Genomic DNA, 57,087 nt, shown 5'->3' on the forward strand with positions numbered 1-57,087 from the left:
GCCCACCGATGCTCGATACGCAGTTCACCCGAGTCATCATCAAATGGATGTCGAAGACGAACGTGATCGCGTACCGGGCCACCGGTGGGCGCGTCGGCGGTAAGTGGCGGGTCGGCAGCGCCGCGAAGAGCGGCCTGCCGATCTGCCTGCTCACCACCACCGGCCGCAAGAGCGGCGAGCCCCGGGTGAGCCCGCTTCTGTTCCTCGAGGACGGCGACCGGGTCGTGCTCGTCGCCTCGCAGGGCGGCCAGCCCAAGAACCCGCTGTGGTACCTGAACCTGAAGGCCGATCCCAACGTGAAGGTCCAGATCCGTTCCGACGTGCGCCATCTGGTCGCGAAGGTCGCGGACGATGCCGAGCACGCGGAGCTGTGGCCCAAGCTGGTGGCGATGTACCCCGAGTTCGACGATTACCAGTCCTGGGTCGAACGCAAGATCCCGGTCATCGTCTGTTCGTAGCAATTGCGGGCCCGTTGACAGACAATCTGGGGGAGCCCGCAGGATTGCCCATCCGGCAGGTGCGTGCTCCGCGCTGTTGCACCTCAACGGATAGGGAGATTTCGTCATGACGGCTGGCCCCCAAGATCAGATCCTGGACCGACGCGAACTCGCTTCGGCGCTCCTGCGGGCGCTCGAAATGCGGCACGAGGTCCTCGATGCCATCGTCGACAGTGACGACCACGCCGCCGCCGTACGCAGTGTGAGCGCGCTCCTCGAGACGACCGAGGACAACGCGAATGCGGTGCTGGGCCTGCAGCTCGGGCGCCTGACCCGGCTCGAGCGCGACCACCTCCGCGACGAGGTGACCAACCTGGACGCGACGCTGAAGTGGCTGCCGGAACAGCGCCCCTTCAGCACCGGCACGAACGTGCGGCTGCGCCCGTTCACCTACAACGACGAGGACGCGGAGCTCTACCGACGGCGCTCGGCCGAGCAGCTCGATGCCGACGGAACGCCGTGGCCTGCGGATCGCATCGAGGAGGAGCGCCGGGCAGGCCTGAACCGCGTCGACGAGGAGACCGCGGCATGGTTCGTCGCTGAGAACACGAGCGGCGACCGGCCGGAATGCGTCGGGCTCGTGTTCGGCGAACTACACGAAGGCGAGGTGGACCTCGCGGTGTGGGTGGCGCCCGAGGCGCGCAAGCAGGGCTACGGCACTGCCGTGATCAAGCTGTCGCGGCCAGAGCTCGCCGCCTACTTCCCCGGCACGACGGTCATCGTCCGCTCCCCCGTCTAGGCGCTTCGCGCCTGTGCGCGGTTGACGAGTCCACACACTCGTCAACCGCGCACGGGCAGCGGAGCTGCCTTACGCCCCGTAGACCGGGGTGGGGGTCTCCGCCTTCTCGAGCAGATCCGCCACGACGGGGCCGATCTCCTTCGGGTCCCAACGATCACCCTTGTCCTGCACGGGGCCGTGCCGCCAGCCCTCGGCGACGGTGATCTTGCCGCCCTCGACCTCGAACACCCGGCCGCTGACGTCCTTCGACTCGGCGCTGCCCAGCCAGACCACCAGCGGGGAGATGTTCTCCGGAGCCATCGCGTCGAAGCCCTCCTCGGGAGCGGCCATCGCCTCGGCCATCGCGCCGCCCGCGCCCACCGTCATCCGGGTGCGCGCCGCTGGCGCGATCGCGTTGACGGAGACGCCGTAGTTCTTCAGCTCGGCGGCGGCCTGGATGGTCATCTCCGCGATGCCGGCCTTGGCGGCCGCGTAGTTGCCCTGGCCGATGCTGCCCTGCAGGCCGGCACCCGAGCTGGTGTTGATGATCCGCGCGTCCACAGGACGTCCGGCCTTGGACTCGGCACGCCAGTACGCGGCCGCGTGCCGCAGCGGGGCGAAGTGGCCCTTGAGGTGCACCCGGATGACCGAGTCCCACTCCTGCTCGCTCATGCCGACCAGCATCCGGTCGCGGAGGAAGCCCGCGTTGTTGACCAGCACGTCGAGGCCACCGAAGTTGTCGATGGCGGTCTTGATCAGGTTCTGCGCGCCGTCCCAGTCCGCGACGTCGTCGCCGTTCACCACGGCCTGTCCGCCCGCGGCGATGATCTCCGCGACAACCTGCTCGCCGGGGCTCTCACCGGTCGCGGTGCCGTCGCCGCCGACGCCGATGTCGTTCACGACGACCTTCGCGCCCTCGGCCGCGAACGCCAGCGCGTGCGCCCGTCCGATACCGCGGCCAGCGCCCGTCACGATGACGACGCGACCCTCTACCAATCCACTCACTTCTGCTCCTCCATCACTGGCTTGTTGGATGTCTCTGCGTCCGACGCCGCCAGGAACGCGGGGCGCTCGCCGCCGCCGTGCACCGTCAGTGTCGAACCGCTGACGTAGGACGCCAGCGGCGATGCCAGGAAGGTCGCACAGTTCCCGATGTCCTCGGGCCGCGCCATCCGACCCAGCGGGACGGTCTTGCTCACCGCGGCGAGGCCGTCGGCCCCGCCGTAGTGCAGGTGGCTCTGCTCGGTCTCGACCAGGCCGACCACGATCGAGTTCACCCGGACCTTCGGCGCCCACTCCACCGCGAGGCTGGTCGCCAGGCTGTCGATGCCTGCCTTGGCGGCGCCGTAGGCGGCGGTCCCGGGCGACGGGCGGCTGCCGCTGACGCTGCTGATCATCACGATCGAGCCGCCGGTGTCCTGCTTCTGCATGACGGCGTTCGCGATCTGCGAGATCAGGAGCGGGGCGAGCAGGTTGAGCTCGACGATCTTCGAGTGGAAGCGGGGGCTCGCGTCCGCGGCCAGTGCGTACGGCGCCCCACCCGCGTTGTTGACGACGGCGTCGAGGCGGCCGTGGGTGGCGACGATCGAGTCGATCATCGACTGCACCTGCTCGGCGTCGCGCAGGTCGCAGGAGATGAACTCCACGCCGCGGCCGTCCACCTCGATCGGCTCGTCGGCCGGCCGTCGCGCGCAGGTCACCACCGTGGCGCCCGCGCGCAGAAACGCGCGGCTGATACCCGCACCAACGCCGCGCACTCCGCCGGTGACCAGCACCACGCTGCCGTCAAGACCTAGATCCACCAGTACCTCCACTGTCAGGGATTCTCTGCGGGTCGGGGGTCATCCGCCGAAAAGCAAACTCCAGCCCGACCCGCAGGTGTGCTAACTTACCAAGCAATCGCTTGGTTTGGCGACCTACCTAAGGAATCACGATGGGAATCACTTCCAAATCCGATGGGGCCGGCATCACCACGGTCACCGTCGACTACCCGCCGGTGAACGCCATCCCGTCTAAGGGATGGTTCGAACTGGCCGACGCCGTCCTCGCGGCGGGCAAGGATCCGAGCACCCACGTGGTGATCCTGCGAGCCGAGGGTCGCGGCTTCAATGCCGGCGTCGACATCAAGGAGATGCAGGCCACCGAGGGTCACGGCGCCCTGATCGACGCCAACCGCGGCTGCGCGGCGGCGTTCTCCGCGGTCTACGACTGCGAGGTTCCCGTCGTGGTCGCCGTCAACGGCTTCTGCGTCGGCGGCGGCGTCGGCCTGGTCGGCAACGCCGACGTCATCGTCGCGTCCGACGACGCCATCTTCGGCCTCCCCGAGGTCGACCGCGGCGCACTCGGCGCGGCCACGCACCTGGCCCGCCTGGTCCCCCAGCACATGATGCGCACGCTGTACTACACGGCCAAGAACGTCGACGCCCAGACGCTCAAGCACTTCGGCTCCGTCTACGACGTCGTCCCGCGCGCCGAGCTCGACGCGTGTGCACTCAAGATCGCAGGCGAGATCGCCGCCAAGGACACCCGGGTCATCCGGCGCGCCAAGGAAGCGATCAACCGCATCGACGTGATGGACGTGCACACCAGCTACCGGATCGAGCAGGGTTTCACGTTCGAGCTGAACCTCGCCGGCGTCGCCGACGAGCACCGCGACGAGTTCGTCGCCACCGGCAAGCCGCGCGCGAACAAGTAGGGAGTTGAAAGACAATGCGTGACAAGAGGATGTCGCTCGACGAGGTCGTCGGCGAACTGCGCAGTGGCATGACGATCGGCCTCGGCGGCTGGGGCTCGCGCCGCAAGCCGATGGCGTTCGTACGCGCGATTCTGCGCTCGGACATCAAGGACCTGACCGTCGTCACCTACGGCGGACCGGACCTGGGCCTGCTGTGCTCGGCGGGCAAGGTCAAGAAGGCCTACTACGGCTTCGTGTCCCTGGACTCCGCGCCGTTCTACGACCCCTGGTTCGCCAAGGCCCGCACCACCGGCGCCATCGAGGTCCGCGAGATGGACGAGGGCATGGTCAAGTGTGGCCTCGAGGCCGCCGCGGCCCGCCTGCCGTTCCTGCCGATCCGGGCAGGCCTCGGCTCGGACGTCACGAACTTCTGGGGCGACGAGCTCAAGACCGTCACCTCGCCGTACGCCGACGAATCCGGCAAGGCCGAGACGCTCATCGCGATGCCCGCGCTGAACCTGGACGCGTCGTTCGTGCACCTGAACCTGGGCGACAAGCACGGCAACGCCGCCTACAACGGCGTCGACCCGTACTTCGACGACCTGTACTGCATGGCCGCCGAGAAGCGCTACGTCTCCGTCGAGCGCATCGTCGAGACCGAGGAGCTGGTGAAGGCCGTTCCGCTGCAGCAGCTGATCCTCAACCGCATGATGGTCGACGGCGTCGTGGAGGCCCCGAACGGCGCCCACTTCACCCTCGCAGGCGAGAGCTACGGCCGCGACGAGAAGTTCCAGCGTCACTACGCCGAGGCCGCCAAGACCCCCGAGTCGTGGCAGGTCTTCGTCGACACCTACCTGTCCGGCAGCGAGGACGACTACCAGGCCGCCGTCAAGAAGTTCGCAGAGGAGCAGGCATGACCTCCACCGAGACCATCACCCGCGCGGAGTACTGCGCGATCGCATGCGCCGAGATCTTCTCGGGCGCAGGCGAGATCATGGCCAGCCCGATGTCGACGCTGGCGACCATCGGCGCGCGGCTGGCGCGGCTCACCACCGAGCCCGACCTGCTCATCACCGACGGTGAGGCGCTGATCTTCGCCGACACCCCCGCGGTCGGCGCCAAGGCCCCGATCGAGGGCTGGATGCCGTTCCGCAAGGTGTTCGACGTCGTCGCCTCCGGCCGCCGCCACGTGGTCATGGGCGCCAACCAGATCGACCGGTACGGCAACCAGAACCTGTCCGCGTTCGGTCCGCTGCAGCAGCCGACCCGGCAGATGTTCGGCGTCCGCGGCGCCCCCGGCAACACCATCAACCACGCCACCAGCTACTTCGTCCCCAAGCACTCCTCGCGGGTGTTCGTGGACAAGGTGGACGTGGTCTCGGGCGTCGGCTACGACAAGGTCGATCCCGCGAACCCGGCGTTCAAGTACCTGCACCTGCACCGCGTGGTGAGCAACCTGGGCGTCTTCGACTTCGGCGGGCCGGACCACACCCTGCGCGCGCTCAGCCTGCACCCGGGCGTCACCGCGGCCGAGGTCGCCGAGAACACCTCCTTCGAGGTCGCCGGGCTGGCCGAGGCGGGCGTCACCCGCGAGCCCACCGCCGAGGAGCTGCGCCTGATCCGCGAGGTCATCGACCCGCGCGGCCTGCGTGAGCGCGAGGTCCAGGCATGACCGCCGTCCTGCGCACGCCGCTGACCGAACTGGTCGGCATCGAGCACCCGATCGTGCAGACCGGCATGGGCTGGGTCTCCGGCCCGCGCCTGACCGCGGGCACGTCCAATGCGGGTGGCCTGGGCATCCTCGCCTCGGCGACGATGACCTACGACGAGCTCGAGGCAGCGGTCCTGCGGACCAAGGAGCTCACCGACAAGCCGTTCGGCGTCAACATCCGCGCCGACGCGACGGACGCGCAGGAGCGCATCGACCTGCTCATCCGCGAGAAGGTCAAGGTCGCCTCGTTCGCGCTGGCGCCCAAGAAGGACCTGATCAGCAAGCTCAAGGACAACGGCGTCGTCGTGGTCCCGTCCATCGGCGCCGCCAAGCACGCCGTCAAGGTCGCCTCCTGGGGCGCCGACGCGGTGATCGTGCAGGGCGGCGAGGGCGGCGGCCACACCGGCCCCGTCGCGACCACGCTGCTGCTGCCGTCGGTGCTCGACGCAGTCGACATCCCGGTGATCGCGGCCGGCGGCTTCTTCGATGGCCGCGGCCTGGCCGCTGCGCTGTCCTACGGCGCCGCGGGCGTCGCGATGGGCACCCGCTTCCTGCTCACCAGCGATTCGGCGGTGCCGGACTCGGTCAAGCAGGAGTACCTCAAGCGCGGCCTGCAGGACACCACCGTGTCCGTGAAGGTCGACGGCATGCCGCACCGGGTGCTCAACACCGACCTGGTCAACAGCCTCGAGAAGTCCAGCTACGCACGGGGACTCGTCGCCGCGGCCAGGAACGCCCCCAAGGTCAGGGCGATGACCGGCATGAAGTGGTCGACCCTGATCAAAGAGGGCCTTGCGATGCGTAAGACCACCGACAAGACCTGGCTGCAGATCATCATGTACGCCAACACCCCGATGCTGCTCAAGGCCGGCCTGGTCGACGGCAACACCGAGGCGGGCGTGCTCGCGTCCGGTCAGGTGGTCGGCATGGTCGACGACCTGCCGAGCTGCCAGGAACTGATCGACCGGATCATGGCCGACGCCGTGAAGCGGATCGACGCGCTGGGCGCGCTGCGCGCCTGACCGGCACCGCCGGTGCGCGCCTGAGCGCATGAGCGTGGGAGCGCACTCCCCACACTGAAGGGCACCATCGGCCGGTTCATCCGGCCGGCGGTGCCCTTCAGTCGTTCGCGGCGACCGCGGCCATCCGGGCGCGGACCTCGGGCCTGCGCAGCGGCGGCACCGTGGCCGGTGGCTGCTTGCGGGCGGGCAGCACCCCGAGCAGCCGCATCGTGGTCGCCGTGACCTCGGCGACCGCCTGCTCGAAGGGCTCCCGGGTGGCGTCGGACAGCTTCTGCACGCCACTCACCTTCCGCACGTACTGACGGGCGGCCGCCTCGATCTCCTCCGCGGTGGCGGCCGGCTCGAGGCCGCGGAGCTCGGTGATGTTTCGGCACATATCCCGACGATAACCCCGAGCCACCTCCCGCGCGCGATGAGTTCCGTGTCACCCCGTAACTATTTTGACTCCGGGGGCAATACGCTCCGGTATTGTCCGGCGATGTGAATGGATCCGGAGACCACCCAGTCGAAGCAGCCGGCCCAGGCCGGCCCCGAGATCCCCAGGTCGACCGGTCGGTCCTCGATGCGACCATCGCGCTGCTCGTCGAGTCGGGCTACCAGAAGACCACCATCCAGGCCATCGCCCGACGAGCCAAGGTCAGCGCGCCCGCGATCTACCGCCGCTGGGCCACCCGCGAGATGATCATCGAGGACGCGATCTTCGGCCTCGAGTCCATGGGCGACGTGCCGCTCCCCCGATCACCGACGACCTCCACGCCGACCTGCTGGCCTGGACGCGCAGTTTTCTCGAGCGCGCCGCGCACCCGGCCGCCCGCTCCGCGATACCCGGGCTGATGTCCACCTGGAATCACAACGAAGGCGTCTACGAGCGGCTCGTCCAGCGGGCCGAGGTGCCCGCCCGCAAGGCGCTGCTCGACCGGATCCTGCTGGCCGAGCCGGACGCGGAGCCTGCCACCGCCGTGTCCACCGCGGACACCGTCTTCGACCTGCTGGTGTCGGCCACCATGCTCCGCGGCGTCTCGCGCGGGTTCGAGGACTCGGACGCGTGGTGCGAGCGGATCGCCGGCGCGCTGTTCGCACTGATCGGCACCATCGACTGACGGACACCGTCCGCCCGGTCCACCGACGACGAGTTCGGCCCCGTACCCCTCCGGCCGGAGGGGTACGGGGCCGAATCTGCTTGCGCGAAAGGGTTTCTAGCCCAGGCGCTCGATGATCGTCACGTTCGCGGTGCCGCCACCCTCACAGATGGTCTGCAGGCCGTAGCGCCCACCGGTGCGCTCAAGCTCGTTGAGCATGGTCGCGAACAGCTTGGTGCCGGTCGCGCCGAGCGGGTGCCCGTTCGCGATCGCGCCGCCGTTGGCGTTGACCTTCGCCGGGTCCGCGCCGATCTCCTTGATCCAGGACAGCACGACGGGGGCGAACGCCTCGTTGATCTCGATGACGTCGATGTCGTCGATGGTCAGGCCGGTCTTCTCCAGCGCGTACTTGGTCGCGGGGATCGGCGCGCTGAGCATGAAGATCGGCGAGGCGCCGCGGGCGCTGATGTGGTGGATCCGGGCGCGGGGCTTGAGACCGTGCGCCTTCACCGCAGCCTCGGAGGCGAGCAGCGTCGCGCTTGCGCCGTCGGAGATCTGGCTCGCCAGGGCCGCGGTCAGGCGTCCACCGTCGGTCAGTGTCTTGAGCCCGGCCATCTTCTCCAGGCTGGTCTCGCGCGGGCCCTCGTCGATGCTGAACTCACCGACCGGCACGATCTCGTTGTCGAAGCGGCCCTCGGCGATCGCCTTGCGCGCACGCTCGTGGCTCTGCAGCGCCCAGCGCTCCATCTCCTCGCGGCTGATGTCCCACTTCTCGGCGATCAGCTCGGCGCCGTGGAACTGCGAGACCTCTTCGTCGCCGTAGCGGTGCTCCCAGCCCTTCGAACCCTTGAACGGGGTCTCGAAACCGAACTGCTCGCCGACGACCATCGCGGAGGCGATCGGGATCATGCTCATGTTCTGAACGCCGCCGGCCACCATCAGGTCCGCGGTTCCGCTCATGATCGCCTGCGCCGCAAAGTGAACGGCCTGCTGGCTGGATCCGCACTGACGGTCGACGGTGACGCCGGGGACATCCTCCGGGTAGCCGGCGGCCAGCCAGGCGGTGCGCGCGATGTTGCCGGCCTGCGGGCCGATCGCGTCGACACAGCCGAACACGACGTCGTCGATCTCGCTGGGGTCGACCTGGTTGCGCTCGAGGAGCTGCTTGATCACCCCGGCGCCGAGGTCCGCGGGGTGCACCGCGGAGAGGGCACCGCCCTTCTTGCCGACCGCGGTGCGGATGGCGTCAACAATGTATGCCTCAGGCATGGAAACTCCCTACGAATCGGACCGTGACTGTGGGCTGGAGAGCCCGTCGAGCACAATGGCGAGATACTGCTTGGCGACCGTTTCCGCGGTCATCGGGCCTCCCGGCCGGTACCAGCGCACCGGAACCCAGACGGTGTCGCGCATGAAGCGGTACACCAGCTCCACGTCGATGTCGGGACGGAAGCTGCCGTCGGCGATGCCTGCCTCGAGGACCGACACCCACAGGCCGCGGAACTCCTTGTTGCGTTCGGTGATGTACTCGAAGCGCTCGTTGCCGACCAGGTGCTTGGCCTCGTCCTGATAGATCGCGACCGCGGCGTGCGAACCGTCGATCGCCTCGAAGGACGCGATCACCATCGCCTCGAGGGTGGCGCGCGATCCGAGACCGGCCGCGACGATGTCGCGGTAGCGGCCGAACAGCTCGTCCAGGAAGCCCTTGAGGATCTCGTCGACCATCGACTCCTTGGAGTCGAAGTGGTGGTAGAGACTGCCGGACAGGATCCCGGCCGAGTCGGCGATGTCGCGCACGGTGGTGGCGCGCAGACCGCGCTCGGCGAACAGGGCGGCGGCCAGCGCGAGGAGTTCGGCGCGGCGGCCGGACTTGCTGGCAGACTCTTCGGCAGCTCTCGGCGGAGGGGTCACACCCGACAGAGTATCAACCAAGCGCTTGTTAGGGTATCGGGGTGCAGCAAAACACTTGCGCCGTGATCACCGGCGGATCTGGCGGCATCGGGATCGAGATCACCCGGCGGCTCGCCGCCCAGGGGCTCCCTGTCGCGTTCACCTACCGTTCCGGCGCCGACCGCGCCGCCGCCCTGGTCGAGGAGATCACCGCGGCGGGCGGGCGGGCCCGTGCCGATGCCGTCGACCTGACCGACCGCGACCGGGTCGCACGGTGGGCGGAGGAGATCACCGCCGAGCTCGGCGATCCGTCGGTGCTGGTGCACGCGGCGGGCCCGCACATCCCGATGGTCCACCTGTCCAAGGTCTCCCCCGACACCTTCTCCGAGCATCTCGGCGCCGAGGCCACCGCGTTCTTCGCGCTCGTGCACGCCCTGCTGCCCGGGCTCCGCGCGGCGCGCGGCTCGGTCGTCGCGGTGACGACGGCAGCCACCGACCGCTTCCCCGTCCGGGACGGCCTCTCGTCCGGGACCAAGGGCGCCGTCGAGGCGCTGGTCCGGGCGTTCGCCGCCGAGGAGGGCCGCTACGGCGTCCGCTTCAACTCCGTTGGCCCCGGCATGCTCACCGACGGCATGGCCGAACGCCTGATGGGCAACGCCGACCTCGACGAGCGCGCACAGGCCGTCGCGATGAGCCGAATCCCCCTGCAGCGCTTCGGCTCCGCGGTCGACATCGCCGAGGCCGTCTGCTTCCTCGCGAGCGACAAAGCCGGCTTCATCACCGGCCAGAAGCTGAACGTCGACGGCGGCTACACCGTCTAGGCGGCTCCGCCGCCCGTGCGCGGTTGACGAGTCTCAGGACTCGCTAACCGCGCACAGGCGGGACACGGGTTTTCGTCCCGCCTGACCCAGCCTTCGCGGCGCAGTACCTGCTCGACCTCCCCGGCTACCAGGCACGGCGTCCCGACTACCTCCTCGTACCCGAACACCAGCCGTGGCCGATCTGCGAGTTCGGCGGCGTTGTCGCGGCGACGGTCCCGGAACGCGACCTCGCGCGCCGAGTGCGACCGGCGTCCGTCGAGGCGCACGATCAGCGGGACACCGTGTTCGGTGTAGTCGCAGTCCTCCCAGAGCGTCCGACCGTCGACCACCACCGGCTCCTGCCTGCGTGCCGTGGGAAGTCCGTGGGCCTGTTCGACATCGACCGCGAAGCGGTACTCGAGCATCGACTGGACGCCCTCGGCCAGCAGCCGGACGGCCGCCTCGAGCGCCTTCCGGTAGCGGCGTGGGGTCCGCTCGTTCATCCGGCGCCGGATGTCGTCCAACCGGACGCGAGCGTTGGTGACGGCGCCGATCAGGCTGACGTATGCCTCGTGCGCCGACGGCTGCGCGATGGCGAGGTCGAGCGCGGTGTCCGCGCGGGTCGTCCGCGGCGGCAGGAGGTCTGCAGCGCCGATGTGCCGTTGCGCACGCGACCGGTGCACCGCCACCCCGGGGTGCAGGACGCTCCCCCGCGCGGGCACCACACGGTCACCGAACGCCGCGTGTCCGATCGCGGTCGCGGGTTGACCGATCGCGGAGACACCATAGGGGACCGTGACGTGGACGGGACCGGCCTCGTCCACCGGGACCATCCCCCACAGCTCCGCGGCCGTCCGGTGACTGAGCAGCGCCGTCGTCCCGCCGTAGAGCAGGGCGGCCTCGAGGATCGCGTCCCGGGTGAGCAGGCCCGAGGTGATCGCGTACACCCCGCGCAGCACCCGCTGCCAGCGCCCGGCCTCGAGACGCTGCCGCGTTCGCGACGGCGGGAATCCGATGGCGTGCAGTTGCGCAGCGGTGACCAATCCGTACTGGCGGTCGACGAGGGCCTGGAGCGCTGCGGGCGAGAACGTTGCTGGCATGCCGACGACACTGGCGTCGGGCACCGACCGGATCGACGGGATCGGGCCGGGTTATCCACAGGCGCTACGCGCCTGTGCGTGGTTGACGAGTCCTGACACTCGTCAACCACGCACAGGCGGCGGAGCCGCCTAGGCGCGCTGGCTGGAGATGGAGACGATCTCGCCGGTGAGGTAGGTCGTGTAGTCGCTGGCGAGCATCGCGATGGTCGCGGCGATTTCCCACACCTCGGCGGCGCGACCGAAGGCCTCACCCTCGGCCAGCTTGTCGAGCAGTTCCTCGCTGGTCACCTTCGCCAGGAACGCGTGGCGGGCGATGGACGGCGCGACGGCGTTGATGCGGACGCCGTACTCGGCGGCCTCGATCGCGCTGCAGCGGGTCAGCGCCATGACGCCGGCCTTGGCCGCGGCGTAGTGCGCCTGCGAGTGCTGCGCGCGCCAGCCGAGCACAGAAGCGTTGTTGACCAGGACGCCGTTGTGCTCGACGGACTTGAAGTAGCGCAGCGCAGCACGGGTGGCGCGGAAGGTGCTCGTCAACGTGATGTCGAGGACGCGGTCCCACTGCTCGTCGGTCATGTCCACGACCGGGGTCTCGCCGCCGAGGCCCGCGTTGTTGACCAGGACGTCGATGCGGCCGAGCTTCTCGGCGGAGCCTGCGATCAGCGCGTCGACCTGCTCGGTGCTCGAGACGTCGCAGACGAACGACTCGACCTGCTGGCCACCGAACTCGGCCGACAGCTTCTCCACGGTCTCGCCGAGGCGACGCTCGTGGAAGTCGGAGACCAGCACGTCGGCGCCCTCGAGCAGCGCCCGGCGCGCGGTGGCGAAACCGATACCGGTGCCCGCGGCCGCGGTCACGACGACCTTCTTGCCCTTGAGCAGGTTGTGGCCCTCGATCTCGGCGGGGGCGACTGCCAGGGGGACTTGAGGGAAGTGGTCACGGTCGAGCCTCTCGGGAAGTCCGAGCACCCGCTCGGCGATGATGTTTCGTTGGATTTCGTTCGAGCCGCCGTAGATGGTGTCGGCCCGGCTGAACAGGAACAGCCGCTGCTGGTCGCTCAGGTCGGCGTCGGCGCCGAACGGTCCGTTGCCCGCCAGCAGCGAGTCCGCACCGGCGACCTCCATCGCGAGCTCACCGAGACCGCGGTGCCAGTTGGCCCACAGCAGCTTGGCCACCGAGGCCTCGCCGCCCTGGGCGCTGGCGTCGACCGCGGACAGGGTGCGCATGGCGTGCGCGCGCATCACCTGCAGGCCCATCCATGCGCGGGTGAGCTTGTCCTTGATGACGGGGTCGGAAGCCGCGCCGTTGCGCTCGGCCAGCTCGACGATCTCCGACAGTTCCTTGGCGAAGCCGACCTGCTGGCCGAGCGTCGAGATGCCGCGCTCAAAGGTGAGGGTGCCCATCGCGACCGACCAGCCCTGGCCGACCTCGCCGACCACCAGGTCGGCATCGGTGCGGGCGTCGTCGAAGAACACCTCGTTGAACTCGGAGGTGCCGGTGAGCTGCAGGATCGGCCGCACCTCGATGCCAGGCTGGTCCATCGGGACCAGCAGGTAGGACAGGCCCTTGTGGCGCTGCGAGCCGGGCTCGGTCCGCGCGACCACGAAGCACCACTGCGCGACGTGCGCGAGCGAGGTCCACACCTTCTGCCCGTTGATCCGCCACTGGTCGCCGTCGAGGCGCGCCGAGGTGGAGACCGCCGCGAGGTCGGAGCCCGCGCCCGGCTCGGAGTACCCCTGGCACCACAGTTCGGAGACCGTGTTGATGCCGGGCAGGAAGCGCCGCTTCTGCTCCTCGGTGCCGAACGCGATCAGCGTCGGCCCGAGCAGCTCCTCACCGAGGTGGCTCACCCGAGCGGGTGCGCCCGAGCGGGCGTACTCCTCATGGAAGATCACCTGCTGGCTCAGCGTCGCACCCTTGCCGCCGTACTCGGTCGGCCAGCCCAGGCAGGTCCACCCGGCGGCCGCCAGATGGCGGTCCCACGCGAGCCGCTCCTCGAAGGCCTCGTGCTCACGTCCGGGTCCACCGAGCCCACGCAGACCGGCGAACTCGCCGGTGAGATTGTCGGCCAACCACTCACGGACGGTCGCGGCGAACTGCTCGTCGTCTTTGGCTGTCCCCAGCCCCTGGCTTACATCCACCCCGGTAGGATAACCTACCAAGCACTTGCTTTGTAGAGGAGTCCAGTGACCAGTGATGTGAATACCACCCCGCGGCCCTCGCGAGGGCGGCTCGCGAGTTCGGTGACGCCGAGGCCATCGCCGACGGCGAAACCCATCTCAGCTACTCCGACCTCCTCGACCGCGTGCGCACGGTGGCACGGGCGCTGATCGCGCGCGGGATCGAGCCCGGCGACCGCGTCGCGCTCTGGGCCCCGAACACCTATCACTGGGTCATCGCCGCCCTTGCCACGCACTACGCCGGCGCCGTGCTGGTCCCGATCAACACCCGTTACACCGGCACCGAGGCGCTGGACCTGGTGATCCGGACGAAGGCGAGGGCCCTGTTCGTCGTCGGTCCGTTCCTCAAGACCGACCGCTGGGCCGACCTGTCCCGTGCGGCCGCGCCGGGCGACCTCGACATCCTGGGCACCGTCATCCGGATCCCCTTCGACGAGGCGGCCCCGACCGAGGGCGTCATCGAGTGGCAGCAGCTGGACGACCTCGCCGCGCCGGTGCCCACCGAGCAGGCGGATGCCCGCGCCGAGGCCGTCGATCCAGACGACATCGCCGACATCCTGTTCACCTCCGGCACCACCGGCAAGAGCAAGGGCGTGCTGAGCGCACACCGGCAGACGGTCGGCATCGCGGACGCGTGGGCGACCTGCGCCGAGGTCACCAGCGCCGACGCCGAGCTGCTCATCAACCCCTTCTTCCACACCTTCGGCTACAAGGCCGGGATCATGGTGTGTGTCCTGCGCGGCGCCACGATCGTCCCGATGGCGCTGTTCGACGTACCCAAGGTCGCCGCGAAGATCGCCGAGACCCGGGTCAGCGTCCTGCCGGGCGCCCCGACCATCCACCAGTCGATCCTCGACCTGCCCACCCGCGACGAGTACGACCTGTCGAGCCTGCGGATCGCCATCACCGGTGCCGCCGCCGTCCCGGTGCGACTGGTCGAACGGATGCAGTCGGAGCTGGGCTTCGACGCCGTGCTCACCGCGTACGGGCAGACCGAGGCCGTCGTGGTGACCATGTGCCGCACCGACGACGACCCGGTCACCGTCTCGACCACCTCCGGACGCGCCATCCCCGGCATGGAGGTCCGGATCGGGGACAACGGCGAGATCCTGGTCCGCGGCGAGAACGTCATGCTCGGCTACCTCGACGACCCGGAGGCCACCGCGGCGACCATCGACAAGGACGGCTGGCTGCACACCGGCGACGTCGGCGTCATGGACGAGCGCGGGTACATCGACATCACCGACCGACTCAAGGACATGTACATCTCGGGCGGCTTCAACGTCTATCCCGCCGAGATCGAGAACGCCCTCGCCCGGATCGACGCGGTCGCCGAGTCGGCCGTCATCGGGGTGCCCGACGAGCGGATGGGCGAGGTCGGCCGCGCCTATGTCGTCGCGAAGCCCGGTCGCACGATCACGGCCGAGGAGGTCCTCGCGTACTGCAAGGAGCACCTGGCCAACTTCAAGATCCCGCGCTCGGTCGTCGTCGTCGGGTCGCTGCCGCGCAACCCGTCCGGCAAGGTCCTCAAGAACGATCTCCGGGAGGGCAAGTCGTGAGCGTTCCCGACGAGGGCGAGGTCGTCACCTACGAGGTCCGCGGCAAGGTCGCTGTCGTCACGATGAACCGGCCGAAGTTCCGCAACGCGCAGAACTCCGTGATGACCTACGCCCTGGACGCCGCCTTCCAGCGCGCCGTCGAGGACCCCGAGGTGAGCGCGATCGTGTTGGCCGGCAACGGCGACCACTTCAGCGCCGGGCACGACATCGGGACCGTCGGCCGCGACCACCACGTGTCCTACGACAACAAGGCCGTCATGTGGTGGGACCACGTCGACCGCGAGGGCGGCGACCAGCGGTTCGCCCGCGAGATGGAGGTCTACCTCGGCATGTGCCGGCGGTGGCGCGAGCTGCCGAAGCCGACCATCGCCATGGTGCACGGCGCCTGCATCGCCGGCGGCCTGATGCTGTCCTGGGTGTGCGACCTCATCGTCGCCTCCGACGACGCCTTCTTCGCGGACCCTGTTGTCCGGATGGGCATTCCGGGCGTCGAGTACTTCGCGCACCCGTGGGTGCTCGGGGTGCGCGGGGCCAAGGAGATCCTGTTCACCGGCGACCGCTTCACCGCGCAGCGCGCCTACGAGTGGGGCATGGTCAGCCGGGTGGTTCCGCGTGAGGACCTCGAGGCCACCGCGATGGACCTGGCCGACCGGATCGCGACCATGCCGCAGTTCGGACTCGCGCTGACCAAGAAGGCCGTCAACCAGTGCGAGGACCTGATGGGCGTGCGGGCCGGCATGGACTCGGTCTTCGGTCTGCACCACTTCGCGCACGCACACAACGCCGAAATCGGCAAGGGGCCTCTGGGCGGCATGGACGCCACAGCAATGAAGCGCGGCGCAGCCGCGGCGATGAAGAAGGCTGGAGAAGAATAGTGGATCTCGAATTCGACGACGCCACAGTCGCATTCCGCGACGAAGTGCGCGCGTTCCTCAAGGCGAACGTCCCCGCCGAGCCGCTGCCGCACATGGACACGGCGGAGGGCTTCGAGGCGCACCGGCAGTGGGAGCGCACCCTCGCGGACGCGCGACTGTCGGTGGTGTCCTGGCCCGCCGAGTACGGCGGCCGCGACGCGACCCTCGAGCAGTGGGTCATCTTCGAGGAGGAGTACTACCGCTCGGGCGCACCCGGTCGGGTCAGCCAGAACGGCATCTTCCTGCTGGCACCCACGCTCTTCGAGCATGCCAAGCCCGAGCAGCTCGCGCGGATCATGCCGCGCATGGCACGCGCCGACGACATCTGGGCCCAGGCCTGGTCCGAGCCCGAGTCCGGCTCCGACCTGGCCAGCCTGCGCGCCACCGCCACCAAGGTCGACGGCGGCTGGCTGCTCAACGGTCAGAAGACCTGGAGCTCCCGCGCCGCGTTCGCGGACTGGGGATTCGGTCTGTTCCGCTCCGACCCGGAGGCCCAGCGCCACAAGGGCATCACGTACTACATGTTCGACCTGCGGTCGAAGGGCGTCACCGTGCGTCCGATCGACCAGCTCGACGGTCTGCCCGGCTTCGCCGAGGTGTTCCTCGAGGACGTCTTCGTGCCCGACGACCCGGCGAACCCCGCGGAGTCCGGCGTGATCGGCGCCGTCAACGAGGGCTGGCGGGTCGCGATGAGCACCGCGAGCAACGAGCGTGGCCTGTCGCTGCGCTCCCCCGGCCGCTTCCTCGCGGCCACCGACCGGCTCGTGAAGCTGTGGAAGGCGAACGGCGACGAGTCGGACACCGCGCTGCGCGACCGGGTCGTCGACGCGTGGATCGGGTCGCGCGCCTACGAGCTGAGCACGTGGGGCACCGTCACCCGGCTCGCCGGCGGCGGCCAGCTCGGCGCCGAGTCCTCCATCAACAAGGTGTTCTGGTCCGAGTGGGACGTGGCCACCCACGAGACCGCGCTCGACCTGCTCGGCCCCGAGTCCGAGCTCGCCGACACCGCGTGGATGGACGGCTACCTGTTCTCCCTCTCCGGTCCGATCTACGCCGGCACCAACGAGATCCAGAAGAATGTCATCGCCGAGCGGCTGCTCGGCCTACCTAAGGCGGACCGATGAGATTCGCACTCGACTCCTCGCACACCGACTTCGCGGACAGCATCGACTCGCTGCTCGCCAAGTCCGACATGCCCGCCGTGATCCGGTCCTGGAATGCGGGTGACACCGCGCCCGGCCTCAAGGTGTGGCAGCGCCTGGCGGAGACCGGCGTCAACGGCCTGATCATCGACGAGGCACACGACGGCCTCGGTGCCGACGCCATCGACCTGGTCGTCGCGGTCGAGCAGCTGGGCAGGCACGCGGTGCCGGGTCCGGTCGCCGAGACCATCGCCGTCGCACCGGTTCTGCTCGCAGGCGCGGCGCCGGACCGGCTGTCCGCGCTGGCCGAGGGCGCGCTGGCCACCGTCGCGGCCCCGCCGCGGGTGCCGTTCGCCGTCGACGCGAACGCCGTCGAGCTGGCCTTGCTCGTGGACGGCGACTCGGTGTCCACCGCCACCGTCGGCGACGAGCACGGCTCCGTGGACCAGGCGAGGAAGCTGTTCTCCGTCACCGCCGCCGAGACGCTCGGCGACGCGGACACCGAGCGTGCTTTCGACATGGGCGCGCTCGCCACCGCAGCCCAGCTGCTCGGCCTCGGCCGCACCATGCTCGAGATCAGCACCGAATACGCCAAGCAGCGCAAGCAGTTCGGCAAGGCCATCGGCAGCCAGCAGTCGATCAAGCACCACCTGGCGAACGTCGCCATCGGCCTCGAGATGGCACGACCGCTGCTGCACGGCGCCGCGCTGTCGGTCCGGGACGGCTCGGTCGACGCCCGCCGCGACATCTCCGCGGCCAAGGTCGCGTGTGGCGACGCCGCGTACCGCGCATCGCGGATCGCGCTGCAGGTGCACGGCGCCATCGGGTACACCCAGGAACACGACCTGTCCCTGTGGCTGACCAAGACCCGGGCCCTGCTGACCGCGTGGGGCACCCCGTCGGTGCACCGCGCCCGAGTGATGGAGTCGCTGTGAGCCAGGTTGCCGCGGTAGGCGCATTCGACGAGGAGCAGCTCGAGCTCCGCAAGACCGTGCGGGCGCTGCTCGCCAAGCACTCCGATCCCGGTGCGGTCCGCCGCGCGACGGAGACCGAGCAGGGTTACGACACCGCGCTGTGGGAGATGCTCTGCCAGCAGGTCGGCGTCGCCGCGCTCGCGATCCCCGAGGAGTTCGGCGGCATCGGCGCATCCGCGGTCGAGACGCACCTGGTGCTCGAGGAACTCGGCCGCACCCTCGCCCCGACACCGATGCTCGGTTCGGTGGTGCTCGGCGCGCAGGCGATCCTGGCCAGCGGCGACACCGAGGCCTGCGAGCGACTGCTGCCCGGGATCGCGGAGGGCACCGCCGTCGCGGCGCTGTGCTGGACCGGGGCCGACGGCAGCTGGGACACCGAGTCGGTCGACGTGGTGGCCACGGCGACCGGTGACGGGCACTCGCTCACCGGCGCGAGCCACTTCGTGCTGGACGGCTCGTACGCGGACGTGCTCGTCGTCGCCGCCCAGATCGACGGCGCCGTGGCGCTGTTCGAGGTCGATCCCGCGCAGGAGTCGGTCAGCCGCCGCAGGCTGCCGACGATGGACCCGACCCGGACCCTGTCGGTCGTGGAGTTCGACGGCGCCCCGGCCCGTCTGCTCACCGCCGACGGCTCGGCGGCCCTGGAACGGGTGCGCGAGATCGCTTGCGTCGCACTGTCCGCGGAGCAGATCGGTGCGGCCGCACAGTCGCTGGACCTCACCGTCGAGTACAGCAAGTCCCGCGTGCAGTTCGGTCGTCCGATCGGCAGCTTCCAGGCACTCAAGCACCGGATGGCGGACCTGTACTTCCTTGTGGAGACGGCCCGTTCGGCGTCCTACGGCGCGGTCCGCTCGCTCGTCGACGGCGCGCCCACCGCGGCGACGGACGCCGCGGTCGCCAAGGTGTACTGCTCGGAGGCCCTGCAGTCGGTCGCGGCGGACAGCATCCAGCTGCACGGCGGCATCGCGATCACCTGGGAGCACGACGCCCAGCTGTACTTCAAGCGCGCACATGGCAGCGCCCAGCTCTTCGGCCAGCCGCGGGGTACCTGAAGTCGCTGGAGTCGGCCGCGGGCCTGCCCGCCTGATCCCGTTGCACTGAGCTCGAAGGCCGGCCCGGATTCCCGGGCCGGCCTTCTGCATGTCGGGACGATATCGACCGAATTCCGAACCCCGCGTGATCGACTGTGAGAAGCTCCGCGAATGGCCCCCGATCGCTCGAAGACCTCAGCTCGCTCGAGGACCTCCGGCAGCTCAAGTACCGATACTTCCGCGCGCTGGACCTGAAACGGTGGGATGAGTTCGCGGACACCCTCTCCGAGGGCATCGTCGCGCACTACGGCACGCACGCGCTCGCCGAACCGCTCGTCTTCCAGGGCCGTGACGCCGTCGCCGGGTTCATGCGTGACGCGCTCGGCCCGGCGATCACGACCGTGCACATCGCGAACCATCCGGAGATCTCGGTCGACGGATCGGACGCGTCCGGCTCGTGGAACTTCGAGGACACGGTGATCGTGCCCGCCGCCAACAGGCTGATCCGCGGTGCCGGCTACTACACCGACCGGTACCACCGCGACGACGACGGGCGCTGGCGGATCGCGGAGACCTCGTACGAACGGATCTACGAGTCGATCATCTCCCTCGACGACGTCCCGAGCTTCCAGTTCCTCTCGCACATGTGGGCCACTCCCCCGGCGGCGAGCTCCTGATCCGGGGCCGTCTCATCGACCGCCGACTACCAGCGGACCGGCATCTTCTCGAGGCCGGTCACGAAGTTCGCGGGTCGGCGCGGTAGCGGCCGGTCGGTCGCCAGTTCCATGTTCGGGATCCGCTCGAGCAGCCGCTCGAACATCAGCCTGCCCTCGAGTCGAGCGAGCTGGTTGCCCAGGCAGAAGTGCGACCCGAAACCGAAGGCCACGTGCGGATTCGGATTCCGGGACGCTTCGAACCGCGCCGGATCCTCGAACACCGACTCGTCGAAGTTCGCGGACTCGAACAGCAGCAGCATCTTCTCGCCCGCGCGCAGCCGCGTGCCGTGGAACTCCACATCGCGGGTCACGGTGCGGCACATGTTCTTCACCGGTGACACCCAGCGCACCATCTCCTCGAGCGCCTGCGGGATCAGCGACGGGTCGGCGACGAGTTGGTCCCGCTGCTCGGGGTGGCGCATCAGCTGTTCCATGCCGCCGCTGAGCACGTGCCGGGTGGTCTCGTCGCCGCCGACCAGGATCAGCAGGGTCTCGGCCACGATGTCCTCGTCCGTGAGCCTGCGGCCGTCGATCTCGGCGTGCACCAGCACGCTGGTCAGGTCCTCGGTCGGTTCCCGGCGGCGCTGTTCGATCGTGCGCATGGTGAACTCGACGAAAGACACGTACGCCGCCATCATCTTCGACAGCATCTCCTCGGAGGCATTGCTGCCCTGGGCCTCGACCAGGTCGTCGCTCCACTGCAGGAACATCTCCCGCTCCTGCGGCCGCACGCCGAGCATGTCGCCGATCACCGCCATCGGCAGCGGCGCGGCGAGATCCCGGACGAAGTCGCACTCACCCCTGTCGATCACCGCGTCGATCAGCTCGTCGCAGATCCGTCCTATGCCGCCGATCTTGGCCTCGACCCGCTTGCGGGTGAAGCCGGCGTTGACCAGCTTGCGCCGGTGCAGATGCTCCGGGTCGTCCATGTCGATCATGTGCGGCAGCGGCCCCACCTCCGGGCGAATCCCCCAGCGTTGGAGAACAGCCCGGCGTCCCGCTCGGCGTCGATCACCGCGGCATAGCTGGCGGCGCCCGGTGTGCCGTCCCGATCCCGGAACACCGGCTCGTTGGCACGCATCCAGGCGTAGGCGTCCCGCGGGTCGCCGCGCTCACCCGCGTAGAACCGTCCATCCACCAGTTCGATGTCGGGTCGCATGCCGTCCACTCCCTCGCTCAGCCGTTCGTCGAAGCTGCTCGCACCGGGTTCATCGAGCCTATTCCTGCTGGCGGGATTGCATATCCAAATCACCGTGGCGGTGGTAGAACAGGTTGCACAACGGAGGGAGTCGCGGTGGACGCGAACGGCACGGGCGCTGTGCGGGGCAAGTCGATCCTGGTGACGGGAGGCGGCAGCGGAATCGGCCTCGGCGTCGCCTCCCTGCTGGCCGGTTCCGGCGCCCACGTGACCATCTGCGGACGCACTGAGGAGAAGCTGATCAAGGCCGCCGCGTCGGTCGCGCCGGCGCACGACGGGTCGATCACCCATCACGCCGCCGACGTCACCGACGAGGACTCGGTGATCGCCGCGGTCGCGGCCGCCGCGGCGGTGACCGGGCGCCTCGACGGGGTGGTGGCCTGCGCGGGCGGCAACGAGACCATCGCCCCGGTGACCCAGATCGACGTCGATGCCTGGCGCCGCACCGTGGAGCTCAACATCACCGGCACGATGCTCACCCTCAAGCACTCCGCCCGCGAGCTGGTCCGCGGAGGGGCGGATCGTTCGTCGCGATCTCCTCCATCGCGAGCAGCAACACCCACCGCTGGTTCGGCGCGTACGGCGTCTCGAAGTCCGGCGTCGACCACCTCGTCCAGCTCGGCGCCGATGAACTGGGTGCCAGCAATGTCCGGGTCAACTGCATCCGGCCCGGGCTCACCCGCACCGATCTGGTCGCCCTCATCACCGAGGGCGGGCCGCTGCTCGAGGACTACCGGGCCTGCACTCCCCTGCCCCGCATCGGGGAGCCGGAGGACATCGCGGCGCTGGCGCGGTTCCTGCTCGGCGACGAGTCCACCTGGATCACCGGACAGATCATCAACGTCGACGGTGGCCAGATGTTGAGGCGCGGACCTGATTTCAGCTCGATGCTCGAGCAGGTCTACGGCGTCGAGGGCCTGCGCGGCGTGGTGACGCAGTGACCTCCGACAGCGCCACCTCCCACGACGTCCTCGGCAAGCGCGTCGAGATGCCGGTGCAGATCCGGCAGGCGACGGCGTTCATGGCCATGTACTCGGTCCCGACCGCCCCTGCGCAGGCACTGATCGAACACACCGGGTTGGAGATCCTCCGGTATCGCCCCGGTCGCGGACTGTGCGTGCTGGTGTTCGTCGACTACGTGGACGGAGACCTGGGCCCCTACAACGAGTTCGGTGTCTGCTTCATGGTTCGCAACCATCGCAACACCGGCAGGACCTCCGTCGCCTCGGACCTCAGGTCGTTGGCGACGGGCGGGGCGGGCGCGCTGATCCACCAGCTGCCCGTCGACGGCGAGTTCACGATGGCCGCCGGTCGCGGGATCTGGGGATTCCCCAAGGTGCTGGCGGATTTCGACGCCGATCACGCGAGCCCGGCCAAGCGGGCGTCGGTCAGTCAGGACGGCAAGCTCATCGCCGAGCTGCGCATCAAACCGGGCATCGCGGTGCCCGGCTCGGGAGCGGGCACAGCGGTGGAGGCCTACTCGCATCTCGACGGCGTCACCAGGCACACCCAGTGGGAAATGAACCCATCCGGCGTCCGCTCGCGGCTCGGGGGCGCGGACCTGACGCTGGGCACCCATCCCATCGCCGACGAGCTGCGCTCGCTCGGCCTACCGCGCCGCGCCCTGCTCACCTCGTCGATTCCCGACCTGAAGATGACCTTCGGGGACGCGCGCGTGGTGTGAACGCCCACCGACCGGCACGTCCTCGAGCCGCTCGGCGACACCCCTCCCCTCCGGGACCTGACACCACCGGGCAACCGAGGAAAGACGAACTCGGCGAAAGCCCTTGCCAACGCGCGTGCCGTCGTGTGTGCTGTCATCTGGACACTTGACCAACACGGTGCCCGAATTTCCCCGAAAGGATCCCCAGTGGTCTCGATCAGTCGACGCAGCGTGCTCGCGGGAGCCGCTGCCACCCCGGCGCTGGCCGCCCTCGGCGCTGGCCGCGCCACCGCAGCGGCGCCGCGCGCCACCGAGCACGCGCGAACCGCGCCTGCCAAGGGCGGCTTCCGTGTCGGCGTCGGGATCTCGGACGTGACCGGCCCGGTGGCCGAGAACGGGATGATGGGCTACTCGAGCTTCGAACAGATCTCCCAGGGCCTGCACCAGCGCACCCGCGCCCGCGCGTACGTGTTCGCCGACGCGTCCGACGCGCGTGTGGTCTACGTCTGCGTCGACACCTGCATGGTCTTCCAGTCCGTGCACGACGCCGTCCTCCGGCGCCTGCACGATGCCTTCGGCGACACGTACACCGAGCGCAACGTGATGCTGACCGCCGTGCACTCGCACGCGGCCTGCGGCGGGGCGTCGCACGACTACGCCTACAACCTGGCGATCATGGGATTCCAGCAGCAGGTCTTCGACTCCGAGGTCAACGGCATCGTCGACGCGATCACCGCCGCGCACAAGACGCTCTCCGCAGGCTCCCTCGCCTACGGCCGCAGCGAGCTCACCGACGCCAGCGTCAACCGGTCGCGGGTGGCCTTCGATCGGAACCCGCAACGCGACAAGGACTACTACCCGCTCGGGATCGATACGTCGATGCGAACCCTGCGGATCGCTCAGGGCGGCAAGGACATCGGCGCCATCAACTGGTTCGCCACCCATTGCGCGTCACTGACCAACGAGAACTACCTGATCTCGGGCGACAACAAGGGCGCCGCGGCGTACTTCTGGGAGCACGACATCGAGGGCGTCCGCTACCTGGACGGCAGCCCGGAATTCGTTGCGGCCTTCGCGCAGACCAACTCCGGCGACATGTCGCCCAACCTGCACCTCGAGCCCGGCAAGGGCCCGACCGACGACGAGTTCGAGAACACCCGGATCATCGGCGAGCGTCAGGTCGCCGCGGCCCGCAAGGCCTACGCCGATGCCGACCCGATGTCCTCGACCACCGTCGACAGCCGGGTGATGTACCTCGACATGGCCAACCAGGTCGTCGACGGGCGCTTCACCCCCGACGGGCAGCAGCGCCGCACCGCCCCCGCCTGCGTCGGCGCCGCGATGAGCGCGGGCAGCACCGAGGACGGCCCCGCGATCCCGATCTTCCCGAGGGCGCTCGCAACCCGATGGTCGATGCGCTGGGCGGGATGAACGCCCCGGTACCGAACTGGCTGGCCGACGCACAGGCACCCAAGCTCGTCCTGGTCCCCGTCGGTCTGCTCCCACCGGACGGCTGGGTCCCCCACGTGCTGAAGATCCAGATCATCCGGATCGGCGACCTCTACGTGGTCGGCGGACCGGCCGAGTTCACGATCGTCTCCGGCCTCCGGATTCGACGTACCGTGGCCGAGGAACTCCGCGTGCCGCTCGAGAACGTGATCTTCCAGGGCTACGCGAACTCCTACTCGAGCTACTGCACGACGCCCGAGGAATACGAGGCCCAGCAGTACGAGGGCGGCTCGACCCTGTTCGGCCGCAACACTCTGCCGGCCTACCAGCAGGGCTACGCGCAGCTCGCGGGCGCGCTGCGCACCGGTGGCGAGGTCCCGCGTGGACCCGCGCCCCGCGACATGTCCGCGTTCCAGCCGAACTTCGTCGCAGGCGTCACCTTCGACGAACCGGCGCCCGGTCGCGCCTTCGGCGACGTCCTGATCCAGCCCAACCCGCGTGCCGCTGCCGGTCAGCAGGTCGTCGCGGAATTCGTCACCGGACATCCCAAGAACAATCTCCGCCACGGTGCGACCTTCCTGGAGGTGCAGCGCCGGGACGGCGGACGCTGGGTCCGGCACGCCGACGACGGAGACTGGTCCACCAAGTACCGCTGGCGCCGTGAGGGTGCGAACGCCTCGGTCGCGCGTATCACCTGGGACGTGCCGGAGGGCACGCCCGCCGGCCGCTACCGGATCCAGCACTTCGGCGACCAGAAGAGCCGCGACGGCAAGATCTCCGAATTCACCGGCACCTCGGCAGAGTTCGAGATCTGAGCCGGTCGACGCTGGGGCCTGAACCCGAAAACGACTGAAGGGCACCTCCCCTCAGAGGTGCCCTTCGTCGTATTCAATGTTGCCCTACAGCCAGGTGTCCTCGGTCGTCGCGGTGAGGAACGCCTCGAGGTCGTCGCGCCAGGGCGCGGGGACCGTCTTGTCCGGCTCGATGCCGGTGTACTGCCCACGGTAGAACAGCAGCGGACGCTCGGTCTTGATCTCACTCATCGAGTGCACCCGACCGAACACCACGAAGTGGTCGCCGCCGTCGTGCACGGTCTCCACCGTGCAGTCGATGTGTGCGAGCGACCTGTCGATGATCGGAGATCCGAGAGGCGACGCCTCCCAGCCGATTCCGGCGAACTTGTCCGGTTCGCGAGATCCGAACCGGGCACACACCGCCTGCTGCTCCTCCGCGAGCACATTGACGCAGAACTTGCCGCTGCTCTCGATCGCCGCCCAGGACCGCGACGCCTTGGTCGGGCAGAACAGCACCAACGGCGGATCCAGCGACAGCGCCGCGAACGACTGGCACGCGAAGCCGACCGGCTCGCCGTCGTCGATCGTCGTGATGATCGTGACGCCGGTGCAGAACTGACCGAGCACGGTACGGAACTGACGCGGATCGATCTCCGCGCCAGTCGTCGACTCCTGAGGCGCCGTCACTACTTCATTCCCACCGTGAAATCGTGACCCCACAGGCTCACCGCGGTGCTCTCCCGAGCGATCCAGCTTTCATCCTCGACTTCGAGCCCCTCGCAACCGAATTCGATGTCAAAGCCGCCCGGCGTCTTCATGTAGAACGAGAGCATCAGGTCGTTGACGTGCCTGCCGAGGCTGGCCGACATCTTGACCTTCTTGCGCATCGCCCGATCAAGGCAGAGTCCGACGTCGTCGGAGTTCTCCACCTCGACCATCAGGTGCACGATGCCGGTCGGGTTCGGCATCGGCAGGAACGCCAGGCTGTGATGGCGCGGGTTGCAGCCGAGGAACCGGAGCCAGGCCGGCTCGCCATCGGCGGGACGCCCGACCATCTGCGGAGGCAGTCGCATCGAGTCGCGCAACTTGAACCCGAGCACGTCGCGGTAGAACCGCAACGAAGCCTGGTCGTCGTCCGTGGTGAGCACGACGTGTCCGAGACCCTGCTCGCCGGTCACGAACTTGTGTCCGTACGGGCTCACGATCCGGCGGTGCTCGAGGGCCGCGCCGTGGAACACCTCGAGCGTGTTGCCCGAGGTGTCCTCGAAGACGATCAGCTCGGCGACCCGACGGTCCGCGATCTGGTCTGCGGTGCCCTCCTTGAAGGGCACACCGGCCGCGGACAGACTGTCCCGGATCTCCTGCAGCTCGGCCGCATTGGCCGTCTCCCAGCCGGAGACCATCAGGCGGTCGCGCTCACCCGGCACGATCACCAGGCGGGCCGGGAAGTCGTCCATCCGGAGGTAGAGCGAGTTGGCGTCGGTGCCCTTGCCCTCGATCATGCCGAGGACCTTCAGGCCGTACTCGCGCCAGGCCGCCATGTCGGTGGCCTCGATGCGCATGTACGCAAGCGAACGAATACCCATCAGTTACCTCCGTCGAGAAGGAAATCACTTGCCAGACGGTTGAACTCGTCGAACTTCTCGAGCTGCGCCCAGTGGCCGCAGCCACCGAACACGTGCAGCTGCGCACGCGGGATCATCTTCGTCGCCACCAGGGCGCCGTCGAGCGGGTTGACCCGGTCCTCGCGGCCCCAGATCAGCAGCACCCGCTGGCGCAGCTTGTGCGCGTCGCGCCAGAGCATGCCCTTCTCGAAGTCGGCGCTGGCGAAGGACTTGCCCATCGCCTTCGCGGCCGCCAACGACTCGGGGGTGCTCGCCGCGGCGAACCGCTCCTCGACCAGCTCCGGGGTGATGAGCGACTGGTCGAACACCATGATCCGCAGGAAGGCCTCGAGGTTGTCCCGCGTCGGCTGGAAGCTGAACTTGCCGAGGTTCTTGACGCCCTCGGTCGGGTCGGGCGAGAACAGGTTGACGCTCAGCCCGCCGGGGCCCATCAGCACCAGCCGGCCGGCACGGTCAGGGAAGTCCAGCGCGAACCGCACGGCCGCGCCGCCACCGAGCGAGTTACCGAGCAGGTGCACCCGCCCGGTGATCTCGAGGGTGTCGAGCAGGTCCTTGAGCGCGGAGGAGCTGTGCACGAAGTACTGCGGGTGCTCGGTCGGCTTGTCCGAGAGCCCGTAGCCGGGCTGGTCCACCGCGAGCACGTGGAACTTCTCGGCCAGCACGGGGATGTTCTTGGAGAAGTTCGACCAGGAGGAGGCGCCGGGTCCGCCGCCGTGCAGCAGCACGATCGTCGGGCCGTTGCCGACGCCGGCCTCGTGGTAGTGCAGCTTGAGGTCCGGACGGACCTGGGCGAACTTCGAGGTCGACTCGTAGGTGATCTCGGCCTGTTCTGTCGTCGTCACGATGCCCCGCCTCAGACCATCGTGTCCGTGAGCGGCAGACCGAACTCGGCGCCACCGAACATGACGTAGGCGCGCTCGGCATCGTTGGCGGCGTGCACGCGGCCTGCGTGCGCGTCGCGCCAGAAGCGCTGAATCGGAGTGCCGTTCGCGAGAGCGGTCGCACCGGAGTTCTCGAAGAGCAGGTCGATCGAGGCGATGGCGCGGCCGGTGGCACGCACCTGGTCGCGGCGGGCCCGCAGGCGCAGCTCGATCGGCACCTCCTCGCCTGCCAGCAGCAGCGCGTACTCGTCGGCGACGTTGCCGGAGAGCTGGCGCCATGCGGCATCGATGTCGCTGGAGGCCTCGGCGATCCGGACCTTGGCGAACGGGTCGTCCTTGGCCTTCTCACCGGCGTAGGCCGCGCGGACCCGCTTGCCCTGGTGCTCGACGTGGGCATCGTAGGCGCCGTACGCCATGCCGACGATCGGGGTCGAGATGGTGGTGGGGTGGATGGTGCCCCACGGCATCTTGTAGACCGGCGCGGTGTTCTGCGCGAGGCCGGGCGCGGTGAGATCGCTCATCGCCTTGAAGCTGAGGAAGCGGTGCCGAGGCACGAACACGTCCTTGACGACGATCGTGTTGCTGCCGGTGCCGCGCAGGCCGACCACGTTCCACACGTCGTCGATCTGGTAGTCCTCGCGGGGATCAGGAAGCTGCCGAAGTCGACCGGGCGGCCGTCCTTGATCACCGGTCCGCCGACGACAACCCAGCTGGCGTGGTCACAGCCCGAGGACCAGGCCCACGCGCCGTTGACCTTGTAGCCACCCTCGACGACCTCGCCCGCACCCATCGGCGCGTACGACGAGGAGATCCGCACGTCGGTGTCCTGGCCCCACACGTCCTCCTGCGCCTGCTGATCGAACAGCGCGAGGTGCCAGTTGTGGACGCCGATGATGCCGGAGACCCAGCCGGTGGACCCACACGCGCTCGCGATGTTGCGGACAGCGGTGTAGAAGGTGACGGGATCGGCCTCGAAGCCACCCCACTGCGCCGGCTGCAGGAGTCGGAAGAAGCCGGCCTCCTGGAGCCCCTTGATCGAGTCGTCGGGAATGCGACGCAGATCCTCGGTCTCCTGTGCGCGCTCGCGCAGGGTCGGCAGAAGCTCGTTCAGCTTCTCGATCACCGCGCGGCTGTCGTGCTCACCCACTGGTACTCCTCATGTGTCGTGCGTCTCGGTGCTTCACTTTCACCTGAGACTAGAACACGTTCCCATTCGTGTCGAGCAGAATGGGTTCCACTGGGACGAAAGTCCCTGACTGCGACTACTAGCGCCAATATCTAGCAAAACTGGCACAAGTTCTATAACGTGTTCTAGTACAAGAACGAAGGGATGTGAGGGGCAAAGATGACGCAGAGTAGCGGCGCATCCGGCAAGGGCATTCGCGAGATCGACGTGGGAGCCAACCCGACGCGATTCGCCCGCGGGTGGCATTGCATCGGCCTGGAGAGCGAGTTCCTGGACGGCAAGCCGCACGCGGTCGAGGCGTTCGGCACCAAGCTCGTCGTCTTTGCCGACAGCCAGAACAAGCTGCAGGTGCTCGACGCGTACTGCCGGCACATGGGCGGTGACCTGAGCGAGGGCAGCATCAAGGGCGACTCCGTCGCCTGCCCGTTCCACGACTGGCGCTGGGGCGGCAACGGCAAGTGCACGGGCATCCCCTACGCCCGCCGCGTCCCGCCGCTGGCACGCACCCGCAAGTGGATCACGCTGCAGGAGAACAAGCAGCTGTTCGTCTGGAACGACCCCGAGGGCAACCCGCCCCCGGAGGGCGTGACGATCCCGCACCTGCCCGAGGTGTTCACCGACGAGTGGACCGACTGGCGCTGGAACCGGATCCTCGTCGAGGGCTCGAACTGCCGCGAGATCGTCGACAACGTGGTGGACATGGCGCACTTCTTCTACGTGCACTTCGGGTTCCCGAAGTACTTCAAGAACGTCTTCGAGGGCCACGTCGCGACGCAGTACCTGCAGAACCACGGTCGCCCGGACGTGCAGAGCATGGGCACCCAGTACGGCGAGTCCGTGCTGGACTCGGAGGCCTCGTACTTCGGCCCGTCGTACATGATCAACTGGCTGCACAACGACTACAGCGGGTACAAGGCAGAGAGCATCCTGATCAACTGCCACTACCCGGTCACGCAGGACTCGTTCGTGCTGATGTACGGCGTGAGCGTGCAGAAGCCCAAGGGCCTCGACGACGCCACCACCGAGAAGATCTCGCGCAAGTTCACCGAGGGTGTTGCGATGGGCTTCGAGCAGGACGTCGCGATCTGGAAGAGCAAGAGCAAGATCGACAACCCGCTGCTCTGCGAGGAAGACGGCCCCGTTTACCAGCTCCGCCGCTGGTACGACCAGTTCTATGTCGACGTCGCCGATGTCGAGGAGAAGCAGACGCAGCGCTTCGAGTTCGAGATCGACACCACCAAGGCCGTCGAGGCCTGGCAGCGTGAGGTCGAGGAGAACCTGGCCCGCCAGGCGGAGGAGAAGGCAGCGGCGGAGGCCGCCGACAACAAGACGGGAGTGTGAGATGACCTCGACCTGGGCCAAGGCCCCCGACTTCGCCGACAGCCCGGCCCGGGTCGAGGCCGTCCGCGCACAGACCGCCATCGACCTGCAGACCTACCTCGAGGACGGACTGCAGGAGGTGGAGTGCCGCGCCTGCGGCACCTGCGTCCTCGTTCGAAAGAACAGCTTCAAGCACACCAGCATCCAGTGGCAGGCCGATCCGGCGCAGGCGTGCCCGGAGTTCACCAGATCCGGTGGGCGTACCGGGTCTCAGCAGACCTGCCCGCGGCTGCTCAGCAGCATCGAACACGCGGTCATGGAGGGCATCCTCGAGGTGCGCGACACCGACTCGTAGCGAACACGAACAAGAAGAAGGGGCGCGCATCCATCCGGATGCGCGCCCCTTCTCCGTATCCGGAAATCTCAGCCGGCGGCGGCTTCGCGCTGCAGCTCGAGCGCGATATCGATCAGCTGGTCTTCCTGACCGCCGACCAGCTTGCGCTTTCCCGCACGCACCAGCAGCTCGGCGGGCGAGACGCCGTACCGCTCGGCCTGACGCTCGGCGTGCTTGAGGAAGCTGGAGTAGACCCCCGCGTAACCCATCATCAGGGCCTGGCGGTCGAGCAGGCACTCGGCGGGCATCGCCGGACGGACGACGTCTTCCGCCGCGTCCGCGATCGAGAAGAAGTCGATGCCGGTCTTGACGCCGATCTTGTCGCAAACACCGACGAACGCCTCGACCGGTGCGTTGCCCGCGCCCGCGCCGAAGCGGCGGGTGCTGCCATCGATCTGCTTGGCGCCCGCGCGCACCGCGGCGATCGAGTTCGCGACACCGAGGCCGAGGTTCTCGTGGCCGTGGAAGCCGACCTGGGCATCGTTGCCGAGCTCGGTCACCAGCGCCTCGATGCGCTCGGACACCTGCTCCAGCACGAGCGCGCCCGCGGAGTCGACCACGTACACGCACTGGCAGCCGGCGTCGGCCATGATCCGGGCCTGCTCCGCGAGCTTCTCCGGGGTGCTCGAGTGCGCCATCATCAAGAAGCCGACGGTCTCGAGGCCGCGCTCGCGGGCAAGACCGAAGTGCTGGATCGAGACGTCCGCCTCCGTGCAGTGGGTGGCGATGCGACAGATCGAGGCCCCGTTGCCCTGCGCCTCGATGATGTCCTCCTTGATGCCCAGTCCGGGCAGCATCAGGAAGGCGATCTTCGCCTGCGTCGCGGTGTCAACCGCGATCTTGATCAGTTCCTGCTCGGGGGTCTTGGAGAAGCCGTAGTTGAATGAGGACCCGCCAAGGCCGTCGCCGTGGGTGACCTCGATGACCGGCACGCCGGACGCATCGAGTGCCCCGACGATCGCCCGCACCTCGTCACCGGTGAACTGGTGCCGCTTGTGGTGCGAGCCGTCCCGCAACGAGGTGTCGGTGACCCGCACGTCCCACGCCGAGTCGAAATGAACGGTGCTGTCGATCGGTGCCATCGCGCTCACGCCCTCACGGTGAGAAGCTTCTGGGCGATCTCCTCGCCCACCTTGGTTGCCGCCGCCGTCATGATGTCGAGGTTGCCCGCGTACGGCGGCAGGAAGTCGCCTGCGCCCTCGACCTCGACGAAGGTCGTGACGGTCGCATAGCCGCCCGACACCACGCTCGGCTCGTTGAACTGAGGCTCGTTGAGCAGACGGTATCCGGGCACGTACTGCTGGATGTCCGCCACAACGCGGTGGATGGAGTCGGTGATCACGGCATGGTCCGCATCCTCGGGGATGGCGCAGAAGATGGTGTCGCGCATGATCATCGGCGGATCGGCCGGGTTCAGGATGATGATCGCCTTGCCCTTGCGGGCACCGCCGATGACCTCGATGCCGCGGCTGGTGGTCTTGGTGAACTCGTCGATGTTGGCGCGGGTGCCAGGCCCGGCGGACAGGGACGCGACCGACGCGACGATCTCCGCGTACGCGACGTCGACAACGCGGGAGACCGCGTACACGATCGGGATGGTCGCCTGACCGCCGCAGGTGATCATGTTGACGTTCGGGGCGTCGAGGTGCTCGCGCAGATTGGCGGGCGGAACGACCGCCGGGCCGATGGCCGCGGGCGTGAGGTCGATCGCGCGGATGCCCGCCTCCTGGTACCGCGGCGCGGCGTCGCGATGTACGTAGGCCGAGGTTGCCTCGAACACCAGGTCCGGCTTCTCGGGCTGGTTCAGCAGCCAGTCGATGCCCTCCGCGGAGGTCTCGAGGCCCATCTTGCGCGCCCGCGCGAGGCCCTCGCTCTCGGGATCGATGCCGATCATCCAGCGCGGTTCGAGCCACTCGGATCGCTGCAGCTTGTAGAGGAGATCGGTGCTGATGTTGCCCGACCCGACGATCGCCACACTTGCCTTGGTCATAGGTATCTCCTACGTGAGGGTGTCTCCTACTTGAACTGCAGAGAAACGGAACCGAGCCCGCTGAACTCGGCGTGGAACCTGTCTCCCGGGCGGACATCGAAGGCCCGGGTGCACGACCCAGGAAGCACGATGTCGCCCGCCTTCAGTTGCACTCCGAAGCCCTCGACCTCCTGAGCGAGCCAGGCCACGCCTGCCGCAGGGTTACCGAGGACGGCATCGCTGCAGCCCTCCGCGACCAACTCGTCGTTGCGCAGGAGGGTGGCCTGGATGGAGGTGAGGTCGATGTCGCCGGGCCGGACGCGCTGGGCACCGATCGCGTGGCCGGCGTACGAGGCGTTGTCCGCGATCGTGTCGCAGATGCCGATCTTCCACTCCTTGATCCGGGTGTCGATCAGCTCGATGGACGGCACGACGAACTCCGTCGCGGCGATCACGTCATCGACGGTGCACCCCGCGCCGGGCAGATCCGCCCCAGGATGAAGGAGACCTCGACCTCCACGCGCGGCAACAGGTAGCGCGAGGTGTCCACCGGCTCGCCCTCACGTAGTTCCCTGTCGTCGAACAGGTGGCCGTAGTCGGGCTCGTCGACGCCCATCATCTCGCGCATCGCGGCCGCGGTCAGGCCGACCTTGTGCCCGACCACCCGAGCACCCTCCGCCACCCGGCGGCGGATGTTGATCAGCTGGATCTCGTAGGCGTCCACGACATCGAGGTCCGGGTATTGCTCCGACAACGGGTCGATCGCCAGACGTCCCTTCTCTGCGGCGTCGAGACGATCCGCGATCTGGCTGCGCAACTCGGTCGTGAGCATCTTCGGTTCCCTTCGATGACGGTTGTCGGGACTAGCCCGAGGGGCGTTCTCCGTCCGGACGTGCCTGTGCCCGCCCGGCGGCGTGCCCACCGGCCCGGCGGCCGGAGTAGATACAGTCTGCTAGCGAGAGACCGCTGACGTACGAGTTCGAGCAGATCCCCACCGCGGTGCGGCCCGCCGCGTACAGACCCGGAATGGCTGCGCCCGCAGTCGAGGTGACCTCACCGGTCCCCTCGTCCACGACCAGACCGCCGAGGGTCAGCATCGGCAGCGGATTGGTCAGGCTCTTCTTCAGCGACACGTCGAACAGCGAGAACGGCGCCGTCCGCACCGGCCGCACGAAGTCCGCAGGCTTGCCCATCGGATCGGCCTCGCCTGCCACGATCGCGTCGTTGTGCGCCGCGACCGTCGCCGCCAGCCCCGCCGCGTCGATTCCGACCTTGGCCGCCACCTCTTCGAGGGTGTTCCCCGTGACGCCCTCGCCGCGGAGCAGGGTCTCCGCCTGAACGCGCTGGAACCACATGGTCTGGGTGCCGAGCTGCGAGCGCGCCTCCTTCACCAGGTCGGCGTCGGCCAGCAGCCACCCCTGCCCGGAGTTCTCGGCGATCATCGCGTAGCCCAGCGCGGCCCCGTACCGGGACTCGTCGACCATCCGGTTGCCCTTCTCGTTCACGAGCACCGAACTGAGGAAAGCACTGGGCGGGACGATGAAACGCCAGGCCGAGATGTTGGAGAGCTTGTCGGTCGCCGCGCCGACGGCGGTTCCCATCTGGATTCCGCTGCCGTCGTCGCCAGCCGTACCGAGCGCAAGCCCGCCGCGGTACTGCGGCGCGTGTTCCGCGACGAGTTCGCGGTTCGCGATGAACCCGCCCGCGCTGAGCACCACACCGGAACGGGCCTGGATACGGATCGGCTTGGCGTACCGCGCCTCCATCTTCTCGATCTGCTTCTGCAGGATCTTGCGCATGGGCGGGTAGTAGATGCCCGGCTTTGCGGAGAGTGAGGTCAGCGCGGCGTATCGCGCGCGCACCTGCTTGGGCGCACCGCGAAGGCTCAGGCACTGGACCCCGACCACGGTCCCAGTGTCGTCCATGATCAGCTCCGTCGCACGGGATTGCTGTTCAAGCCTGACGCCATTCGCCAGCGCGGAGGCGATCAGCGGCCCGTAGAGCATCTTGCCGGAGGTGCCCTTGCCCTTGGCTCGGTGTCCGCGGGGCGCCGGCTTCGCGATGTCGCGGAAGCCGCCCGCCGCCTCGCTACCCGAGTAGTACAGGTAGTGGCGGTTGCTCGGGTACGACGTCTTGTACGGGCACAGCGACGCCTCGAACGGCACCCCGTGGCCGGACAGCCAGTCGATCATCGCGGGGCTCTCGTCGCAGAACTTGCGCAGCGTCTCCTCGCTGACGGCGTCCCCGACCTCGCGGCTGAGGTAGGCGAACATCGCGTCCGAGCTGTCGGCGACCCCCGCCTGCTTCTGGACCCACGTCCCGCCGCCTGCATAGACGATGCCACCCGAGATGGTGCTGGCCCCGCCGCCGCTGTAGCGGTCGAGCGCGATCACATCCGCCCCCGCCGCGACGGCCTCGAGAGCGGCGGAAACACCCGCGACGCCCACCCCGACTACAACGACATCCGCGGAAAGGTCCCAGGACACCGCGCACCACCCTTCCGTACACCTGCAACGTGTTTTCGTTTGGTTCCGGTTGTCAAGACCCAGTTCGGCAATACTTCCTGGCAGAAAGCATGGACTGAGACCCACCTGATTCTATAACGTGTTCTACATGAGCAAGCAGGAATACGACATCGTCGTTGTCGGTAGCGGCGCGGCGGGCATGACCGCGGCCCTGACCGCCGCCCACCAGGGTTTGAGCGTCGTCATCGTCGAGAAGGCCGCCCATTACGGCGGCTCCACCGCCAGGTCCGGTGGCGGCGTCTGGATCCCCAACAACGAGGTGCTCGAGGCCGACGGTGTCACCGACACCCGCGAGGCAGCCCGCGAGTACCTGCACAGCATCATCGGCGACGTCGTCGCGCCCGAGCGCATCGACACCTACCTCGACCGTGGGCCGGAGATGCTCTCGTTCGTGCTGAAGAACAGCGCGCTGAAGCTGCAGTGGGTGCCCGGCTACTCGGACTACTACCCCGAGGCCCCCGGCGGACGCCTCGGTGGACGTTCGGTGGAGCCGTCGCCCTTCGACGGCAACCAGCTCGGCGACGACCGCAAGAACCTCGAGCCGGATTACGTCAAGGCCCCCAAGAACTTCGTCATCACGCAGGCCGACTACAAGTGGCTGAACCTGTTGATGCGCAACCGCCGTGGCCCCATCCGCGCGATGAAGGTCGGCATGCGATTCCTGGCCGCCAAGGCCACCGGCAAGGACCTGCTGGTCCGCGGGCAGGCCCTGGTCGCGGGCATGCGCATCGGCCTGCGTGACGCGGGCGTGCCGATCCTGCTGAACACCCCGCTGACCGAGCTGTACACGGAGGACGGCGCCGTCCGCGGCGTGAAGGTACTCGTCGACGGCGAGGAGCAGGTCATCCGCGCCAAGCACGGTGTCGTGCTTGGCTCCGGCGGGTTCGAGCACAACGAGGAGATGCGCAAGCAGTACCAGCGCGCCCCGATCACCACCGAGTGGACGGTCGGCGCCAAGGCGAACACCGGCGACGGCATCCTGGCGGGCCAGAACGTCGGTGCCGCAGTGGACTTCATGGACGACGCCTGGTGGGGTCCGTCCATCCCGCTGACCGGCGGCCCGTGGTTCGCCCTGTCCGAGCGGACCCTGCCCGGCTCGATGATGGTCAACACCGCGGGTAAGCGCTTCGGCAACGAGGCCGCCCCGTACGTCGAGGCCACCCACATGATGTACGGCGGCAAGTACGGCCAGGGCGAGGGCCCGGGCGAGAACATCCCGACCTGGATGATCCTGGACCAGCGCTACCGCAACCGCTACACCTTCGCGGGCATCACGCCGCGCTCTCCCTTCCCCGGCCGCTGGCTCAAGGCCGGCGTCGTGGTCAAGGCGGGCACCATCGCCGAGCTCGCCGAGAAGACCGGCCTGCCCGTCGACGCCCTCACCGAGACGGTCGAGCGCTTCAACGGTTTCGCGCGCAGCGGTAAGGACGAGGACTTCGGTCGCGGCGACAGTGGATACGACGCCTACTACGGCGACCCGCGTCTGAAGAACCCGAGCCTCGGGGAGATCAGCAAGGCCCCCTTCTACGCGATCAAGATGGTGCCGGGCGACCTCGGCACCAAGGGCGGCATCTGCACCGACACCGAGGGTCGTGCCCTGCGCGAGGACGGCACCGTGATCGAGGGCCTCTACGCGGCGGGCAACGCCAGCGCCCCCGTGATGGGCCACACCTACGCGGGTCCCGGCGCGACCATCGGTCCCGCGATGACCTTCGCGTACCTCGCGGTCCTGGACATCGCCGAGAAGGCGAAGTCGGGCACCGAGTCCGCTTCCGGCGTGAGCGCCGAATCCGCCACTGCCACTTCGAACTGACAGGAAGCCACGTTGCCCATCGACCCCAACATCGCGATCGGCGCCGAGCTGCCCACCCAGGAGTTCTCCTGGACCAGCTCGGACGTGCAGCTCTACCACCTCGGCATCGGAGCGGGCGCACGTCCGCTCGACGCCAAGGAGCTGCGTTACCTCGAGGACGGCAAGCCGCAGGTGCTGCCGACCTTCGCCACCGTGGTGGCCAACTTCCACGCCACCGAGGCACCGAAGGTGTCCTTCCCCGGTGTGGAGATCGACCTCGCCAAGGTCGTGCACGGCAGCCAGGAAGTGACCGTGCACCAACCGATTCCGGCCGAGGGAAGTGCACGCACCACCACCCGGATCTCCGAGGTGTGGGACAAGGGCAAGGCCGCGGTCATCGTCCAGGAGTCCACCACAACGGACCTGGACGGGAATCCGCTGTGGACCGCGCGCTCGTCGATCTTCGCGCGCGGTGAGGGCGGCTTCGGCGGCGAGCGCGGCCCGTCGGAGTCCGTCGCGCTGCCCGACCGGTCCCCCGACTTCGAGGTCGAGGCGCCGATCCTGCCGCAGCAGGCGTTGCTGTACCGGATGTGCGGTGACCGGAACCCGTTGCACTCGGATCCCCAATTCGCCAGCGCGGCGGGGTTCCCTGCGCCTATCCTGCATGGACTGTGCACGTACGGAATGGTCTGCAAGGCCGCTGTCGATGCCGCGTTGGACGCTGACACATCGAAGGTGAAGGGCTACAAGGCCCGCTTCGCCGGGGTGGTCTACCCGGGCGAGACCCTCAAGATCCGGATCTGGAAAGAAGCCGGCCAGTTGCTCATCTCGGCAAGCGTTCTCGAGCGCAGCGACTCGCCCGCCTTGGCAGACGTGGTCCTCACGCTCGCCTGATCCAGCAAGCACGACAGAGCGGTCGGCCGTACCCAGCACGGCCGACCGCTCTACCCGACTTCAACGAACACAACTCCCCCTCTCTCACACACGACTGGAGTAAACGCATGCCGGAATCGAACGATAAGCGTCTCGGCTTATCAAGGCGGGGATTCCTCGCTGCAGGGCGGGGGCCCTGGCAGCGACGGCGGCGGGCGCGTGGACGCCCGTCTACGCCATTCCGCTCGGCTCATCGGGCTCGGCAGGCGGCTCGGGTTCGCTTGGCGGGCCGACGCTCCCCGCGCCGCCGAGCTTCCCGGACGGCATCGAACTCGCGCAGCAGGCGTACCAGAACTGGTCCAAGGAGATCATGCTGGACTCCGTCTGGACCTGTCACCCCAAGTCGCCCGACGACGTCGTCCGCCTGGCGAACTGGGCGCACGACAACGGGTACAAGATTCGTCCTCGCGGCGCCATGCACGGCTGGACCCCGCTGACCGTCGTCAACGGCGCCCCCGTCGACAAGGTCATCCTGGTCGACACGATGAAGCACCTCAACGGCGTCTCCGTCAACGCGGGCGGCTCGCCCGCGACCGTGACCGCGGGCCCGGGTGCCACCCTTGACGCGATCACCACCGCGCTGCAGGCACAGGGCCTCGGCTTCGCGAACCTGCCCGCTCCGGGCGTGCTGTCCATCGCGGGCTCTCTTGCCGTGGATGCGCACGGCGCCGCCCTGCCCGCCAACGGACAGGCCACCACTCCTGGCCACACCTACGGCTCGCTGAGCAACCTGGTGACCTCGCTGACCGCGGTGGTCTGGGACGGCTCCAAGTACGCGCAGAAGACCTACTCCCGCAACGATCCTCAGATCAAGCCCCTGCTGACCAACCTCGGTCGCACCTTCCTCACCTCGGTGACGCTGCAGGCGGGCCCGAACTTCCGGATGCGGTGCCAGAGCTACACCGACATCAAGTGGACCGAGATGTTCGGCGCCAAGGGCGCCTCGGGCCGCACCTTCGAGAGCTATGTCGCCTCCAACGGCGGCGTGGAGGCCATCTGGTACCCCTTCACCGAGAAGCCGTGGCTCAAGGTGTGGTCGGTCGCGCCCACCAAGCCCGCCGGGTCGCGCGAGGTCACCGGCCCGTACAACTACCCGTTCTCGGACAACCTGCCCGAGGCGGTCACCGACCTTCTCGGACAGATGAACTCGGGCCTCCCCGGCATCGCACCGGCGTTCGGCAACATCATGTACACGACCACGGTCGCCGGGCTCGCCGCGACCGGCGCCAACGACATCTGGGGCTGGTCGAAGGACATCCAGTTCTACATCAAGGCCACCACCCTCCGCCTGACCGAGGGCGGCGGCGCGGTCATCACCAACCGCGCCAACATCGGTCAGGTCATCCACGACTTCACCCACTGGTTCAACGAGCGCATCGAGTTCTACAAGGCGAAGGGCCAGTACCCGCTCAACGGTCCCGTCGAGATCCGCTGCTGCGGGCTCGACCAGGCCGCGGACGTCAAGGTCCCTCGGCAGGCGCTCCGACCATCTCCGCGATGCGTCCTCGCCCGGACCACCCGAGTGGGACACCGCCATCTGGCTGAACGTGCTCGGCGTCCCGGGTACCCCCGGCATGTTCGAGTTCTACCGCGAGATGGAGCAGTGGATGCGCTCGCACTACACGGGCAACGACTACACCTTCCGCCCCGAGTGGTCGAAGGGCTGGGCGTTCGGCGCGGACCCGTACACCGACGGCGGGATCATCAGCGGCGCCCTGCCGCAGAGTTACCGCGACGGCGTGCCCGCGAGCGACAACTGGGACACCGCACGGGCGGCGTTCAACACGCTCGACCCGCACCGGATCTACAGCAACTCCTTCATGGATCAGCTGCTGCCGTAGCCGCTCGACCCGTCAGGGGCCGTGCTCGCCGATCGCGAGCGCGGCCCCTGTCCGTTTCCCGACCTCGCATAGGGCGCGAGCACCAGCGCATACACGGCCAGGCAGGCGATCGGCCCACCAGCGGCAGCCAGGCGATCTCGAAGGGCAGCAGGAACACCGACACCGCCGCGACGGCGGTCACGACCGCCACCGCCAGCACCAGCCCCGCCTCTGCGAACGCGGTCCCGGGTGTGTGGGCGGCATGGGCGGCCAGCACGAACACCGTCGCCCCGACCCCGGCGAGGCCCGCCTGCACCGGCGTTGGCTCGCCAAGGGCCAACGCGAGCAGCGCGCCCTGTACCGCACAGATCACGGCCACCCGGCTCCACCGGGCGGCGAGCACCCCCGCGGCGGAGAGCCCGGCCGCGATCAGTGCCTGTGCCTGCGCGTGCGGAACGACCGCGGCGCTCATCGACCAGCCTGCCCCGAGGGCCATCACGCTCGATCCGGCGAGCCCCGTCATCGCGGCACCACCCGCCTGCCCCGACGGCCGATCCCGGCCAGCACGCGGTCGAGAGACGAATCCCCCTGCCAGCCGACGATATCGATCCCGAGGACGCCGAGATCCCGATACATGTTCCGGCGTTCGAGCCGCCACATCCTGGCGACGGTCGGATCGAGCTCGTCCGCGAACGGCGGGCCCGCGAGCACGTCCACCACGGCCACGGTGCGGCCCCGCTTGCGGAGGTCGATGAGCGCCAGGGCGAAGTCCGTGTCCAGCAGCGTGGTGAAGGCGACCACGGCGGCGCCGGGCGGCACAGCGGGCCGTGGCACCAGCGTGCCCTCGAGCGGCAGGGTGCGCTCCCCGGCCCCGAGCACGGCCTCGACGATGCGATAGAACTGCCGACGACCGAGATCCGGTGCGAGCCAGCGCGATCGGGCACCGAGCACGACGACCGCGGTGCGGTCACCACGCCGAAGCGCCGCCTGTGCGACCTGACAGCCACCGCGTACCGACCGATCCAGGCTCTCGCTCGCGGGCCCGGGAGCCTGCGGGTGCGCGTCGATCAGCACCACGACATCCGCCGCTCGGTCCGTCCGACGTTCGGTGACGTGCAGGGCACGACGGCGTGCGCTCACCGGCCAGTTCACCGCTCGCAGTTGGTCGCCGGGGACGTAGGCGCGGATGTCCGCGTACTCCACCCCGGGCCCGTGCCGTTCGGTGGGATGCGCCCCGAACCGATCGGGCAGGTCCGTCGGCGGGATCCCCGGCCGGCTCGGATCCACAAGGGGGAACACATCGACCGTGGCAACCTCGGCCACCGCCACACCCACCAGCAACCCGCCCGCCGCGGTCGCGTCGACGGCCACCCGCGGCCGATAACTCCCCCACCGCCCGGCGGTGATCCGCACGCCCGTGCGCGGGTCGCCCGAGCTCGCCGCTGCCTTGTCGATCTCCAGCCCGTCCTGCGGAAGTGCATGGACACCGAGCGCCGATCGCGAGCCGGCCTCGTCCACCGCGACCGCCAGCCGCACCGACTCTCCCTCGAACAACCGGACCGTCGTTGGCTCGCCGCGCACGGTCACGTGATCGACGGGGCGCGGCAACAGCGCGCGCGCCGCGAGCGCGCCGAGCATCGGGGCGGCGAAGGCCAGCAGCTCCGGCCTGCCGCCGACGAGCGCGACGACCAGCGCGGTGGCCGAGCACGTCGCAAGAGCCGCCGCCGCGGGCGAGGCCCGCCACTCGATGGCGCTCACGTGCTCGCCCTCGGCACCGGCAGCCGGCGCAGGATGTCGGCGACCACCTCCTCCGCGTGGATCCGGCGTACCCACATCTCCGGTCGCAGCGAGATCCGGTGTGCCATCGCGGGCGCGGCCAGCGCCTTGACGTCCTCGGGATGACGTAGTCCCGACCGCCGAGGAGCGCCCGCGCCCGGGCGAGCTGGACGAGGTCGAGCTCGGCCCGTGGGCTCGCACCGACCTCCACCTGGGGATGCGAGCGGGTCGCTGCCGCCAGCGAGACCACGTAGCGGAGCACGTCCGGATGCACCGAGACCTGCTCGACGCTGCCACGCATGGCATGCAGTTCCTCGGCCGTCACGATCGCCCGGACGGCCACCGTGGCAGCGCCCCGGTCCAGGCGGCGCTGCAGCATCTCCTGCTCGTCCGCGGCGCCGAGGTATCCCACCCGCAGCCGCAACATGAACCTGTCGAGCTGCGCCTCCGGGAGCGGATAGGTGCCCTCGTACTCGATCGGGTTGTCGGTGGCGAGGACGATGAACGGATCCGGCAGCGGCCGGGTGACGCCGTCGATGCTCACCTGTCCCTCCGCCATCGATTCCAGCAGTGCCGCTTGGGTTTTCGGCGGCGTTCGGTTGATCTCGTCGGCGAGGAGGACATTGGTGAACACCGGGCCGGCCCGGAACTCGAACCGTCCCGACTGCATGTCGTAGACGGTCGAGCCGAGCAGGTCGGCTGGCAGCAGGTCCGGCGTGAACTGGACTCGGGTGAACTCCAGCCCGAGCGCCGACGCGAAGGACCGCGCGATCAACGTCTTGCCCAACCCCGGCAGATCCTCTATCAGCACGTGTCCACCGGCGAGGACCACCAGCAGCACGGTCGTGATCGCGTCCCGCTTGCCGACCACGGCCCGTTCGACCTCGGCGAGGACCGCCCCTGCTCTGGCCGTGGTGGCCTGCGTCGCGGCGGTCACAGCTGCTCCAGTCGGGTCAGGATGCGCTCGAGTGCACCGCGCCCGGGGCCGGGCCCATCCGGATCGCCCGCGCGGGCGCCCGCCGGGTCCACCCACCGCCACAGGTCGGCGCCGAACATCGCGGCCCCGGCCGCTTCGATCTCGGCATGACCCCGCGGCGCACGCGGTCCGCTCACGTGCACGAACTCGCGGGCAAGCAGTGGCCGCAGGTGCCGGTCCCAGTCCGCGCACGAACCGTCCGCCCAGCTCACCAGCGTCTCTGTGCGCAGCCGCCAGCGAAGCAACATCTCTTCCTGGGAGTTCAGCGGCGCGGCGACCTCGCCCGCCGCCGGTGCCGCGTCGACGGTTCGGCGCATCGCGAAGATCACGACGGCGGCCGATGCTCCGACCGCGATCAACGAGGCCGCAGGCGCTCCCGCCCGCAGCGCCGTGGCCTCCAGCGCCGCGACGAAGAGGATCCCGATCACGGCGATGCGGCGCATCGCGCCTCCCCCAGTTCGGCCAGGACCGAGCGCAACAACTCCGCCGCGGTGCTCCGGTGCTCCTCGGTCATCTCGTGTCCGCTGAACCTGGCCTCCTCGAAGAGCCCGACCAGCGCCGTGGCGCTCTCCCGATGCAGCACACCGTGGCGTACCGCACGTGCCAGCACCTCCGACGGGGTGTCGGATGCGAGCGGCGCGGCGTCGGGGGCCGCACCAAGACCGCGTTCCATCGCCAGGTAGCAGGCGATGATGGCCGATCGGGGGTCGGCCCCGGTGTTCGCGACCTCGACAAGGCCCAGTTCCGCTGCGCGCCGCAAGGATTCGGCGGCCGCCCGCCGGGCCGCTGGGACGGCGTCCTCCTCGCGGACGTCGCTCCGGTCGGGCAACAGCAGCCGCGCGCGGGCGACGGCCCCGGCCAACAGCAGCGCGGTCAACAGCGGCAACACCAGCAGGACGTCCGGCCAGATCTCGCTGCCCCGCGGCGCCGGGAGCTGTCCGACCGCGGGCACATTCGGATCCGCCGCACCGCCATTCGGATCGGCGGGGGCCGCCCGGTCCCGGTTCGGCGCGAGGGCGAGCGCGGCGACCACCACCAGTCCCGCGAACCCGAACCACGCCGCCCCTGCCACCACCGGCCGGGCGCCGGACGATGGCCGATCCACGTCGGCGCCGGCCGCACGGGCCTGCGCGAGGGGCCCAGTACCAGCACCGCCACGAGGGCGATCGCCGCCACCAGGACCGCGAGGGCGGCGATGACGAGCATCGCGACCAGCGCGGCCCTCCCGTCGGTCCGGGGCGGCGCCGTCGGCCGCTCGACCTCGGGCAGATAGCCGCGGAGCGCAAGGACGCTCACCACGATCAACGCGATAACCGTGGCAGTGCGACCGACCGCCGTGCCCACCACTCCATAGTCGCACGGTGCCCGCACGAGATCGATGGATGCGCGCGGGCCGATCCGCGATCAGCGAGGCGGGAATACTCCCGCGTGGGCGTCCGCGAGGAGGGTGACGAGCTCCTTGCCCTCGGACTCGTCGAGGACGTCGAATGCCTGGGAGGCGAGTTCGTCGGTGATCTCCTCGGCGCGCGCCCACCTGGCCCGGATGTCCTCCCCTGGCGCCGTGTAGGGCGCGGGCCAGCCGTAGAGCGCGGCCTGGTCGGGTCCGCTGGCCAGCGGCGACCCGGAGATCAGGACGGCGTCCCTCGGGCTGACGCGCTGGCTCTTGACCGCGACGAGGTGGAGCCCGCCGCGCAGCTCGCGCAGGACGTGGGTGAGCTGGAGGACCCGAGCCCGCGGATCCGCGGGCAGCGGCACGGCACGCCAGCCGGCGAACAGCGGCACGCCCGCGGGATCGGCGTTGACCGCGACCGCCTCCATCAGTTCGGCAAGCCGATCGGCGGCGTCGAACGCGGCGAGCTTGCGGACACCGAACTGCTGCGCGGCGAGCGCGTAGCCACGGGCGGCCTCGGCGGCGGGCATCGTCACCGACTCCCAGGCGGCCCTGACGCTGTCGGCGGGGAAGAAGCCCGCGGCGGCCGTCACGACGTCGGCGTCGACCTCGCCGAGGACGCCGCAGCGGCCGCGCATGTACGGGCCGATGAAGCCGTCCACACCGGTGGTGCGGCCGAACTCCTTGGCTTCACGGGAGAACATGAATCCTCCACCGATCTGCTGGATCTGGTCTTTGACCGCGTGTGCGACCGTCATCGATTCCACCTCTCGCCGGATACCGTCCCAGCGAGGCTATGCCACCCGTCATAGCAGCGGAAGATCGCTTCGGCGACGCGGCGACGACGGCGAGCCCTCCGGCACGACGAATCTGGGCGATATGCCCAATTCGGGTGCGGACACCCGTATCTTTGCGCCGAGGCTTCTGACGGCGACGCGTGCACGTCGCAAGACTTCCAGGAAACGGGGACCTGCGATGAATTCCGGGCTGTCCACGGTCGCGCTGCCACTCGCGTTGGCGATCATCATGTTCGGCCTCGGCCTGTCCCTGACCATCGGGGACTTCGCCCGGGTCGCCAAGCACCCCAAGGCCGTCGTGATCGCGCTGGTCTGCCAGTTGATCCTGCTGCCCGCGATCGCGTTCGGACTGGTGCTGCTGTTCGACCTGCCTCCTCTCCTGGCGGTGGGCATGATGCTGCTGGCCGCCTCACCCGGCGGGACAACGGCAAACCTGTTCAGCCACCTGTTCCGAGGCGATGTGGCACTGAACGTCACACTCACGGCAGTGAATTCGGTGATCGCGGTGGTGTCGCTGCCGCTGATCACCAACTTCGCGCTCGGGCACTTCGCACCAACGGACGGCACGGGTTCCCTCGGACTGCAGTTCTCGAAGGTGGTGCAGATCTTCGCGATCGTGCTGATCCCGGTGGCCGTCGGCGTCTGGGTACGGCGGGCGTGGCCGGCCTTCGCGGACCGGATGGATCGTCCCGTCCGGATCGGCTCGGCCGTGGTCCTGGCACTGGTCATCGTCGGTACGGTGATCGCCGAGCGGGAGAACGTCACCGGGTACCTGGCGGATGTCGGGCTGATCACGCTGATCTTCTGCATCCTGAGCCTGACCATCGGCTATTTGCTGCCGAGGAGGCTGGGCATCGCCAGCAGGCAGTCGATCGCCAGCTCGATGGAGATCGGCATCCACAACAGCACGCTCGCGATCACGATCGCGATCAGCCTGCTCGACAGCACCCGCATCGCGGTCCCCGCCGCGGTGTACGGCGTGGTCATGTTCCCCGTCGCGACGGCCTTCGGATGGCTGATCACCCGCGGCCGCGCGGACGAGCAGGGTCCGTCGGCGGCGGCGGGATCGTCGGCCGATCGCGACCTCGACCCCGCCGCCGGCTAGCTCATCTGAGCAGCGCCAGTCTGCTGCGGGTGCGTGCCAGGTCCAGCCCGCCCGCGACCGGGTCGGCCCCGGGCACCCGCCAATCCGCGCCGACCAGGGTTAGTTCGGTGTCCTGGTCGTGGAGAATGTCGACGACATTGCAGAATCGTTGCACCCCATCGGGACTCGCGTCGACCATCTGCGGCACGCCGCTCAGCACCCAGCGCGGGTAGGCCGCCGCCAGGCTCAGGTAGTCCAGCGTCGAGGTCGGCCGCTCGCACAGGTCCGCGAACTCGAACCAGACCAGATCGCCTGCCGCCGAGAGCGCCGTAATGGGCTGGGTGGTGGGGCGGAGCGTGACGCGATCGCCTGCCGCCGGCCATTGCAGGGTGGCCGCATCGGTCAGGTACCGCCCGGCACCGAATCGCAGCGAACCGGTTCCCGATCCGCGGTAGTCGACGGCGCCCGACACCTCGACGACCTCCATCCGCGCCTTGAGCACCTCGATGGTCGGCACGAACGTCTCGTGGAACAGCGGGTTCGGCATCAGCCCGTCCGGCGGATAGTTCGAGGTGACCACCAGCGTCACCTTGCGCTTGCGCAGCGCCCCGAGCAGCCTCGTCAGCAACGCGCCGTCCCCGACGTCGTGCACGTGGAACTCGTCGAAGAACAGGATCTTGCAGCGCTCGAGCAGCGAATCCAACGCGCGTTCGATCCCTTGGGTGTGCACGAGCTCGTGCAGTCGGCGGAAGAACTCGTGGAAGTGCACGCGAAGGGTCCGAACGCCACTCATGCCATCGCGGAACACGTCCATCAGCCAGGTCTTACCCCTGCCGACCGGGCCCCAGAGGTAGATGCCGCGGCCGGTGGTGAGGTCCATCGCGGCCATGCGCTCGGCGGCCGCCCGCTGCGCCGGATCGAGCACGAATCCGGCGCCGTGCGCGGCCCGGTCGAACACGTCCACTCGGATCGATTTCATAGCGCGACTCTACAAATGTAGAGTTCGATGGGTCAACGTGATCGGAGCGACATTCAATGACGGAAACGACGGACCGGCGGGCGCGCATCGCGGACGCCGCGCTCGACATCATCGCCACGGACGGCATCCGGGCACTCACCCATCGCGGCATCGACCGACACCTGGGACTGCCCGTGGGATCTACGTCCTACTACTTCCGGACCAAACGCGACCTGCTGGTCGCGACGGTCGGGCACCTCACCGACCGGTCACGACGCGCCTTCACCGATTCCCAGCCGGAACCGCAGGCGCCGAACACGGACGCGGGCATCGCCGAGATCGCCCATGGGATCGCGATCTACGTCGACGGACTGCTCGCCGACCGCGCCCGCGACATCCGCGCCCGCTACGCACTCACGCTGGAGATGGTGCACGACAAGCAGATCCAGGCCGCGCTCGCCGTGAGCCTGTTCTCCAGGGAGCGGGCGGTCGGGCTCACCCGCCTGCTCGGCACGGGCGACCCGGAGCAGGACGCGGCGGACCTGATCGCCCTGCTGGAGGGCCTGGTCTTCGACCGGACCGTCGGCGCCAGGGCGCTCGAGGGCCCCGTGCCGGGTACCGCCGAGTGCATCGCCGCGCTCGCCGCGCCCATCGCAAAGGCGCTGACGCGCCCGTGCGCGGTTGACGAGTCCTAGCACTCGTCAACCGCGCACGGGCGCCGGAGGCGCCTACGCCGTCAGGACCAGCCCGGAGGTCGGCACACCGGTGCCTGCCGTGACGAGGACGTTCTGCACGTCCGGAACCTGGTTCACCGAGGTGCCGCGGATCTGGCGGACACCCTCGGCGATGCCGTTCATGCCGTGGATGTAGCCCTCGCCCAGCTGCCCACCGTGGGTGTTCAGGGGCAGCCGCCCGCCCAGCTCGATGGCACCGTCCGCGATGAAGTCCTTGGCCTCGCCGCGGCCGCAGAAGCCGAGCTCCTCGAGCTGCATCAGCACGTACGGGGTGAAGTGGTCGTAGAGCACCGCGGTCTGCATGTCCTGCGGACGCAGCCCCGACTGGGCCCACAGCTGGTCGCCGACCAGACCCATCTCCGGCAGACCGCTCAGGCCGTCCCGGTAGTAGCTGGTCATGATGTACTGATCGGCCCCGCTGCCCTGCGCCGCGGCGGCGATGATCGCGGGCGTGTTCGGCAGGTCCTTCGCGCGCTCCGGCGAGGTCACGACGATGGCGATGCCTCCGTCGGTCTCCTGGCAGCAGTCCAGCAGGTGCAAAGGCTCGGCGATCCACCGCGAGGCCTGGTGCTCCTCGATCGTGATCGGCTTGCCGTAGAAGAAGGCGTTCGGGTTGGTCGCCGCGTGCTTGCGGTCCGCGACCGCGACCCGTCCGAAGTCCGCACTGGTGGCGCCGTACACGTGCATGTAGCGCTGAGCGATCATCGCGACGAACGACGCCGGGGTGCTGAGCCCGTGCGGGTACGAGAACGCGTTGTCGGTACCGGAGGAGTTCACCTGCTGCACCAGCGCCGAATTCACCTGCCCGAAGCGCATTCCCGAGCGTTCGTTGAACGCACGGTAGGCGACAACCACGTCCGCGACACCGGTGGCCACCGCCATCGCGGCCTGCTGGATGGTGGCGCAGGCCGCGCCGCCGCCGTAGTGGATCCGGCTGAAGAACTTCAGGTTCGGGATCCCGACCGAACGCGCCACGGCCACTTCGGTGTTGGTGTCCATGGTGAACGAGGTCAGGCCGTCCACATCGGACGGCTTCAGGCCCGCGTCGTCGAGCGCGGCCTGGACCGCCTCGGCGGCGAGACGCAGCTCGCTGCGCCCCGAATCCTTGGAGAAATCGGTGGCGCCGATGCCGACGATGGCGGCCTTGCCGGACAGCTCACTCATGCCGTCGCTCCGTCCATGACGAGGGTGACCGTCGACTTGATGTGGTCACCGAGACTGTCCTTGCCGACGATGTCGAGGGTGACGAGGCCGTCCTCGACCGAGGAGACGGCACCGGTCAGGGTCAGCGTGTCGTAGGCGTACCAGGGCACACCGAGACGCAGCTTGATCGACTTGATGACCGCACGCGGACCGGCCCAGTCGGTGACGTACCGCTGCACCAGCCCGGTGTCGGTGAGGATGTTGACGAAGATGTCCTTCGAGCCGCGCTGCTGCGCCTTGTCCCGGTCGTGGTGAACATCCTGGAAGTCCCTGGTGGCCAACGCCGTCGACACGATGAACGTCGGGTCGCCGTGGATGGACAGGGCGGGCAGGGTCTCCCCCACTGTCGCTGTCAGGGTCGAGCTCATGCCTGCTCCTTCACGGGACGCCACGCGTACAGGGTCCACGGCTGTTGTCCGGTCTCGTCGTCGCCCGGCAGGTCGAGGAACTCCACCTGCACCGGCATCCCGATCGTGACCTCGCTCGGATCGACGCCACGGAGCTCGCCGAGCATCCGCACGCCCTCAGCGAGTTCCACGAGCGCGACGACGAACGGCAGCGAACGACCCGGCACCTTCGGCGCGTGGTGCACGACGTAGCTGAAGACGGTGCCGAGCCCGGAGGCCACGACGTAGTCCGTCCGCTCCGACTTGTCCTTCCAGATCGCAGGCACCGGTGGGTGCTGCAGCGAACCGTCCTGGCGCTGCTGGAGACGCAGCTCGTGCGCCGCGACGCCCTCCCAGAAGAACTCGGTGTCGCGCGACTGCGAGGGACGCAGCATCCGGGTCGGGTCGAGATCGTCGAGCGACTCGCCCAGGCTCGACGACGCGACTCCCGCGGGAGCGGGCGCCTCCTTCGCTGGGGGCGCGAACTTCAGGATCCGGAAGAGCATCTCGGCGACGACCTCGTCGCCCACCTTCCAGAAGTTCCGGGTGGTGAAGAACCAGCCCTCGCCCAGACCCGTCTTCTTCGGGCCCACAACGTCTTCGAGGACCGACTCGATGGTCACCTCTTCGCCCGGACGGACATAGCGGTGGTACGTCTGGTCGCAGTTCGTCGCGACCACCGACGTGTACCCGGCCTCGTCGAGGATCTCCGTCATCCGGCCGAGCGGATCGTCCTCCTCGCGCACGGCACCGAGACCGCGCATCGTCCAGACCTGCGCCATGGCGGGCGGGGCGACGATGCCGCCGTGGCCCGCCGCGACTGCGGCGTCCTCGTCGACGTAGATGGGGTTCTCGTCGCCGATCGCCTCGACCCAGTTGCGGATCATCGGCATGTTGATCGGGTCGCGGCCTGCGCGGGCCTTGCTGGCGCCGCCCGCCCGCACCCGCTCGGCCGCCGCGAGGATCGATGCTTCCTTGTCGCTCGCTGAACCGTCGCTCACTGAAACCTCCGTCGCGGTCATCGGGGCACCTTCGGCAGGCCGAGGCCCGCCATCGCGATGAGCTCGCGCATGACCTCGTTGACGCCGCCGCCGAACGTGATCACCACGTTCCGCTTGACCTGCACGTCGAGCCAGCGCATCAGCTTCGCGGTCTCCGGGTCACCGGGGTCGCCGTGCGCGCCGATGATCTCGTCCGCGATCCGGCCGACGCGCTGGATGCGCTCGGTGGCAAAGACCTTCGTCGCCGACGCGTCGGCGATGTCCACGTCGCCGGTCGCCGCAGCCACCTGCCAGTTGAGGAGCTCGTTGAGCCGGTAGGTCGCGTGGATCTCGCCGAGACCGCGCTGCACGTCCGGTTCGGAGAGCAGGTCCCGCTTGGCCGCCCACTCGTGCACCTTCTCGTACAGGCCCGCAACACGGCCGGCCGGTCCGAGCATGACGCGCTCGTGGTTGAGCTGGGTGGTGATCAGGCGCCAGCCCTTGTTCTCTTCGCCGACAAGCATGCTCGCGGGCACACGTACGTCGGAGTAGTAGGTGGCGTTGACGTGGTGCGCGCCGTCGGCGGTGATGATCGGGGTCCACGTGAAACCGGGATCCTTGGTGTCCACGATCAGGATCGAGATGCCGCGGTGGCGCGAGTCCGCATCGCCGGTGCGCACGGCGAGCCAGATGTAGTCGGCGTCGTGGCCACCGGTGGTGAAGATCTTCTGGCCGTTGACGATGTACTCATCTCCGTCGCGCACCGCCGTGGTGCGCAGCGCGGCCAGGTCGGTGCCCGCCTCCGGCTCGGAGTAGCCGATCGCGAAGTGCACCTCGCCCGCGAGGATCGAGGGCAGGAACTTGCGCTTCTGCTCCTCGGTTCCGTACGTCTGCAGCGTCGGGCCGACGGTCTGCAGGGTGACCGACGGCAGCGGAACATCCGCCCGCACAGCCTCGTTGACGAAGATCTGCTGTTCGATCTCGCCGAAGCCACGGCCGCCGAACTCCACCGGCCAGCCGACGCCGAGCCAGCCGTCCTTGCCCATCCGGCGAATGACCTCACGGTAGGTGGGGCCGTGTCGCTCGGTGAGCATGATCTCGGCCTCCTCCGGAGAGATCAGGCCTGCGAAGTAACGGCGCAGTTCCGCCTGCAGCTCACGCTGTTCGGGTGTCAGATCGATGAACACCGGGCCCCCACGAGGTCGAGTCGAGATGAGGCGCCGCCGACGAGGCGGGCCAGGTCTTTGGCAATGGAGAAGTAGCGGTGCATCGGGTAGGTCACGTCCACACCCAACCCGCCGTGCAGGTGGTGCAGGGTGCGCATCGCGGCGGGCACCTCTGCCGCGATCCAGTAGGCCAGCACCTCGAGGTCGTCATCCGCCTCGAGGCCCTCGGCCACCCGCCAGCCCGACGCCAGCGCCGAGACGTGCAGGGTGCGCGAGGTGACGTAGACGTCGGCGATCTGCTGGGCCACGGCCTGGAAGGTCGCCAGCGGCTTGCCGAACTGCTCACGGGTGCGCAGGTGCTCGGCGGTCAGCGTGGTGGCGCCTGCCAGCAGTCCGTCGGTGTACGCACCGATGCTCGCGAGCGCGATCCGGTACAGGGTGGCGTTGTCGCCGCCAAGGACCTCCGCGGCGGGGACCCGGACGCCGTCGAGCCGCACCGAGAACTCCGGGCTGCCCGAGGACGAGGAGATCTTGGCCAGCGTGACGCCGGGGGCGTCGGGCGCGACGAGCACGACGCCTGCGTCGGTCGGCATCAGGATCCGGTATGCGAGGTCGGCGAACGGAACGGCGACCTTCAGGCCGTTGACGACGACACCGTCACCGTCCGCAACCGCGGTGGTCGACGGCGACGTCGGAAACGCCGCGCCCGGCTCGTTCAGAGCCGCGGTGAGCACCCGTCCGGTCGCCACCTCGGCGAGGATCGCGTCCTGCTGTTCCTGCGTCCCCAGCGCGAGCACGGGGAGCAGGCCGAAGCCGAGGGTGGCCAGCGCAGGCACCGGCGCGGCACCGCGGCCGGTCTCGGTGAGCAGTGGCAACACCTCGGGCAGGCCGAGCCCGGCGCCGCCGAGCCGCTCGGGCACCGCGAGCGAGAGCAGGTCGGCCTTCGCCATCGCCTCCCACAACGCTGGGTTGAAGCCGCTGGTATCGGCGGGATCGGAGACCTCGCGGGCCAACAGCCCCACGACGATCTCCGCCACCGTTTCTTGTGTCTGATCCAGAGAGAAATCCACGCTGAACAATCCCGCCTACGAGTTAGAACCTGTTCTAGTTGTATCAGCTCCCCGGCACGGGGACAACGGTTCGGGCCCGGCACGGGAGCAACGCTTCGCCCCCGTGCCGGGCACTTCCTGCCGCAGCTAGTCCCGCGGCAGCCCGAGGATCCGTTCCGCGGCCACCGTCAGCAGGATCTGCTCGGTGCCGCCGGCGATCGAGAGGCACCGGGTGTTCAGGAACTCCCGGGACAGCGGGCCCTCGATGGCGCCGCCCGGCCCGGACAGCTCAAGCGCGAACTCCGCGACCGCCTGTCGGTGCCGGACACCGACCAGCTTGCGCACGCTCGACTCGGGCCCGGGGTCCTGACCGTCGAGCTGACGCAGGGTGGTGCGGTGCTCGAGCAGCGAGCCGACCATGGCCTCGCCGATCAGGAATCCGACCCGGTCCTTGGTGACGGCGTTCGGCCCGCCGCGCTCGGCCAGTTCGAGCAGTTCCTCCATCGCCTTGCCAAGCGAGGAGCCGCCGCTCATCGCGACGCGCTCGTTGGCCAGCGTGGTGCGGGCCAGCTTCCACCCGCCGTTGACCTGCCCGACCACGCCGTCATCGGGCACGAACACGTTCTCGAAGAACACCTCGTTGAACAGTTCGTCGCCGGTGATCTCGCGCAGCGGCGAGACCCGGATCCCCGCGCTGCGCATGTCCACCAGGAAGTAGGTGATGCCCTTGTGCTTGGGCACGTCCTTGTCGGTGCGAGCCAGGCAGATGCCCCAATCCGCCTCGCGGGCCAGGGAATTCCACACCTTCTGGCCGTTGAGGACCCAGCCCCCGTCAACCTTCTCGGCGGTCATGCGCAGTGCCGCGAGGTCGGAGCCTGCGCCCGGCTCGGAGAACAGCTGGCACCAGATCAGATCCCCGCGCAGCGTGGGCATCGCGAACCGCTCGATCTGCTCGGCGGTGCCGTGCTCGAGGATGGTCGGCACCGCCCACCACCCGATCACCAGGTTCGGCGTCTCGAGTTCGGCGCGCACCAGCTCCTCGCCGATCAGGATCTGCTCGGCCGCCTTCGCGGACTTTCCGTACGGCGCCGGCCAGTGCGGAGCCAGGTACCCGGACTCGGCGAACGCGGCGCGACGCTCCGCCTCGGGCAACGCGACGATCGCCTCGATCTCGGCGCGCACCTCGGGCCGCGAGGCCTCGAGGTCACCCAGATCGACGGTCAGGTGCCTGCGCTCGCCCGCCTGGGTGAGCTCCGCGACCCGGGCCCGCCAGAACGCGCCGCCGCCGAGCAGCTGCCGCAGCGAGAGGACTCGTCGCAGGTAGAAGTGCGCGTCGTGCTCCCAGGTGAAGCCGATGCCGCCGAGCACCTGGATGCAGTCCTTGGCGGTGTCCACGGCCGCGTCGAGGGCGACCGAAGCGGCGACCGCGGCCGCGATCGGCAGTTCGGCGTCGGATTCCGCCGCGACCGCGGCATCCCAGGCCACGGCCCGGGTCTGCTCCACACGGCACAGCATCTCGGCACACAGGTGCTTGATGGCCTGGAACGAGCCGATCGGCTTGCCGAACTGCTCGCGGATCTTCGCGTACTCCACGGCGGTCCGCAGGCACCAGCCCGCCACACCCGCCGCCTCCGCGGCGACCAGCGTCGCGGCCAGATCCCTGACCAGTCCGGGGCGCAGCCCGACGACGATCCGGTCCGCGCTCACCCGGACACCCGCACAGGACACCCGGCCCAGCGGGGTGCTCACGTCGACGTTCTCCAACGCCTCGACGGTCAGTCCGTCCGCCTCGGCGTCGACGAGGCACCACACGGTGTCGTCGCCGCGCGAGGCCGCGAGCAGCACGCCGACGCCGGGCCCGCCGCCGAGCGCGAGCCCGGCCTCACCGCTGAGGACCAGGCCGCCGTCGCCATCGGCCTCGGCCGTCACGACGCCGTCGACCACGACGCCGACCGGCAGGTTGCCCTCGGCCAGTTCGGGACCCCACTGCTTGGCCGCGGCCTCGCCGCTGCGGCCGACGACCAGCGCCGCGAGCGCGGTCGAGAGCACCGGACCCGCGGCCAGCGCCGCGGCCGCCTGCTCGAGCATCACCGCGAGGTCGACGATCTCGCCGTCGGCGCCGCCGACCTCCTCGGCCTGCGCGACCGAGAACAGGCCGAGGTCAGCGATGGCGGACCAGTGCGACCGCCACGAATCGGCCGGCCCCTGCCGTAGCGTCTCGATCGGGTTCGTCGCGCGGGCCCAGGCCTGAATCGATTCCTGGACGGCACGCTGGTCGTCTGTCGTGGCGATTGTCACAAGGGAGGCCAACCTTTCATTACTGACAAATTTGTCTAGAACGTGTTCTAATATGTGGGCCGGGCAAGAGTCAAGACCTGGCACGAACTGCACGAACTCAACTACTCGCCGATATCAAGGAATCTGTGGATGACCTCCTCATCTCGAACCCGTTCCGCGGCTAAGACCGCCTCGACCAACGGGGCCGTCTCGACGCTGACCGACGAGGATCTCAGTTCCAACGCGCAGCGCGAGCGTCGCAAGCGGATCCTCGATGCCACCCTGGCCCTCGCGTCCAAGGGCGGGTACGAGGCCGTGCAGATGCGCGCCGTCGCCGAGCGAGCCGATGTCGCGGTGGGAACCCTGTACCGGTACTTCCCGTCGAAGGTCCACCTCCTGGTGTCCTCGCTCGCCCGCGAGTTCGAGAAGATCGACTCCCGCAAGAAGTTGCCGCCCGGCGACACCCCGATCGAGCGCATGCACCTGATCCTCGGCCAGATCACCCGGGCGATGCAGCGCGATCCGCTGCTCACCGAGGCCATGACCCGTGCCTTCATGTTCGCCGACGCCTCCGCGGCCGCCGAGGTCGATCAGGTCGGCAAGCTGATGGACTCGCTGTTCGCCCGCGCGATGAGCGACGGCGATCCGAGCGAGGAGCAGCTCGCGATCGCTCGCGTCATCTCCGATGTGTGGCTCTCGAACCTCGTCGCATGGCTCACCCGTCGCTCCTCCGCGACGGACGTCGCCAAGCGCCTGGAACTGACCGTCGAACTCCTTCTCGGCGGCGGTTACAAGGATCCGGGCGTCGCGTAAGTAGACTTTGCGCAGTGAGTGCGCAAGACCTACCCGTCGAGCTTCGCAGGCGTCTCGTATCAGTCGCGAGAACGCCTCGGCTCCTCGTGGCGTCGGACTATGACGGCACGATGGCGCCCATCGTCTCCGACCCCGCGAAAGCCTTCCCGCACGCCGAGTCCGTGCGGGCCCTCCGAGCGTTGGCGAGCCTGCCCGCCACCACATCGGCGGTGATCTCGGGCCGTGCGCTCCGGGACCTGGCGATGCTGTCCCGACTACCGGTCGAGGTGCAGTTGGTCGGCAGCCACGGCTCCGAGTTCGACGTCGGCTTCGTGCGCGAGATCGACGACGACGCCAAGCGATTGCTTCGGGAGGTCTCCGAGGAGTTGCAGGCCGTCGCCGCCGCGGGCCCCGGCGTCACCGTCGAGATCAAGCCGGCCAGCGCCGCCCTGCACGTGCGCAATGCCGCTCCCGAGATCGCCGAGGCGGCGCTGTCGCGCGTGCGGGGTGGTGCCGCCACCTGGAACGGCGTACAGGTCACCGAGGGCAAGGCCGTGATCGAACTCGCGGTGATCACCACCGACAAGGGCGAGGCACTCGACATCCTGCGGCACCGCGAGGGTGCCTCCGCCACCGTGTTCTTCGGCGACGACATCACCGACGAGAAGGCGTTCAGCCGACTCCAGGGACCGGATCTCGGCGTCAAGGTGGGCCCCGGCGAATCGCTCGCCGAGTTCCGGGTGTCGAGCACCGAGGACGTCTCCGCCGCGCTGGCGTTCCTGCTCGAGGAGCGGCGCACCTGGCTCCACGGCGAAAGCGCCACCCCGATCGAGCGTCTCAGCATGCTGGCGAACCCAAGGACGGTCGCGCTGCTGACCCCCGACGCCACCCTGACCTGGCTCTGCCACCCGGAGCCCGATTCCGCCGCGGTGTTCGCGCACCTGCTCGGCGGTGTCGGCGCAGGCCACTTCACAGTCGGCCCCTGAGGGAGGCGCTGCCGCTGAGCCAGCGATATGTCGACGGCACCATGACCGTCGAGACCCGTTGGGCGAGCCTGCAGGTCACCGACTACCTGCCCCACGACGTCGAGCAGGGCCGCACCGACCTCACCCGCGTGATCACGGGTCAGGCCAAGGCCGTGGTGACCTTCGCGCCGCGTCCCGAGTTCGGACAGGTGCAGGTGCACCTCGAGCAGGAGGCCGACGGCCTGCGGGTGTACGGAACCAGCGATCCGCTCGTACTGCGCTCCCCCGGCGTCGAATGGGAGATCACCAGCGACGGTGTCCAGCAGAGCGCGCGTGCCGTCGTCGACCCCGCACAGGGACCGATCGTCCTCGAACTGCGCTGCGGTACCACGGAACTCGGACCGACCTCCGTGCCGGAGTCGGAGCGCAGGTCGCTGGCCGAGTCGTACTGGAGCGACTGGGCCGACAGCCTGACCCTGCCCGCCCGCAAGCGCGGGCTGATGAAGCGCTCCGCCCTGACACTGCGGGGGCTCGTGCACGCCGACTCGGGATCGATCCTGGCCGCAGCCACCACCTCGCTGCCCGAGGAGATCGGTGGGGTCCGCAACTGGGACTACCGCTACTGCTGGCTCCGGGACGCGTCGCTGACCGCGTCCGCGCTCGTCTCGCTCGGCTCGCTGGGCGAGGCCGAGAACTTCCTGGAGTGGGTGCACGGGGTGCTCGAGACGCTGCCCGGTCCCGAGCGCCTGCATCCGCTGTACACGATCTACGGTGCCAACCTGCCGCCCGAGGCGGTGCTCGACTCCCTGCCCGGATACTCGGGTTCACGGCCGGTCCGAGTCGGCAACGCCGCGAACTCGCAGGTGCAGCTCGATGTCTTCGGTCCCATCGTCGACCTGATCTCGCACCTCGCCGAGGCCCGCGAGAAGGCAGGCCTGACCGATGTTCTCACCGATGCCGATTGGAACCTGGTGCAGGCCATGGTCTCCGCGGTCGAGCG

General features: G+C 69.1%; 46 protein-coding genes and 11 pseudogenes (2 of these 57 only partly in view). 27 read left to right on the plus strand and 30 right to left on the minus strand.

Features of this window, described 5'->3' with window-relative positions:
• Together BTZ20_RS22745 and BTZ20_RS22750 are read left to right on the plus strand one after the other, a co-directional pair.
• Positions 1-458, plus strand: the 3' portion of a protein-coding gene (locus BTZ20_RS22745; protein ID WP_077042904.1) for a nitroreductase family deazaflavin-dependent oxidoreductase. It extends 7 nt beyond the left edge of the window; only the last 458 of its 465 coding nucleotides appear in the window; its start codon lies beyond the left edge, outside the window; the stop codon is at positions 456-458.
• 106 nt (positions 459-564) lie between these two features.
• Positions 565-1,236 carry a GNAT family N-acetyltransferase gene (locus tag BTZ20_RS22750; RefSeq protein ID WP_077042905.1) on the plus strand — a complete coding sequence of 224 codons (672 nt, stop codon included), beginning with the start codon at positions 565-567 and terminating at the stop codon, positions 1,234-1,236.
• Between the two features lie 69 nt (positions 1,237-1,305).
• Here the strand turns inward: BTZ20_RS22750 and BTZ20_RS22755 are convergent, their stop codons facing one another.
• Both BTZ20_RS22755 and BTZ20_RS22760 read right to left on the minus strand, forming a co-directional pair.
• Positions 1,306-2,220 (minus strand): SDR family oxidoreductase, encoded by a 915-nt coding sequence (locus tag BTZ20_RS22755; protein ID WP_077042906.1) that lies wholly within the window; start codon positions 2,218-2,220, stop codon positions 1,306-1,308.
• Positions 2,217-3,017, minus strand: coding sequence for an SDR family oxidoreductase (locus BTZ20_RS22760; RefSeq protein ID WP_077043918.1), 801 nt, complete (start codon positions 3,015-3,017; stop codon positions 2,217-2,219). Before BTZ20_RS22760 ends, BTZ20_RS22755 begins: the two co-directional genes overlap by 4 nt.
• 131 nt (positions 3,018-3,148) lie before the next feature.
• Here BTZ20_RS22760 and echA20 point away from each other — a divergent pair, with 131 nt between their 5' ends.
• The 4 genes from echA20 to BTZ20_RS22780 are packed head-to-tail and all read left to right on the plus strand — an operon-like array spanning position 3,149 to position 6,622.
• Positions 3,149-3,910: a (7aS)-7a-methyl-1,5-dioxo-2,3,5,6,7,7a-hexahydro-1H-indene-carboxyl-CoA hydrolase gene (gene echA20 / locus BTZ20_RS22765; RefSeq protein ID WP_077042907.1), complete on the plus strand. Its 762-nt coding sequence runs from the start codon at positions 3,149-3,151 to the stop codon at positions 3,908-3,910.
• 14 nt (positions 3,911-3,924) lie between these two features.
• The gene (ipdA, locus tag BTZ20_RS22770; protein ID WP_145982399.1) at positions 3,925-4,806 is read left to right on the plus strand and encodes a cholesterol ring-cleaving hydrolase subunit IpdA; all 882 of its coding nucleotides are present in this window, start codon (positions 3,925-3,927) and stop codon (positions 4,804-4,806) included.
• On the plus strand, positions 4,803-5,561 hold the full coding sequence (ipdB, locus tag BTZ20_RS22775; protein WP_077042909.1) for a cholesterol ring-cleaving hydrolase subunit IpdB: 759 nt from the start codon (positions 4,803-4,805) through the stop codon (positions 5,559-5,561). Before ipdA ends, ipdB begins: the two co-directional genes overlap by 4 nt.
• Positions 5,558-6,622, plus strand: a complete 1,065-nt coding sequence (locus BTZ20_RS22780; protein ID WP_077042910.1) for an NAD(P)H-dependent flavin oxidoreductase — start codon at positions 5,558-5,560, stop codon at positions 6,620-6,622. Before ipdB ends, BTZ20_RS22780 begins: the two co-directional genes overlap by 4 nt.
• Positions 6,623-6,719: 97 nt before the next feature.
• Here BTZ20_RS22780 and BTZ20_RS22785 read toward each other — a convergent pair whose 3' ends face one another.
• Positions 6,720-6,998, minus strand: a complete 279-nt coding sequence (locus BTZ20_RS22785; RefSeq protein WP_077042911.1) for a DUF2277 domain-containing protein — start codon at positions 6,996-6,998, stop codon at positions 6,720-6,722.
• 104 nt (positions 6,999-7,102) lie between these two features.
• Here BTZ20_RS22785 and BTZ20_RS28645 point away from each other — a divergent pair, with 104 nt between their 5' ends.
• Together BTZ20_RS28645 and BTZ20_RS28650 are read left to right on the plus strand one after the other, a co-directional pair.
• On the plus strand, positions 7,103-7,456 hold the full coding sequence (locus BTZ20_RS28645) for a TetR/AcrR family transcriptional regulator (RefSeq protein ID WP_223263477.1): 354 nt from the start codon (positions 7,103-7,105) through the stop codon (positions 7,454-7,456).
• Complete coding sequence (locus BTZ20_RS28650; RefSeq protein ID WP_262982618.1) at positions 7,387-7,722, plus strand: hypothetical protein; 336 nt, start codon at positions 7,387-7,389, stop codon at positions 7,720-7,722. The genes BTZ20_RS28645 and BTZ20_RS28650 overlap by 70 nt, the downstream gene beginning before the upstream one ends.
• Positions 7,723-7,818: 96 nt before the next feature.
• Here the strand turns inward: BTZ20_RS28650 and BTZ20_RS22795 are convergent, their stop codons facing one another.
• Complete coding sequence (locus tag BTZ20_RS22795; protein WP_077042912.1) at positions 7,819-8,970, minus strand: acetyl-CoA C-acetyltransferase; 1,152 nt, start codon at positions 8,968-8,970, stop codon at positions 7,819-7,821.
• Between the two features lie 9 nt (positions 8,971-8,979).
• The gene (locus tag BTZ20_RS22800) at positions 8,980-9,612 is read right to left on the minus strand and encodes a TetR/AcrR family transcriptional regulator (protein WP_077042913.1); all 633 of its coding nucleotides are present in this window, start codon (positions 9,610-9,612) and stop codon (positions 8,980-8,982) included.
• Between the two features lie 41 nt (positions 9,613-9,653).
• On the opposite strand from BTZ20_RS22800, the gene BTZ20_RS22805 reads away from it, so the two are divergent.
• Complete coding sequence (locus BTZ20_RS22805; protein ID WP_223263478.1) at positions 9,654-10,412, plus strand: SDR family NAD(P)-dependent oxidoreductase; 759 nt, start codon at positions 9,654-9,656, stop codon at positions 10,410-10,412.
• Here the strand turns inward: BTZ20_RS22805 and BTZ20_RS22810 are convergent.
• The 3 genes and pseudogenes from BTZ20_RS22810 to BTZ20_RS28660 form a co-directional block, all read right to left on the minus strand.
• On the minus strand, positions 10,409-11,491 hold the full coding sequence (locus tag BTZ20_RS22810) for a type IV toxin-antitoxin system AbiEi family antitoxin domain-containing protein (RefSeq protein WP_077043919.1): 1,083 nt from the start codon (positions 11,489-11,491) through the stop codon (positions 10,409-10,411). The two genes, BTZ20_RS22805 and BTZ20_RS22810, sit on opposite strands and share 4 nt — an antisense overlap.
• Positions 11,492-11,620: 129 nt before the next feature.
• Positions 11,621-12,406, minus strand: a complete 786-nt coding sequence (locus tag BTZ20_RS28655; RefSeq protein WP_411269167.1) for an SDR family oxidoreductase — start codon at positions 12,404-12,406, stop codon at positions 11,621-11,623.
• 19 nt (positions 12,407-12,425) lie between these two features.
• Positions 12,426-13,630: pseudogene (locus BTZ20_RS28660) on the minus strand (acyl-CoA dehydrogenase family protein).
• Between the two features lie 68 nt (positions 13,631-13,698).
• Here BTZ20_RS28660 and BTZ20_RS22825 point away from each other — a divergent pair.
• The 6 genes and pseudogenes from BTZ20_RS22825 to BTZ20_RS22850 form a co-directional block, all read left to right on the plus strand.
• Positions 13,699-15,228, plus strand: a pseudogene (locus tag BTZ20_RS22825) (FadD3 family acyl-CoA ligase); the annotation flags it as partial.
• Entirely contained in the window at positions 15,225-16,103 is an 879-nt protein-coding gene (locus tag BTZ20_RS22830) for an enoyl-CoA hydratase (RefSeq protein ID WP_077042915.1), read from the plus strand. The pseudogene BTZ20_RS22825 and the gene BTZ20_RS22830, both read left to right, overlap by 4 nt.
• A complete protein-coding gene (locus BTZ20_RS22835) occupies positions 16,103-17,266 on the plus strand; it encodes an acyl-CoA dehydrogenase family protein (protein WP_077042916.1) in 1,164 nt (387 codons plus the stop codon). The genes BTZ20_RS22830 and BTZ20_RS22835 overlap by 1 nt, the downstream gene beginning before the upstream one ends.
• The gene (locus tag BTZ20_RS22840; RefSeq protein WP_077042917.1) at positions 17,263-18,219 is read left to right on the plus strand and encodes an acyl-CoA dehydrogenase family protein; all 957 of its coding nucleotides are present in this window, start codon (positions 17,263-17,265) and stop codon (positions 18,217-18,219) included. The genes BTZ20_RS22835 and BTZ20_RS22840 overlap by 4 nt, the downstream gene beginning before the upstream one ends.
• Positions 18,216-19,345: pseudogene (locus BTZ20_RS22845) on the plus strand (acyl-CoA dehydrogenase family protein). Before BTZ20_RS22840 ends, BTZ20_RS22845 begins: the two are co-directional and overlap by 4 nt.
• 99 nt (positions 19,346-19,444) lie before the next feature.
• Positions 19,445-19,966, plus strand: a complete 522-nt coding sequence (locus BTZ20_RS22850) for a nuclear transport factor 2 family protein (RefSeq protein WP_077042919.1) — start codon at positions 19,445-19,447, stop codon at positions 19,964-19,966.
• Between the two features lie 26 nt (positions 19,967-19,992).
• On the opposite strand, the pseudogene BTZ20_RS22855 reads toward BTZ20_RS22850, so the two are convergent.
• Positions 19,993-21,164: pseudogene (locus BTZ20_RS22855) on the minus strand (cytochrome P450).
• A 135-nt stretch (positions 21,165-21,299) separates the two neighbouring features.
• On the opposite strand from BTZ20_RS22855, the pseudogene BTZ20_RS22860 reads away from it, so the two are divergent.
• The 3 genes and pseudogenes from BTZ20_RS22860 to BTZ20_RS22870 all read left to right on the plus strand — a co-directional run bounded on the left by BTZ20_RS22860 (position 21,300) and on the right by BTZ20_RS22870 (position 25,130).
• Positions 21,300-22,144: pseudogene (locus tag BTZ20_RS22860) on the plus strand (SDR family oxidoreductase).
• Positions 22,145-22,191: 47 nt separating this feature from the next.
• A complete protein-coding gene (locus BTZ20_RS22865) occupies positions 22,192-22,887 on the plus strand; it encodes an acetoacetate decarboxylase family protein (RefSeq protein ID WP_077043920.1) in 696 nt (231 codons plus the stop codon).
• Positions 22,888-23,073: 186 nt separating this feature from the next.
• Positions 23,074-25,130: pseudogene (locus BTZ20_RS22870) on the plus strand (neutral/alkaline ceramidase).
• 84 nt (positions 25,131-25,214) lie between these two features.
• On the opposite strand, the gene hsaB reads toward BTZ20_RS22870, so the two are convergent.
• The 4 genes and pseudogenes from hsaB to hsaA form a co-directional block, all read right to left on the minus strand.
• Positions 25,215-25,796 carry a 3-hydroxy-9,10-secoandrosta-1,3,5(10)-triene-9,17-dione monooxygenase reductase subunit gene (gene hsaB, locus BTZ20_RS22875; RefSeq protein WP_077042920.1) on the minus strand — a complete coding sequence of 194 codons (582 nt, stop codon included), beginning with the start codon at positions 25,794-25,796 and terminating at the stop codon, positions 25,215-25,217.
• Positions 25,796-26,695 carry an iron-dependent extradiol dioxygenase HsaC gene (gene hsaC, locus BTZ20_RS22880; RefSeq protein ID WP_077042921.1) on the minus strand — a complete coding sequence of 300 codons (900 nt, stop codon included), beginning with the start codon at positions 26,693-26,695 and terminating at the stop codon, positions 25,796-25,798. Before hsaC ends, hsaB begins: the two co-directional genes overlap by 1 nt.
• The gene (gene hsaD / locus BTZ20_RS22885) at positions 26,695-27,576 is read right to left on the minus strand and encodes a 4,5:9,10-diseco-3-hydroxy-5,9,17-trioxoandrosta-1(10),2-diene-4-oate hydrolase (protein ID WP_077042922.1); all 882 of its coding nucleotides are present in this window, start codon (positions 27,574-27,576) and stop codon (positions 26,695-26,697) included. Before hsaD ends, hsaC begins: the two co-directional genes overlap by 1 nt.
• 11 nt (positions 27,577-27,587) lie before the next feature.
• A pseudogene (gene hsaA / locus BTZ20_RS22890) lies at positions 27,588-28,762 on the minus strand (3-hydroxy-9,10-secoandrosta-1,3,5(10)-triene-9,17-dione monooxygenase oxygenase subunit).
• Between the two features lie 198 nt (positions 28,763-28,960).
• Here hsaA and BTZ20_RS22895 point away from each other — a divergent pair.
• Complete coding sequence (locus BTZ20_RS22895; protein ID WP_077042923.1) at positions 28,961-30,142, plus strand: Rieske 2Fe-2S domain-containing protein; 1,182 nt, start codon at positions 28,961-28,963, stop codon at positions 30,140-30,142.
• A gap of 1 nt (position 30,143) precedes the next feature.
• Positions 30,144-30,476, plus strand: a complete 333-nt coding sequence (locus tag BTZ20_RS22900) for a hypothetical protein (protein WP_077042924.1) — start codon at positions 30,144-30,146, stop codon at positions 30,474-30,476.
• 68 nt (positions 30,477-30,544) lie between these two features.
• Here the strand turns inward: BTZ20_RS22900 and dmpG are convergent, their stop codons facing one another.
• The 4 genes and pseudogenes from dmpG to BTZ20_RS22920 form a co-directional block, all read right to left on the minus strand.
• Positions 30,545-31,597, minus strand: a complete 1,053-nt coding sequence (gene dmpG, locus BTZ20_RS22905; RefSeq protein WP_077043921.1) for a 4-hydroxy-2-oxovalerate aldolase — start codon at positions 31,595-31,597, stop codon at positions 30,545-30,547.
• Positions 31,598-31,602: 5 nt separating this feature from the next.
• Positions 31,603-32,505 (minus strand): acetaldehyde dehydrogenase (acetylating), encoded by a 903-nt coding sequence (locus BTZ20_RS22910; RefSeq protein ID WP_077042925.1) that lies wholly within the window; start codon positions 32,503-32,505, stop codon positions 31,603-31,605.
• A gap of 26 nt (positions 32,506-32,531) precedes the next feature.
• Positions 32,532-33,316 (minus strand): annotated as a pseudogene (locus BTZ20_RS22915) (2-keto-4-pentenoate hydratase).
• 31 nt (positions 33,317-33,347) lie between these two features.
• Positions 33,348-34,970 (minus strand): FAD-binding protein, encoded by a 1,623-nt coding sequence (locus BTZ20_RS22920; RefSeq protein ID WP_077042926.1) that lies wholly within the window; start codon positions 34,968-34,970, stop codon positions 33,348-33,350.
• A gap of 127 nt (positions 34,971-35,097) precedes the next feature.
• Between BTZ20_RS22920 and kstD the strand changes: the two genes are divergently transcribed.
• The 3 genes and pseudogenes from kstD (at position 35,098) to BTZ20_RS22935 (ending at position 39,575) form a co-directional block, all read left to right on the plus strand.
• Positions 35,098-36,822: a 3-oxosteroid 1-dehydrogenase gene (gene kstD, locus BTZ20_RS22925; protein ID WP_189636534.1), complete on the plus strand. Its 1,725-nt coding sequence runs from the start codon at positions 35,098-35,100 to the stop codon at positions 36,820-36,822.
• A 12-nt stretch (positions 36,823-36,834) separates the two neighbouring features.
• On the plus strand, positions 36,835-37,695 hold the full coding sequence (locus tag BTZ20_RS22930; RefSeq protein ID WP_077042928.1) for a MaoC/PaaZ C-terminal domain-containing protein: 861 nt from the start codon (positions 36,835-36,837) through the stop codon (positions 37,693-37,695).
• 107 nt (positions 37,696-37,802) lie between these two features.
• Positions 37,803-39,575, plus strand: a pseudogene (locus BTZ20_RS22935) (cholesterol oxidase substrate-binding domain-containing protein).
• Here BTZ20_RS22935 and BTZ20_RS22940 read toward each other — a convergent pair.
• The 6 genes and pseudogenes from BTZ20_RS22940 to BTZ20_RS22965 form a co-directional block, all read right to left on the minus strand.
• Positions 39,553-40,077 (minus strand): hypothetical protein, encoded by a 525-nt coding sequence (locus BTZ20_RS22940; protein ID WP_077042929.1) that lies wholly within the window; start codon positions 40,075-40,077, stop codon positions 39,553-39,555. The pseudogene BTZ20_RS22935 and the gene BTZ20_RS22940 overlap by 23 nt on opposite strands.
• Positions 40,074-41,312: a DUF58 domain-containing protein gene (locus BTZ20_RS22945; protein WP_077042930.1), complete on the minus strand. Its 1,239-nt coding sequence runs from the start codon at positions 41,310-41,312 to the stop codon at positions 40,074-40,076. The genes BTZ20_RS22940 and BTZ20_RS22945 overlap by 4 nt, the downstream gene beginning before the upstream one ends.
• Positions 41,309-42,267, minus strand: a pseudogene (locus BTZ20_RS22950) (AAA family ATPase). Before BTZ20_RS22950 ends, BTZ20_RS22945 begins: the two are co-directional and overlap by 4 nt.
• Positions 42,264-42,749, minus strand: a complete 486-nt coding sequence (locus BTZ20_RS22955) for a hypothetical protein (protein ID WP_077042931.1) — start codon at positions 42,747-42,749, stop codon at positions 42,264-42,266. Before BTZ20_RS22955 ends, BTZ20_RS22950 begins: the two are co-directional and overlap by 4 nt.
• Entirely contained in the window at positions 42,731-43,411 is a 681-nt protein-coding gene (locus BTZ20_RS22960) for a DUF4129 domain-containing protein (RefSeq protein ID WP_145982400.1), read from the minus strand. The genes BTZ20_RS22955 and BTZ20_RS22960 overlap by 19 nt, the downstream gene beginning before the upstream one ends.
• A 299-nt stretch (positions 43,412-43,710) precedes the next feature.
• The gene (locus BTZ20_RS22965; RefSeq protein WP_077043922.1) at positions 43,711-44,454 is read right to left on the minus strand and encodes an SCO6745 family protein; all 744 of its coding nucleotides are present in this window, start codon (positions 44,452-44,454) and stop codon (positions 43,711-43,713) included.
• A gap of 217 nt (positions 44,455-44,671) precedes the next feature.
• Here BTZ20_RS22965 and BTZ20_RS22970 point away from each other — a divergent pair, with 217 nt between their 5' ends.
• Entirely contained in the window at positions 44,672-45,598 is a 927-nt protein-coding gene (locus BTZ20_RS22970; protein WP_077042932.1) for a bile acid:sodium symporter family protein, read from the plus strand.
• A gap of 1 nt (position 45,599) precedes the next feature.
• Here the strand turns inward: BTZ20_RS22970 and zapE are convergent, their stop codons facing one another.
• Complete coding sequence (gene zapE / locus BTZ20_RS22975) at positions 45,600-46,556, minus strand: cell division protein ZapE (protein ID WP_077042933.1); 957 nt, start codon at positions 46,554-46,556, stop codon at positions 45,600-45,602.
• 56 nt (positions 46,557-46,612) lie between these two features.
• On the opposite strand from zapE, the gene BTZ20_RS22980 reads away from it, so the two are divergent.
• A complete protein-coding gene (locus BTZ20_RS22980) occupies positions 46,613-47,230 on the plus strand; it encodes a TetR/AcrR family transcriptional regulator (protein WP_077042934.1) in 618 nt (205 codons plus the stop codon).
• 33 nt (positions 47,231-47,263) lie between these two features.
• On the opposite strand, the gene BTZ20_RS22985 is transcribed toward BTZ20_RS22980, so the two are convergent.
• The 6 genes from BTZ20_RS22985 to BTZ20_RS23010 form a co-directional block, all read right to left on the minus strand.
• Entirely contained in the window at positions 47,264-48,433 is a 1,170-nt protein-coding gene (locus BTZ20_RS22985) for a lipid-transfer protein (RefSeq protein WP_077042935.1), read from the minus strand.
• Positions 48,430-48,840, minus strand: a complete 411-nt coding sequence (locus BTZ20_RS22990; protein WP_077042936.1) for a MaoC family dehydratase — start codon at positions 48,838-48,840, stop codon at positions 48,430-48,432. The genes BTZ20_RS22985 and BTZ20_RS22990 overlap by 4 nt, the downstream gene beginning before the upstream one ends.
• On the minus strand, positions 48,837-49,859 hold the full coding sequence (locus tag BTZ20_RS22995) for a bifunctional MaoC family dehydratase N-terminal/OB-fold nucleic acid binding domain-containing protein (protein WP_411269094.1): 1,023 nt from the start codon (positions 49,857-49,859) through the stop codon (positions 48,837-48,839). The genes BTZ20_RS22990 and BTZ20_RS22995 overlap by 4 nt, the downstream gene beginning before the upstream one ends.
• 17 nt (positions 49,860-49,876) lie before the next feature.
• Complete coding sequence (locus BTZ20_RS23000) at positions 49,877-51,025, minus strand: acyl-CoA dehydrogenase family protein (RefSeq protein WP_077042938.1); 1,149 nt, start codon at positions 51,023-51,025, stop codon at positions 49,877-49,879.
• Positions 51,010-52,074, minus strand: a complete 1,065-nt coding sequence (locus BTZ20_RS23005) for an acyl-CoA dehydrogenase family protein (RefSeq protein WP_077042939.1) — start codon at positions 52,072-52,074, stop codon at positions 51,010-51,012. The genes BTZ20_RS23000 and BTZ20_RS23005 overlap by 16 nt, the downstream gene beginning before the upstream one ends.
• A 126-nt stretch (positions 52,075-52,200) precedes the next feature.
• Complete coding sequence (locus tag BTZ20_RS23010; RefSeq protein WP_077042940.1) at positions 52,201-54,351, minus strand: acyl-CoA dehydrogenase; 2,151 nt, start codon at positions 54,349-54,351, stop codon at positions 52,201-52,203.
• Positions 54,352-54,480: 129 nt separating this feature from the next.
• On the opposite strand from BTZ20_RS23010, the gene kstR reads away from it, so the two are divergent.
• Together kstR and otsB are read left to right on the plus strand one after the other, a co-directional pair.
• Positions 54,481-55,143, plus strand: a complete 663-nt coding sequence (kstR, locus tag BTZ20_RS23015; protein WP_077042941.1) for a cholesterol catabolism transcriptional regulator KstR — start codon at positions 54,481-54,483, stop codon at positions 55,141-55,143.
• Positions 55,144-55,157: 14 nt separating this feature from the next.
• Positions 55,158-57,087: pseudogene (gene otsB, locus BTZ20_RS23020) on the plus strand (trehalose-phosphatase) (it continues 610 nt past the right edge of the window).

It is taken from the genome of Rhodococcus sp. MTM3W5.2 (genome assembly GCF_001984015.1).
Lineage (GTDB): Bacteria > Actinomycetota > Actinomycetes > Mycobacteriales > Mycobacteriaceae > Rhodococcus_G > Rhodococcus_G oryzae.

Excerpts from the sequence above, each read along its gene's own strand:
- ipdB (WP_077042909.1), top strand. The coding sequence starts at position 4,803 with ATGACCTCCACCGAGACCATCACCCGCGCGGAGTACTGCGCGATCGCA.
- BTZ20_RS22980 (WP_077042934.1), top strand. The coding sequence starts at position 46,613 with ATGACGGAAACGACGGACCGGCGGGCGCGCATCGCGGACGCCGCGCTC.
- zapE (WP_077042933.1), bottom strand. The coding sequence starts at position 46,556 with ATGAAATCGATCCGAGTGGACGTGTTCGACCGGGCCGCGCACGGCGCC.
- echA20 (WP_077042907.1), top strand. The coding sequence starts at position 3,149 with ATGGGAATCACTTCCAAATCCGATGGGGCCGGCATCACCACGGTCACC.
- BTZ20_RS22785 (WP_077042911.1), bottom strand. The coding sequence starts at position 6,998 with ATGTGCCGAAACATCACCGAGCTCCGCGGCCTCGAGCCGGCCGCCACC.
- kstD (WP_189636534.1), top strand. The coding sequence starts at position 35,098 with ATGAGCAAGCAGGAATACGACATCGTCGTTGTCGGTAGCGGCGCGGCG.
- BTZ20_RS22970 (WP_077042932.1), top strand. The coding sequence starts at position 44,672 with ATGAATTCCGGGCTGTCCACGGTCGCGCTGCCACTCGCGTTGGCGATC.
- ipdA (WP_145982399.1), top strand. The coding sequence starts at position 3,925 with ATGCGTGACAAGAGGATGTCGCTCGACGAGGTCGTCGGCGAACTGCGC.
- BTZ20_RS22990 (WP_077042936.1), bottom strand. The coding sequence starts at position 48,840 with ATGAGCTCGACCCTGACAGCGACAGTGGGGGAGACCCTGCCCGCCCTG.
- BTZ20_RS22780 (WP_077042910.1), top strand. The coding sequence starts at position 5,558 with ATGACCGCCGTCCTGCGCACGCCGCTGACCGAACTGGTCGGCATCGAG.
- BTZ20_RS22910 (WP_077042925.1), bottom strand. The coding sequence starts at position 32,505 with ATGACCAAGGCAAGTGTGGCGATCGTCGGGTCGGGCAACATCAGCACC.
- BTZ20_RS22940 (WP_077042929.1), bottom strand. The coding sequence starts at position 40,077 with ATGACGGGGCTCGCCGGATCGAGCGTGATGGCCCTCGGGGCAGGCTGG.
- BTZ20_RS22895 (WP_077042923.1), top strand. The coding sequence starts at position 28,961 with ATGACGCAGAGTAGCGGCGCATCCGGCAAGGGCATTCGCGAGATCGAC.
- hsaC (WP_077042921.1), bottom strand. The coding sequence starts at position 26,695 with ATGGGTATTCGTTCGCTTGCGTACATGCGCATCGAGGCCACCGACATG.
- BTZ20_RS22955 (WP_077042931.1), bottom strand. The coding sequence starts at position 42,749 with ATGCGCCGCATCGCCGTGATCGGGATCCTCTTCGTCGCGGCGCTGGAG.
- BTZ20_RS22985 (WP_077042935.1), bottom strand. The coding sequence starts at position 48,433 with ATGAGTGAGCTGTCCGGCAAGGCCGCCATCGTCGGCATCGGCGCCACC.
- BTZ20_RS22810 (WP_077043919.1), bottom strand. The coding sequence starts at position 11,491 with ATGCCAGCAACGTTCTCGCCCGCAGCGCTCCAGGCCCTCGTCGACCGC.
- BTZ20_RS22795 (WP_077042912.1), bottom strand. The coding sequence starts at position 8,970 with ATGCCTGAGGCATACATTGTTGACGCCATCCGCACCGCGGTCGGCAAG.
- BTZ20_RS22965 (WP_077043922.1), bottom strand. The coding sequence starts at position 44,454 with ATGACGGTCGCACACGCGGTCAAAGACCAGATCCAGCAGATCGGTGGA.
- kstR (WP_077042941.1), top strand. The coding sequence starts at position 54,481 with ATGACCTCCTCATCTCGAACCCGTTCCGCGGCTAAGACCGCCTCGACC.
- BTZ20_RS22900 (WP_077042924.1), top strand. The coding sequence starts at position 30,144 with ATGACCTCGACCTGGGCCAAGGCCCCCGACTTCGCCGACAGCCCGGCC.
- BTZ20_RS22840 (WP_077042917.1), top strand. The coding sequence starts at position 17,263 with ATGAGATTCGCACTCGACTCCTCGCACACCGACTTCGCGGACAGCATC.
- BTZ20_RS22750 (WP_077042905.1), top strand. The coding sequence starts at position 565 with ATGACGGCTGGCCCCCAAGATCAGATCCTGGACCGACGCGAACTCGCT.
- dmpG (WP_077043921.1), bottom strand. The coding sequence starts at position 31,597 with ATGGCACCGATCGACAGCACCGTTCATTTCGACTCGGCGTGGGACGTG.
- BTZ20_RS22865 (WP_077043920.1), top strand. The coding sequence starts at position 22,192 with ATGCCGGTGCAGATCCGGCAGGCGACGGCGTTCATGGCCATGTACTCG.